Here is a 56,933-nt window from a genome sequence, read left to right as displayed (position 1 = left end):
AGGGCATCGCCGGGTACACCGAGCTCGCCGATGCGCTCGTCGACGGCCGCGTGGATGTCGCCTACATGCTCCCGATCTACCAGCCGGACAGGTTCCCCGTCTTCCAGTCGTGGGTCACCGGCACCACTCTCACCGGCACCTCGCCGCTCGTCGACGAGATCGCCGCGAACGCCGCGATCGGCGAGCTCACCTGGCAGGACGAGAACCTCATCAGCGAGTTCCGCGATCAGGGGCTCGAACCGCTCAACATCTTCAACGCCGCCGGCGCGGTCGTGACGATGTGCGCCGAGCCGCACACCACCGCCGAGGACTGGCAGGGCAACCAGGTGCGCGCGTCCTCGGTCGCGCAGACGAGCCAGCTCGAGGCGCTCGACGCCTCGCCGGTCTCGCTCCAGTACACCGAGACCTACGAGGCCCTGCAGCGCGGCACCGTCGACTGCACCTTGTCGACGACCCTCGCCGCCGACGCCGCCGGCTTCATGGATGTCGCGCCGAACATGACCTACACCACGGACGTCACCTTCGCCCGCGGGCCGGGCGGCGTCTACGCCGGCAGCGCCTGGCAGGAGTGGCCGCTGGCCGTCCAGCAGCTCGTGTTCGACTCGATGGAGGACGAGTTCAACGAGTCCCGTCGCGGCGACCTCGAGGCGAACGCCGTCGGCGCGAAGACCGTGCGCGAGGCGGGCGGCACCTTCGAGGAGATGGAGTCCGGTCTGCAGGACGAGCTGAAGAACTCCTCGCAGGGACTCGTCGACGAGGCCATCGAAGCGGGAACCCTGCCCGAGGGGTCGACCGAGGCCATCCCGGAGGCCGTCGAGCGCTGGCGCGGGGTCGCCGAGGAGCTCGGCTACGAGGACGAGGGCACCTTCGCCGACTACGACGAGTGGTACCCGATGGACGACAAGGAGTTCCTCCAGCCCTTCGGTGAGAAGTACTTCGAGGAGATCATGCTCCCGCACCGCCCGAGCTGATCCGCAGGCCCGGCCCGGGCCGAGGCGGGCGGGCCGCCCGAGGTGATCGGGCCTGGGCGCCGGCCGGACATGGCAGAATCCCGCGGTTCCTGTTCTCAGGAACCGCGGGATTCTGCTGTCTCACCGGTGGGAAGCGCTCAGATGTGGCCGGAGCTCACATGTGGCCGTCCTCGAGGAACCGCGTGTGCCAGCTCAGCGCCTCGGACAGGATGTGCGGGGTGTGCGCGGCGTTCGGGGATTCGGCGATCGCCCGGTCGAGGTAGTCGTGCAGCCTCTCGCGGTAGTCGGGGTGCGCGCAGTTGTCGATGATCCGCTTGGCGCGCGTGACCGGTGAGGTGCCTCGGAGGTCGGCGATGCCCTGCTCGGTGACGAGCACGTGGACATCGTGCTCGGTGTGGTCGACGTGCGAGGCCATCGGTACGATCGAGGAGATCGACCCGTCCTTCGCCGTCGAGGGGGACACGAAGAAGTTGAGGAACGCGTTGCGGGCGAAGTCCCCGGAGCCGCCGATCCCGTTCATCATCTTCGAGCCGGTGATGTGGGTGGAGTTGACGTGTCCGTAGATGTCGGCCTCGACCATGCCGTTGATCGCGATGATGCCCAGGCGGCGGACGATCTCGGGGTGGTTCGACATCTCCTGGGTGCGGAGCAGGATGCGCCCCTTGTACGACTCGGCGTTGGCGTTGAAGTGCTCGGCGACAGGTCGGGACAGGCTGAACGCCGTTGCGGAGATCGAGTCGAGCTTGCCGGAGTCGAGGAGGCCGAGCAGGTTGTCCTGGATCACCTCGGTGTAGGAATGGAGGTGCTCGAACTCGGACTCCTTGAGCCCGTCGAGCACCGCGTTCGCGACGTTGCCGATTCCTGACTGGATCGGCAGCAGGTTCTTCGGCATCCGGCCGGCGCTCACCTCGTGGCGGAGGAAATCGATGAGGTATTCGGCCATCGCATGGGACTTGTCGTCGACGGGGGAGAAGGAGTTGTCGCGGTCCGGGGCGTTCGTCCGCACCACAGCGACGACCTTGTCGGGGTCGACCCGCAGGTAGGGGTCGCCGATCCGCTGGGTCGGCTCGAGGATCTGGATCGGGTTGCGGTGCGGCGGCAGCTTGGTGCCGTAGTAGACGTCATGGAAGCCCTCGTACTCGCGCGGGTGCCACTCGTTGACCTCGAGGATGACCTTGTCGGCCTGGTCGAGCCAGGTCTTGTTGTTGCCCACCGATGATCCCGGGACCAGCAGCCCGTTGGGGAGCACTGCGGCGACCTCGACCACGGCGACGTCGAGCTTGCCGAAGTAGCCGAACCACACCTGCTGGGCGAGGTGGCTCAGGTGCGTGTCGATGTACTCGACGTCTCCGGAGTTGATCGCCCTGCGCATGCTCGGGTCGGTGTTGAACGGAGCGCGGAGGTGCACGCCCTCGGCCTCGGCGAGCACGCCGTCGAGCTCGGCGGAGGTGGATGCGCCGGTGAGCAGTCCGATGGTGAACTCCTCGCCGGCGGAGTGGGCCGATTTCATCCGCTCGGCGAGCGCACCCGGCACCTCCTTGGGGTAGCCGCAGCCGGTGAACCCGCTCATGCCCACGTTGTCACCGGGGGAGATGTGTTCCGCGGCCTGCGCGGCAGTGGTGATCTTCTTCGACAGCACGGGGCACGAGATACGCGTCATGGACCAATGTTCTCAAGCGGGGGTGCATCGGCCAAACGGCGGAGGAGTCCTACCGGTGCGTTCGTGGCGAACACCACAGCCGGGGTCGCGCCCCCGAAACAGCAATATCCTGCGGAATCCTTCTCAGGAACCGCAGGATATTGCTGTTTCAGGGGTGGGTCAGCGGCCGGTCCACCGGGGAGCGCGCTTCTCCGCGAAGGCGGTCGCACCCTCCTTGGCGTCGGCGGAGGTGAAGACCGGGTCGACGATCTCGGACTGCTTGGCGAACTTCTCATCGGTCGACCAGTCGGCGGATTCGACGATGACCTGCTTCGAGGCCTTGACGGCGAGCGGGCCGTTCGCCGCGATCGTCTGCGCGAGCTCGAGCGCTCCGTCGAGCGCCTCGCCGTCGCCGACGATCCGGTTGACGAAGCCGTTGGTCCTGCCGAACTCCGCGGAGTAGATGTCGCCGGTGAGTGCCATCTCCATCGCCACCGCGCGGTGGGTGCGCTGCGGGAGGGTGACGAGACCGCCGGCCGCGGCGGCCAGGCCGCGCTTGACCTCGGGGATCCCGAACTTCGCGGTGTCGGCCGCGACGACGAGGTCGCAGGCGAGCATGGTCTCGAACCCGCCCGCGAGCGCATAGCCCTCGACCGCGGCGATGAGCGGCTTCTGCGGGGGCGCCTCGGTGAGCGCGAGGAATCCGCGGCCCTCGACGGAGGGGCGCTCACCGCGCACGAAGCCCTTGAGGTCCATGCCGGAGCAGAAGGTCTTGCCGGTGCCGGTGATGACGGCGACGAACAGCTCGTCGTTGCTGTCGAAGTCGTCGAGGATCTGCGCCATCTGCGCGGCCATCGCGGCGGTCGCGGCGTTCTTCGCCTTCGGACGGTTGAGGGTGATGACGAGCACCTGGCCGCGGACCTCGGTGAGGACCTCGGCTTCGGTGGCGTCGGGTTCGGTGTTCTCGGTCATGTCGTATCTCCTTCGATCATCGACTGTTCCAGGGCGGGGTGCGGGACGGGAGGGCGGGCTCCTGAGCGCTTCGGCGGACCGGAGCCCGCCCGGGTGGTGCGGCCGGGCTCCGCTCAGCGCGGGGCCATGCGGATCGCGCCGTCCATGCGGATGGTCTCGCCGTTGAGCATCGCGTTCTCGATGATCGACAGCGCGAGGTGGGCGTACTCGTCCGGGCGCGCCAGGCGGGACGGGTGCGGCACCATTGCGGCGAGCGAGTCGCGCACCTCCTGGGAGGCCTTGGCGAGCAGCGGGGTGTCGACGGTGCCCGGCGCGATCGTCACCACGCGGATCTTCTTCGAGGCGTAGTCGCGCGCGGCGCACAGGGTGAGGCCCACGACCCCGCCCTTCGAGGCGGCGTAGGCGGCCTGGCCGATCTGGCCCTCCCAGGCCGCGACCGAGGCGGTGAAGATGATGACGCCGCGCTCGCCGTCGATCTCCTCGTTCTTCGCCATCCGCACGCCGGCCTGGCTGGCGACGATCATCGTGCCGATGAGGTTGACGTCGATGACCTTGCGGAAGTGGTCGAGGTTCCCGGCGGACCCGTCCTTCTGGACGAGGCGCATCGGCCCGCCGATCCCGGCGCAGTGCACGACCGCGCGCAGGTCGCCGAGCTCGGTCGCGGCGTCCATCGCCGCGGACACCTGGGCCTCGTCGGAGACGTTGGTGGCGACGAAGCGCACCGCGTCGCCGAGCTCGGCCGCGACGTCCTCGGCCGGCGGGTTGAGGTCGGCGATGACGACCTGTGCGCCCTCGGCGACGAGCCGCTGCACGGTGGCCAGCCCGAGGCCCGAGGAGCCGCCGGTGACGAGCGCTGCGTGTCCTGAGATGTTCATGGGGTACTCCTTCTGATGGGTGCGGCCGGACCGCCGTGGTCCTGCGCGAACGGTGGGGGAGGGCGGGGCGATCGCGGGGCCGGCCCGCGCCCCGCCCGGGTCAGGCCCGGGTCAGGCCCGCTTCTCGGACAGGCCCATGTCCTTGGCGATGATCGTCTTCATGACCTCCGAGGTGCCGCCGTAGATCCGGGTGACGCGGGCGTCGGCGTAGAGGCGGGCGATCGGGTACTCGAGGATGTAGCCGTAGCCGCCGTGCACCTGGAGGCACTTGTCGACGACGCGGGCCTGCACCTCGGTGGTGAAGAGCTTGACGCGGGCGGCGTCGGCGGGGCTGAGCTCGTTGGCGTCGAGCGCCTCGATCGCGTGGTCGAGCATGATCTGTGCGGCCTCGACCTCGGTGGAGCACTCGGCGAGCACGAACTTGGTGTTCTGGAAGCTCTTGAGCGGGGTGCCGAACACTTTGCGCTCGTGCGCGTACTCGGAGGCGAACCGGATCGCGGCCTGCGCGCTCGCCACCGCGTTGACGGAGATCGTCATCCGCTCCTGCGCGAGGTTGTGGGAGAGGTACTCGAACGCCTTGCCCTCCTCGCCGAGCAGATCCGTCGCCGGCACCTCGACGTTGGTGAAGGACAGCTCCGCGGTGTCCTGCGTCTTGAGGCCGATCTTGTCGAGATTGCGGCCCTTCTCGAAGCCCGCGCTCTCCGCGTCGACGACGAGGATCGACAGGCCCCCGCGTCGATCGGCCTCGTCATAGGGCGAGGTGCGGGCGACGACGAGCACCCGGTCGGCGTTGATACCGCCGGAGATAAACGTCTTGGCGCCGTTGAGGACGTAGTGGTCGCCCTTCTTCTCCGCCTTGGTGCGGATGCCGGTGAGGTCGGAGCCGGTGCCGGGCTCGGTCATCGCGATCGCGGTCATGATGGTGCCGGCGGCCATGCCGGGCAGCCAGCGCTGCTTCTGCTCCTCGTTCGCGTACTCGAGGATGTAGGGGATGACGAGGTCCTGGTGCACCCGCAGCGTGCCGAGCGTGGTCGCGGCGTAGGCGGTCTCCTCGTTGAGGATGGTGTTGAACTTGAAGGTGTGGCCCTGGCCGCCGCCGCCGTACTCCTCCGGGACCTGCAGGCCGGTGAGGCCGAGCTCGCCCATCTTCGCGAAGAACTCCTTGGCCACCTTCCCGTCCTGCTCGAACTGCTCGTAGGCGGGGACGAGCTCCTTGGCCACGAAGTCGCGGCACATCGAGCGGAAGGCGTCGTGCTCCTCGGTGAAGATGGTCCTGCGCATGGTTCCTCGTTCGTCGAAGGGGTGGGGCGACGAGCACGATCACCTACGATCGAACACTCGATAAGTTACGGTCAGCGTATCCCTCCCGGGACGCAGCGGCAAGACCCTGTGCCGGAACGACGGGGCTGGTCCTGCGCGTTGGCCGCTGCGCGCGTGGCCGCTGCGCGTGCGGGAATGGCACCGGCTCCGGAAGGGCCCGTCAGTCGTCGAGGAAGCCGGAGTATCCGGACTTCTCCAGCGGCAGGTCGAGCAGCCGGGTGAGCTCGTCGCTGAGCTCGCGGTAGCCGAGCAGCCGCAGGCAGTAGGCGGTGTAGGAGCGCTCGAGCTGGACTGAGTCGAGCGGCCCGTCGTCCTTGTACCAGAGCGGGATGCTGTTGCAGATCGAGAGGATCGCGCGCCCGGCGAGCTCGGGGTTCTCGATCCGGAACTCCCCGGACTCCATCCCGGCGCGCAGCACCCGGACGAGGATCTCGCGGGATTCACGCTGCAGGGTGCGGATCTGCGTGAACTTCTCCGGGTCGAGGCGCTCGGTGTCGCGCAGGGTGACGCGCCCGAGCAGCGTGTTGCGGCAGCGGTAGCGCACGATGAAGCGGACGAGTACCGCGACCTTGTCCGAGCTCTTCGCCCCGGCGGTCTCCACGAGCTCGGAGGCCTCCTGGATGTACCAGTCGAAGGCGAAGCGGATGAGCTCGAACAGCGCGTCCTGCTTCGAGGGGAAGTAGTAGTAGAGGGCCGACAGGCTGAGGCCGGCCTCCTGCGCGATGTCGCGGATCGAGGCTCCGTCGTAGCCCTTGGCGGCGAAGGTGTTCCGGGCGGCGCGCAGGATCTCTGCTCTGCCGTTCGTCGAGCGCATGGTCTCTCCAGGGGTCGGTCGGGGAGCGGGGAGCCGCGGACGCCGTCGTCCGCCGCTCGGAGGTTCCCTAACGAACAATCAATAAGTCGTTCCCACGCACCCTACCCCACCGGGTCCGATTCCGGCGGGTCATCGCCGAGGGGCGGGCCCCGTGCGCGGATCCGTGAGGATCCGGACGGGACCCGCCCCTCGGTTCAGGCGGTGCCGCGGTCGACCATCGGTGGCGGCTTCTCGGCCGTGGTCCGTGGCCGGCGGCCCTGCGGTCAGCGGGCGGTGCTGCCGGGACCTGCCGGGTCCTCGGGGTCGCGGCGCGCCTCGGCCCCGGCGGCACCCGGGCGGCGGCCCGGGGCGTCGGCCGCATCGCCGCCGTGGACGTGGCCCTGGCGGTCCGAGGCGCCGGCGTGGATGTCCGCGCGGTCGTCATCGGCGAGCACGGTGGCTCCCCCGGAGTCGAGGTCGGTGGCCAGGCCGCGGGTGGCGGTCGGTCCCATGACCCCGTCGGTGGCCTCGCCGCCGGTGTGCGCAGCCGCGTACTCCTTGGAGGCGGCGGCGTCCTTCGCCTCCAACCGGCGTGCCTTCTCGCGTTCGATCGCGGCGGACTCCTCCGGGCCGCCGTCGTTCCAGAACCGGGTGACGACCATGGCGACCACACCGACGGCCAGGCCGATGAGGCTCGAGGTGAGCTCCGGTGCCAGGGTCGCCAGGCCGGCGGCGAACAGCACCACTCGCATGACGACGGTGAGGCGCCGGGCGACGCCGATCATCCAGCCCTCGAACGCGCAGCCGAGGAAGAACACCCCGATGAGCGCGAAGACGAAGGTGTAGATGATCTGGAACACCGTCGAATCCTGCGCGACGAGCGCCGGGTTGAGGACGAAGGCGAAGGGGATGATGTACTTCACCGATCCCAGGCGCATCGCCGTGAGCGAGGTCGACATCGGCGGGGTGCCGGCGATGTTCGCCGCCGCGAAGGAGGCGAGCGCCACCGGCGGGGTGATGTAGGAGACGGTCGCCCAGTAGATCACGAACAGGTGAGCGGCGATCGGGTTGATCCCCATGCCGGTCAGCGCCGGGGCCATGACGATCGCGAGGAACACGTACACCGCGGACACGGTCATGCCCATACCGAGCACGAACGAGGTGACCGCACCGGCGATGAGGATGAGGAACAGGTTGTCGCCGACGAGCGTGATGAGCTCGCGGGCCAGGGACAGGGACACGCCGGTCATCGACAGGCCGCCGACGATGAGTCCGACGCCGGCGATGATGCCGATGATCTCCGCGATGGTCTTGCCGCCGGCGAAGAGGAAGTCGACGAACGACTTCGGGGTGAGGCGGTGGTCCTTCATGAAGATCGCCACGACGAGGAGGAAGCCGACCACCCAGTACGGGGCCTGCGACTCGTTCTTCTGCACGGTGAGCAGGAGGATGAGGCCGATGAGCGCCACGATGTAGGGCCAGCCGAGCAGGGCGGTGCGCCCGGCCCGGGGCAGGAGGTGCTTGGGCACGCCCTTGAGGCCGGTCTTCGCAGAGTAGGCGTCGACCTGGATGTAGATGCCGAAGTAGTACAGGACGGCCGGGATGGCCGCTGCGAGGGCGATCTCGCCGTAGGGCACGCCGACGAAGGACACCATGAGGAAGGCCGCGGTGCCCATGATCGGCGGGGTGATCGTGCCACCGGTCGAGGCGGTCGCCTCGACGCCGGCCGCGTAGCGCCCGGGGAAGCCGGACTTCTTCATCGCGGGGATGGTCATCGGGCCGGTGGTGAGGACGTTCGACACGGCCGAGCCGCTCATCATGCCCATGAATGCCGAGGAGATCGACGACACCTTCGCCGAGCCGCCGCGGTAGCGGCCGAACACCGACTGCGCGAGATCGTAGAAGAAGGTCGCTCCGCCGGTGTGCTGGAGGGCGACGCCGAACAGGAGGAAGCCGATGAGGATCGAGGCCGCGGTCTGCAGCGGCAGGCCGAGGATCGAGTCGACGCCCATGACGTGGATGCGGGCGGCGTCGTCGAGCTGGTAGGGGATGCCCTGGAGGAAGGGCACCGGCACGGCGAGGGCGAACATCGGGTAGATCGAGAACACGAGCGCGATGAGCGTGACGACGAGTCCCGCCGCGCGGCGCAGCGCCTCGAGGACGAGGAGCCAGAAGATGAACGAGAAGACTATGGTGATCGTCGGATAGGTCAGCGACTTGTCCCAGCCGAAGTTGACGATGTTCTCGCCGTTGAGACCGAAGTAGAAGGCCACGACGAAGGTGAGTGCTGCGAGCACGACGTCGTAGAACGGCATCGCCCGGTCCTTCTGGGACTTCGCGATGGGGAAGATGAGGAACACGATCGGCAGGAAGAACGCGAGCGTGTAGTAGAGGTAGGAGTTCGTGAGGAAGGTGAGCCCGAAGGGGATCCAGAAGAAGGCCTGGCTCATCGCCAGCAGCACACCGAGAACGGTGAGCACGACGATGACACCCTTCCACATCGGGGTGATTCTCTGATTCATGGGAGTTCCTGTTCTGCGATCGGGCCGACGCGGCCGGCCCCGGAGAGAGTGTGAGGAGTGGAGGCGGGGTCAGTCGATGGGTTCGAGGTGCTCGTCCTTCCAGTCCATCCACTGCTGCTTGAGATCACCCGAGGTGTCGGCCTGCGCGAGGAAGTCCGGCCAGGTGGCCCGCATCTCCTGGCCGTAGGCGATGAGCTCCTGGTTGCGCTGCTCGGCCTCCTCGGTCCAGGCGCCGTGCTCCTCGAGGAACTCGACCGTGCCGTCGTGGAACGGGACCTGCGTGGGCATCTTCACGACGTGCTCGATGTCCCAGTTCTCCGTCGTCGCGGTGGCGTCCTCGTACTTCGGGTAGTGCTCCTGGAACGCGTTCGCGGTGTGGTAGGCCTGGGTGTCGGAGACCTCCTCGTAGGAGACGACCGGCAGCGGGTAGATGAACCCGTTGTCCGACTGGCCCTCCTCCTGGCCGGCGCCGCCCTCGAACGGGCCGACCTCGACGGCGGGCGCGACCTCCTTGAGGGCGGCGATGCGCTCGGTCTCGTCCGGGTCGAGCTCGAGCCACGCGGTGTCGACGGCGCTCTCGAGCTCGTAGAGCGAGGAGCCGTAGACCTGCTGGAACAGCACGTCGATCTTGCCGGCCTGCAGGGCGCCGGGCTGCTCGCTGTAGGAGACTTCGACAGGAACGACATCGTCCCAGGTCAGACCCGCGTAGGCGAGGTAGGCGTCGAGCTTGTTGTTCACCGAGGGGTTCGCGGTGACGCGGGGGACCCGCTTGCCCTCGAGGTCCATCGGGGTCTCGATGCCGGTGTTCGTGCGGGTCATCATGGCGTGGGGGCCGGTGGGGGCCCAGACGATGCGCAGGTCCTGGGGCCCCCAGTCCGCGGTGGTGAAGTCCTCCTCGCCGTGGAAGGCGAAGATGTACTCGTCGCCGGTCCGCGACATCACGGCCTGCTTGTTCCGCAGGGGGCTCAGGCGGCCGACGGCGGTGTCGGAGGTGAGGATGCGGATCTGCGCGTCCTCCTCGGAGGAGATCGTGTTCGCCGCCGCGGCGAGGTCGGCGTAGGTCGAGGTGCCGGTGCCGTAGGTCGTCCACGCGGTGAATGCGGGGAAGTCGTCGACCTCCTCGTTGAGCTCGAGCTGCGCGCAGCCCGACAGCAGCATGACGCCGGCGGTGATGGAGGCGAGTGCCCGCGTAAGTCGTGTCATCGTCGGTCTTTCCTGTTCGGGATCGAACGGCGATCGGCCGGGAGCGGCCGAGGTGCCGAATCGGTGGTGCGCCGCCGGGCGATTCAGCAGGGTCGGGCGGATCCGCGGGGGATTCGCCGTTGAATGACTGAGGACTCGGAAGAGCGCGATGGCAGGGCGTGCAGGACGGCCTGCGGCCCTGCGAAATTGTTACACGGAACACATAAGATTCCCAAAATTCATTGCCACAGGTGTATAAATGGTGATGCGGGCCACTGGCGTGGGCCGCACCCCGACCATCGACCGCAGCGCCACCGCAGCCCATCGTCAGAAGCACCACCGTCCGGGACACCGCAGTTCAAGGAGACACCCGATGCCAGAAGCAGTCATCGTCGACGCAGCCCGCACCGCAGTCGGCAAGCGCGGCGGAGCCCTCCGCGACATCCACCCCGTCACCCTCGGCGGCCACGTGCTGTCCGCCCTCGCCGAGCGGAACTCGCTCGACCCCGCCCTCGTCGACGACGTCGTCTTCGGCTGCGTGGTGCAGGCCGGCGAGCAGTCCTCGAACGTCGCCCGCTGGTCCGCGCTCGCCGCCGGCTGGCCCGAGACCACCCCCGGCACCACCGTCGACCGTGCCTGCGGCTCCTCGCAGCAGGCGCTGACCTTCGCGATCGCCTCGGTCGTCGCCGGGCACTACGACATCGCCGTCGCCGGCGGCGTCGAGTCGATGACCCGCGTGCCCATGGGCACGAACCGCGCCAACGGACCCGGCAAGGCGTTCGGTCCGGCGATCTTCGAGCGCTACGGGCAGGAGGAGTTCAGCCAGGGCGTCGGTGCGGAGATCGTCGCCGAGCGCTGGGGCTTCGACCGCACCGAGCTCGACCAGCTCGCCCTCGACTCGCACGCCCGTGCACAGGCCGCGACCGAGCGCGGGGACTTCGCCGCGCAGATCGTCCCGCTCACCGGCCTGACCAAGGAGGGCGAGGAGTTCGAGTTCGCCGCTGACCAGGGCATCCGGCCCGGCGGCACGCTCGACTCCCTCGGCGCGCTCAAGACCGTGTTCAAGGAGGACGGCGTCGTCACCGCCGGCAACTCCTCGCAGATCTCCGACGGCGCCGCCGCCCTCCTCGTCATGACCGACGTCAAGGCCCGCGAGCTCGGCCTCACCCCGATCGCCCGTGTCCACACCGCGACGCTCGCCGGCGCCGACCCGATCACCATGCTCACCGCACCCATCCCGGCCACCCAGAAGGCGCTGACGAAGTCCGGGCTGTCGGCCGACGAGATCGGCGTGTTCGAGGTCAACGAGGCGTTCGCCTCGGTCCCGGCCGCCTGGATGAAGGAGATCGGCGTGGACTGGGACCGGGTCAACCCCAACGGCGGGGCGATCGCGCTCGGCCACCCGCTGGGCGCCTCGGGCGCGCGGATCATGACGGACCTCGTCCATCACATGCGCCGCACCGGCACCCGCTACGGCCTGCAGACGATGTGCGAGGCCGGCGGCCAGGCCAACGCCACCATCCTCGAGCTCATCGACTGACCTGTCGCGCCGGGCGTCACACCGCCCGACCCGCGGCGCGGCTCCCCGGGGCGATCCCCGCCGGCCGCACCCGACACCTGCAAGGAGACCCACGTTGACGCACCCCCACCGGATCCGGCGCACGCTCGCCGGGATCGCCGTAGCCGCCCTCGCCCTCACCGGCTGCGGTGAGATCACGAGCAGTGGCACCCCGGTGACCGAGTCCCAGGCCGGTCACCACGCCAACGGCCTGCCCAAGGCCACGGTGTGGACCGGCTACGGTGTGGGCACCTCGAACTACTCCGAGCAGGCCGCCGTCGCCGAGGCACTCATCAAGGAGTACGACACGCAGGTGCGGATCCTCGGCTCGGACACCGGGGTCGGCCGGCTCACCCCGCTGCGCACCGGCCAGGCGCAGACGGCTCGACTGTCCGACGAGGCGTTCTACGCCTTCGAGGGCAAGTACGAGTTCGTGTCCCCCGACTGGGGGCCGCAGGACCTCCGGACGTACTGGACCCCTCCGACCACCGTGGCTGTCGGCGTGGCGGGGAACTCCGGCATCGAGACCCTCGCGGACCTCGAGGGCAAGCGGGTGCCGTGGATGGCGGCCAACCCGTCCTCGCAGGAGAAGATCATGGGCATCCTCGCCTATGCCGGCCTCACTCCGGACGATGTCGTCAAGGTCCCGGTCGAGTACGGCGCGCAGCCGGAGATGTTCAAGAACGGCGGACTCGACATGGTGTACTTCGGGGCGCAGTCCTCGGCGATCATCGAGGTCGCCACCCAGATGGACTACCGGTGGGTCGACTTCGACGGCGACGCCGAGGCGGAGAAGCGGCTCCAGGAGTACGCGCCCTCCGTCGTCATCGAGGAGTTCGAGTCAGCGGTCGGCATGGAGGACACCGTCAAGCACGGCCCGACGTACGCGATCCAGATGACCACCTACGCCGACTTCAGCGTCGACGAGGTCTACGCGATGGTGAAGACTTTCCACGAGGCGTACCCGCTCTACGCGGACGCCACCGCCACGACGAAGGACTGGAAGTTCGAGGACATCGACTGGATGCCGATGGTGCTCCCGCACCACGACGGCCTGGTGAAGTACCTCGAGGAGCAGGGCCTGTGGACCCCGGAGCACGAGGAGCGCAACCAGCTGCTCATCGAGCGCGGCGAGACCCTGCGCGCCGGTTGGCCCGAGGTGCTCGAGACCACCCCGGAGGACGAGCTCGCCGAGACCTGGGAGCAGTGGAAGGCCGAGCACGCGCCCCACATCCCGCGCGAGGACTGACTGCCGCCGTCTGACTGCCGCGCTCACCCGGCGGTGGCGTCCCAGGCGGTGACGAAGTCCTTCTCCCAGCGGGCCGGTTGCTCGCTGTACTTCTCGTAGCTCAGGTCGGTGGCGACGCCGTCCGCGGTGCTGGAGAACCTCAGTTCCTCGTCGCCGATGCTGATCCGGATCGATGCGGTGCCGTCCCAGTCGCGCTGCCGGAGGAGCCGGACGATCTCCTCCCGCTCGGCCTGCGTGTGGGCTGTGGTCCGGTCCCGGGCGGCGACCGTGATCCCGAGGTCGAAGGTGCTGGGTGTGCCGTCGCCGGACAGGCCGCGGAGGTCGTCGATCGTCGAGGCGTCCCAGCCGGCCTCCCACAGCCCGGACAGCAGCGGCACCTGCGCGGGCCACTGGGCGACGGTGGCGACCGAAGTCGACCAGTGGGGGTCCGTGCCGATCTTCAGCGTGGTGTCCGGGCTCAGCGGCCAGTCCTCGGACGCGGCGTAGTCGACGATGTCGCGCAGCGCATCGGCGTCCGGCACGCCGACGCTCACGGTGCTCCCCGCGGCGGTCCCGTCGCCGCCGAGCCCGGTCACCGTGCCGCCGCGCTCGACGATCGGCTCGATGACGACGAACAGGTCCTCGAAGCCCTCGTCGGGTTCGCTGGTGGCGAGCCCGTCGTCGGTGATCATGTCGACCTCCGTGCCCTCGCCGTAGCCGATCGGGCCGAGCTCGTTCTCGAGGTGCTCGAAGGCGGGGACGATGTCGGTGGGCGCGGGGACCTGGATCGACAGCGCGGTGTCCCTGCGCGAGGGGCTGATCTCCGCGCGCGTGAGCAGCTGGTCCGTCCCGGCGAGTGCTGGGTGGGTGTCGCGGAGCACGGGGAGGGTGCCGGGGTCGGCGAGGTCGAGGACGTACTCGATCGCGCTCGGCCGATCCATCTCCCCGCGGAGATCCTGCGGCGTGGGGTCGGCGGGTTCGTCCGCGGTCCGCGGCCGGTGGACGTCGAGTTCGTAGGGTCGGGTCCGGGCGGCGACGGATTCGGTCCAGGCGGCCATGTCGGTGCCCGGGTCGAGTTCGAGCACGATGCGCGAGCTCGGGCGCAGCGGGCCGGGGTGCATGCCGCCGAGCATCCCCCAGCCGCCCGGAAGATGGCCGGAGGCGACATCGGGGAGCGTGTGGAGGTACGGCAGCGCCGAGAGCGCCGGTGCGGTGGGCGGCGGGTCGTACAGGGTGTTCGGGAGACTCTCGGGGACGCTCGCGGTGAACTTCCCGCTCGTCGCGGTGACCTCGGGCGTGCCGCCGGGATACCGGAAGTCGTTGACGAGGTCGAACAGTTCCCCTGCGGTGTCGCCGAGCTCGTCCGCCGAGGCGTCGGTGCGGAGGTCCGCCTCGACCGTGCCGGGCGAGGTCTCGGTGGCCGAGGCGATGCCGGGCAGGGTGCGGATCTCGTCGACCAGCGCATCGATCGAGGAGCGCGGACGCGGATCGGAGATGCCCTGGCCGAACCGCTCGAGCACGGAGCAGCCGGACGCCACGAGGAGGGTGACGAGGAGACCGAGGGCGACGATGATCCGTTTCATGAGGCCAGCCTAGGAATGGGGCGGGTGCCGGGTGTGGCCGTGCTGTGCCAGGTCCGGCACACCTCGGCGGCGGGTGCCTGCCGCTCAACCGGCGGTGGCGTCCCATTCGGCGAGGAAGTCCGCGGCCCAGCCGGTGGGCTCCCGGTCGGCTCCGTGGAGGGCCATGTACGGCTCCTCGGCCGCGCCGTCCGCAGCGGACCAGAAGATGAGGTGGTCGCCGGTCGCGAGCGAGATCTGCGCCCGGCCGTCCCAGCCGGTGGTGCGCAGCACGTCGATGAGCGCGGCCCGGCTGTCGGCGCTGGTGAGGTCCTGCGTCTCGGTGCGGTAGAGGCGGAGGTCGAAGTCGCTGAGCTGGTTGCCGGCTGACATCCGGACGGAGTCGAACCCGGCGTCCCACAGCGCGGCGAGCAGATCCGCGTGCGCCGGCCAGGAACCGGCGGTGAAGTACGGCGAGTCGTCGGGGTGGGAGGTGTGCTCGACGGAGAGCCGGGTGTCGGCGGACAGCGGCCAATCCGAGCCGCTCACCGCAGCGGACACGTCTCGCAGGGTGTCGCCATCCGGCATGCGGGCGGTGAGTGAGTCGCGCCGGAGGTCCATCGATCGCACCTCGGCCCCGGTCGCCTCGAGCAGCCCCCGGGCCTCGAAGAACGCGTCGACGTCGCCCTCGCCCCCGCCGACGGACAGTCCCTCCGCCGAAGCGACGCGCACGTCGTCGAGCCGATCAGGTCCGTACTCGGCTTCGAACGCCGCGAGGACCGCGGGGATGTCGCTGTCGGCGGGCACGGCCAGCGCGGTGTCCGGGGCGGTGTCGATGCTGCTGAGATCGGCGTCGATCAGGGTCGCGGAGACTGACTCGACGGCGTCGTGGAGCCGGGCGAGGTCCGCGGGGAGATCCGGTCGGGAGAGGTCGAGGTCGATCGACACGTCCGGGGGTTCGGGCTCGGCGGAATGCTGGTCGGGCTCGGCGGCGTCGTCCGTCGTCTCCGCGGCTTCTCGATCGTCCGGCGGGAGCAACCGGATCTCGTCGTCGGTCATCGGGCGGTGGGCGGAGAGCCGGAGCTCGCGCGGGGCGGCCGCCGCGTCGCTGGTCCAGGTGCGCATGTCGGTCCCCTCCTGCAGCCGGACCGAGGCGCCGCTGCCGTCCCCGAGCGTGCCCTCCTCCACCGCAGGAAGGGCGTGGAGGAACGGCAGGTGCTCGAGGGCGAGCGGGCCCGGCTGCGGCACTCCCGGGCCGGCGCTGTGGCGGATGATGCCGATCTCGCCGGTGAACACCCCGCTCTCGACGCTCAGTGTGGGCGCCCCGTCCGGATAGCGGTGCCCGTTGACGAGGTCGAACAGGGCCTGGGAGGTATCGGCGAGCTCCGCCTCCTGCGCCCCGGTGTCGAGTGTGAGCTGGAACTCGGATGAGCCGGTCGCGATGACCGAGTCGACTCCGGCGAGCGCGGACGCCGCCTGCACGAACTCCGCATAGGTGGACTTCGGTCGGGTGTCGATGAGCCCGCACCCGGCTCCGCCGAGCAGGGCGAGGAGCAGTCCGAGGGCGACGAGGATCCGGTTCATGATGCCAGCCTAGGGATGGTGGCGGTGCCGGGCGTGGCGGTGATGTGCCGGTCCCGGCACACCTCGGCCGCGGCGCGGGTCAGCTGTCGGTGCCGGCGAGCCAGGCGCGCACCGCATCGGAGTCCTCGCCGAGCTGCGGGGGCTCCTTGCGGTAGCTCGCCGGGGTGGCCGACATGCTCAGCGAGCTGCGCACGGTCGGCATCGACTCCGGGTCCTCGGTGTGCCAGATCGGGTCGATGCCGAGCTCACGCGCGGACTCGAGGCCCTCGCTGACGTTCTGCACCGGCGAGCACGGCAGGCCGGCGCCGCGCAGCAGCTCGAACCACTCGTCCTTGCCCTTGACCGACAGCGCCCGCTCGAGCAGCGGGCGCAGCTCGGCGCGGTTGATATTGCGCTTCTCCGGGTTGTCGAAGCGCTCGTCCGTGAGCAGCTCCGGGGTGCCGAGCACCTGGCACAGGCGGGCGAACTGGCCGTTGTTGCCGGCGACCACGATGAGGTCGCCGTCGGCGGTGGGGAACGCGTTGTACGGGTAGATCGTCGGGTGCTCCTTGCCGTTGCGGGTCGGGTGCTTCCCCGTCGTCGAGGCGACCTGGTACTGGTTCGCCATGGTGAAGATCGCGTTCGCCATGAGGTTGTTCTCGATGAGCTGGCCCTCCCCGGTGCGCTCCTTGTGGCGCAGGGCGGAGGTGATGCCCACGGCGGTCATCATCCCGGTCGTGAGGTCGAAGATCGACACACCCGAGCGCACCGGCTCGCCGTCGGCCTCGCCGTTCATGTCCATGAGCCCGGCCATGCCCTGCACGAGCACGTCGTAGCCGGGCAGCGCCGCCCCCGCACCCGAGGTGCCGAAGCCGCTGATGTGGGCGTAGATGATGTCCGGGTTGATCTCCTTGACGCCGTCGTACCCGAGGCCGAACTTGTCGATCGAGCCGGGTTTGAAGTTGTGGATGAAGACGTCGGCGCGGGCGGCGATGTCCTTCGCCACGGCGAGGTCGTCGGCGTCGGAGAAGTCGAGGGCGATCGAGTGCTTGTTGCGGTTGACCGCCTGGTAGTAGCAGGCGCTGCCCTGGTACGCCGGGGGCGTCCAGGCGCGGGTGTCGTCGCCGGTGGGGCTCTCGACCTTGATGACGGTGGCGCCGAGGTCGCCGAGGATCATTGTGCAGTAGGGTCCGGCGAGCACGCGGGAGAAATCGGCGACGATGACGCCGGAGAGCGGGCCGGGATTGGGTGCGGTGATGTCGATGGTCACAGGATTCATCCTTGAATGAGCAGCCGGTACGAGTCGTTCGATTCTCCCACAGGGCGCCTCGGGCCCGGCAGGCCGGTCCCCGGTTTCGGGGCTTGACACTGCGCGCCGGATTCCATACGGTTCAAAAGACTCGAACGATTGTTCACTCAGGAGGTCAAAGGTGACCGGTACCACTGCTCCGGCCGGGATCGACCCGGTCACGGTCGGCCGCTGGATCGAAGACAGGTTCGGCGCCGCCGACGTGACGTACACCGTGCTCTCGATCGGCCGCTCGAATCTCACGTACACCGTCGAGGTCGACGGGGAGCCGCGCTGGGTGCTGCGCCGCCCGCCGCTCGGACACACCGGCGGCAGCGCGCACAACGTCGCCCGCGAGGGCCGCATCATGGCCGCGCTCGGACCCACCGACGTGCCGGTGACGAACGTCCTCGAGATCGTCGACGACCCGGCCGTCATGGAGGTCCCGTTCGTCTTCATGGACCACTGCCCCGGGTTCCCCATCAACACCCCGGAGGACTGGGCCCGGATCCCCGACGCGGACAAGCGCGACACCGCCTTCGGGATGATCGACACGCTCGCCGCGATCCACCGCGTCGACGTCGACGCCGTGGGACTGACCGACCTGCGCCGTCCCGGCGGCCTCATCGAGCGCCAGCTGCGCCGCTGGCTCGGCCAGTTCGAGCAGATCACCCAGCGCGACATCCCGGAGATCAGGGAGGTCCACGACGTCCTCGCCGCAGAGATGCCCGAGGCCGCGGACTCCTTCATCGGGATCGCGCACGGCGACTACAAGCCGAACAACATGATCTTCGCCCCCGACGGCACGATCAACGCCGTCGTCGACTGGGAGCTCACCGCGATCGGCGAGGTGCTCACCGACCTCGGCTACTTCATCGCCATGCTCACGACCCCGGACGAGTACACGAGCATCTGGGTGCCGCGGCCGGAGCACGGCTTCCCCACGAAGGCGGAGCTCATCGCCCGCTACGAGGAGCAGTCGGGCATCACCGCGTCGAACGTCAACTACTACGCGGCGTTCGCGATGTGGAAGCTCGCATGCATCCGCGAGGGCGTCTACACCCGTCTCATCACCGGACAGATGGGTGACCTCGATTTCGATCCCGAGGAGGCCGGCGCCGGTGTGGAGCAGCTCGCCAAGCAGGCGCTGACCATTCTCAAGGAGGAGAACTGACATGAGCTGGAACTTTTCAACGGAGCCCGAGTTCGAGAAGAAGCTCGAGTGGATGCGCACGTTCGTGCGCGAGGAGATCATGCCGCTCGAGGTCGCCGATCTCAGCCCGGAGGCCTTCACGCAGGTCTCCGACGGTCTCAAGCAGCAGGTCAAGGACCAGGGGCTGTGGGCGGCGCACCTCGAACCGGAGCTCGGCGGGGGCGGCTTCGGCCAGCTCAAGCTCGGCCTCATGCACGAGATCCTCGGCGCGAGCGTCTTCGCCCCGTCGATCTTCGGCAACAACGCCCCGGACTCCGGCAACGCCGAGCTGCTCGCGATCGCGGCGAACGAGGAGCAGAAGGAGAAGTGGATGAAGCCGCTGCTCGCCGGTGAGCTGCGCAGCTGCTTCTCGATGACCGAGCCGGGTGCCGGGGCGGACCCGACGATGCTCACCACCCGTGCGGTGCGCGAGGGCGACGAGTACGTCATCAACGGCCACAAGTGGTTCTCCTCGAACGGCTCCCACGCGGACTTCTTCATCGTCATGGTCGTGACGGACCCGGACGCCGAGGCGCACGAGCGCGCCTCGATGATCATCGTCCCGCGCGACACCCCGGGCGTGAATGTGCTGCGCGACATCCCGGTCATGGGCCTGTCGCACGCCGCCGGCGACAAGGGGCACGCGGAGATCCTCTACCAGGACGTCCGGGTGCCGGCGGCCAACCTCGTCGGCGAGGAGGGGCAGGGATTCATGCTCGCCCAGAAGCGCCTCGGCCCGGGCCGCATCCACCACGCGATGCGCTGGCTGGGCCAGGGCAGGCGCGCCTTCGACATGATGTGCGAGCGGGTCGTCACCCGTGAGGTCAAGGGCTCGACGCTCTCCCAGAAGCAGATGATCCAGGACATGGTCGCGACCTCGAAGGCGGAGCTCGAGGCGGCCCGCCTGCTCACCCTGCAGGCGGCGTGGAAGATGGACCAGGGCGGCACGAAGAAAGCGCTGACCGACATCGCGATCATCAAGTTCTGGGGCGCCCAGGTGCTCTTCAACGTCATCGACCGGGCGATCCAGGTGCACGGCTCGCTCGGCATCACCGGTGATCTGCCGCTCGAGGAGATGTACCGCAACGCGCGTTCGGCCCGGATCTACGACGGCCCGGACGAGGTCCACAAGGTCACCGTGGCCCGGCGCGTGCTGCGCGGCTACGAGCCGCACCCGGTGCCCAGCGAGCACATCCCCACCCGCACCGAGGAGGCGCAGAAGAAGTTCGCCCAGTACCTCGAGGCGGCCTCGTGAGCGAGGTCGACGACGCCGCGGTCGCCGCCGAGCACGCGCGCCAGGCCGGGATCGAGCTCGACACGCTCGCGGCCTGGCTGCGCGAGCGGATCGGTACCGGCGAGATCTCCGACCCGGACTTCCTCACCGGCGGCACCCAGAACGTGCTGCTGGGCTTCACCTGGAACGACGAGCGGCTGATCTACCGCGGCCCGCCGGTGAACAAGCGGAAGAACTCCGACCAGATCATGCTCCGCGAGGCCCGCGTGCTCGCAGCCCTCGGCGGCAGCAGGGTGCCGCACCCGGAGTTCATCGCGGCCTGCGACGACCTCGAGGTGCTCGGCAACGCGTTCTTCATCATGCGCTCCGTGGCCGGGTTCAACGGGGTGAGCGGCGTGCCCGAGCACGTCGCCGCCGACCGCGACTGGCAGCACGCGATGGGCCTCGCCCACGCCCGCGCGATCGCCGAGCTCGGCAACATCGACCACGTGGCCGCCGGCCTCGAGGGGTTCGGCAAGCCCGACGGCTGGCTCGCCCGGCAGCCCGGCCGCTGGGTCGGGCAGCTCGAGAGCTACCGCGAGTTCGAGTCCTGGCCCGGACTCGACCACCCCGGCGTCGAGGCGATCCCGGCCTGGCTCACCGAGCGGATGCCCGACGCGCGCAACGCCGGGATCATCCACGGCGACTGCCACCCGGGCAACGTCCTCTTCACCCGGGAGGAACCGGGCGTGGCCGCGATCGTCGACTGGGAGCTGTGCACGCTCGGCGACCCGCTCCTCGACCTCGGGCACCTGCTCGCCTCGACCCACGGCCTCGCCCTGCCCGGCTGGCCGGCGAAGGACGAGGTCGTCGCCGCCTACGGCGAGACCAGCCGCTACGACGTCTCCGACGTCGACTTCTACCACGTGCTCGCGTGCTTCCGCTTCGGATCGATCCTCGAGGGCTCGCAGGCGCGCGCCTCGGCCGGTCTCGCCCCGGAATCGGTGGGCCGGCGGCTCCACGAGCGCACCGTGTCCCTGTTCGACCAGGCGATGGAGATCATCGGATGAGCACCGAGAGCACAGCACCCGGCCACGGCGGGAACGCACCCGCCGAGCCGCCCGCCGGCACCTCGGGAACCGGCACTTCCGGCGCCGGTCGGTGGGCCTTCGACTTCACCGGGAAGCGGGTCGTCATCACCGGCGGCTCGCGCGGCATGGGATTCGAGATGGCGCGCGCCTTCTCCTCCCTCGGGGCCGAGGTGGCGATCGCCTCCCGCAAGATCGCCTCGTGCGAGGACGCCGCCGCCCGGATCACCACGGAGACCGGCGGGCGCGTGCACCCCTACGCCCTGCAGGCCGCGGACTGGGACCAGTGCACGGAGTTCTCCCACCGGGTGTGGGACGAGCTCGGCGGCGTCGACGTGCTCGTCAACAACGCGGGCTCCTCGCCGCTGTACGACTCGGTGGCAGGCATCAGCGAGGAGCTCTACGACAAGGTCATCGGCCTCAACCTCAAGGGCCCCTTCCGGCTCTCCGCGCTGCTCGGGGAGCGGATGGCCGAACGCGGGGGCGGGTCGATCGTCAACATCTCCTCGATCGCCGCGCTCCACCCCAAGCCCTCGACCGTGCCGTACTCCGCGGCGAAGGCCGGACTCAATGCGACGAAGATCGCCCTCGCCCACGCCTACGGGCCGAGCGTGAGGGTCAACGCCGTGGTGCCCGGCACCTTCCTCACCGACATCGCCAAGCACTGGGACATGGAGGCGTTCGGCAGGCGGGCCAAGAGCTTCGCCGCCGAGCGCGGGGGAGAGCCGGACGAGATCGTCGGCGCGGTGCTCTACCTCGCCTCGTCGCTCGCGTCCTACACCACAGGGGCGCTGCTCACCGTCGACGGCGGCGCCCCGAGCTGAGCGCGTCCCGGCTTCCCGACCGACCACCTCTGAACGGAGACCCATGAGCAACTTCCTCGGGCGGGCCCTCGGCACCGCACTGCTGACCCGCGTCGATGATGCGACGGACGTGTACCTCGTCCGCCACGGCCAGCAGGTGCGCGCCGGCAAGGACTCCCCGGAGTCGATGGCCTACGACGCCCACCTCTCCGAGCAGGGCCGTGCGCAGGCGCTCGCCGTGGGTGAGGCGCTCGCCGGGGCCGGGCTCGACGCGGTGTACTCCTCGAACCTTGCCCGCGCCCACGACACCGGGAAGGCGATCGCCGCCCACCACGGGGTCGAGGTCGTCGTGGACGAGCGGCTCAAGGAGGTCGGGATCTTCCGGGACGTGCCCGGCGAGCAGAGCTTCGAGCAGGCCGTCGGCACCGAGCGCGCGCTCGCGGCCAGCCGGCAGATGATCGAGACGCTGACCTGGGACTCGATCCCGCTCGGCGAGGGCTCGGCGGAGTTCCGCGCCCGCGTCCACGGGGCGATCTGGGAGATCGCCCGGCGCCATGCGGGGGACCAGGTGGCGATCGCCTGCCACGGCGGCGTGATCAACGCGTTCCTCGCCGAGGAGTACGGGCTGAGCCGCGACTTCCTGTTCCGGCCCGCCCACGCCGGGATCACCCGGGTGCGCTTCGCCGCCGATCGCGCGATCATGCTCACCGGCAACGAGATCTCCCACCTCGAGGCAGCCGACCTCCTGAGCTTCTGAACGGCGCCTTCTCCTAGCGTGTTCTGGTTCCTTCTCGAGTGGTCACTTCTCTTCGATTCTTCGCGATTCTCCGAAGAGAAGTGACCACTCGACGTGGGCTCACTCCGCGGGAGCGGAGTCGGTGAGGTGGTCCCAGATCACGGGTTCGCCGCCGGCTAGGGCCAGGCGGCCGAGCTCGACGAGCGCTGCGTGCTCGCTGGTGCCGGAATCGCGGGTGGCCCAGATGAGCTGGGTGAGGTGGTGGAGCGGGTACTCTGCGGTGATCCCGATCGCGCCGTGGAGCTGATGGGCCTGGGCTGCGATGAGCCCGCCGGCCTGAGCGGCGATCGCCTTCGCCGACAGCGCGGCGGCGGCCTGGGCGTCGGTGATGCCCGTGCCCGAGGCGCCCACCGCCTCGGCCTCGGCCGTCGGGCTGCCCGCCGCTTCCTCACCGACCCTGCTTGCGGCGGAGTCCGCACCGGGGGCGAGGAGCCCGTCGCCGGCGATCTCGAGGGCGCGGTCGTAGGACTCGACTGCGAGGTCGAGCTGCATGCGCATCCGCGCGATCCACGACTTCACCGCCGGGACCGCCGCGAGCGGCGCACCGAACTGCTCGCGCTCGATGACGTGGCCGATGGTCAGTGCGAGTGCTGCCTCGCCCGCGCCGACGAGCACCGCGGCGTCGAGCAGTGACGCGAGCGCGGTGGCCTCCCGCTGTCCGAGTCCGGCGCCGGTGTGCGCGGCGACGAGGTGCTCGGGCAGGTCTGCGGTGACGCCGAGGCGAGCGAGCCCGCGCACGATCGCTCCGGCATCGGCGAGGGACCCGCCGGACCCGCCGGCCGATTCCGGCACGGACACCCGCGTCCAGCCGAGGTCCTCGACCGTCGAGCGCAGCCGGTCCTGCCCGGCATCGCTGCGATCGACGTCGAGCAGGGTGCCGCCGGCGACCTTCCCGGCGAGCTCGACGAGCTCCTGCGCCTCGGGGTCGGCCAGGCGCGGCTGCGGGGTGGCCTTCGACAGGTCACGCGGCAGCTCGAGCTTCGCGACGATGCCGAGCAGCACGTCCTCCGCCCCACCCCGGATCCCGAACGCCGGAGACGCCCACAGCGCCTGCTGGATGAGGCCGGCGAGCTTCTCACCTGGGGTGGGAACGAGGCGGCGGGCGATGTCGATGAGCCCCTTCTCGAACCCGTTGCCGATGAACTTCGAGGCCGCCGCCAGCCGGATCGGCGCCTCCCCGGCATCGAGTGCCGCAGCGATGCGGCGGTACATGTGGCGCAGCGCGGAGAGCTCCGCGACGACCTGTCCGAGGTCGCGCAGCGCACCCTCGTCGGTGCGCAGCCCCTCGCCGGCGAGCACCTCGGGCACGAGCACCCACGTCGACAGGGCCCGCTCGGGTCCGCCGCGCTCGAAGCTCAGCTGCTCGATCACCTGCTTCCAGCCCTCGCCCTCGGTGCCGATGAGCCGCTCGCGAGGAATGAACACGTCGGTGTAGCGAACCTCGTTGAAGTGGTGCTCTCCGGCGAGGTCGACGATCGGGGACACCTCGATGCCGGGGGAGTCCATGTCGATGACGAACTCGCTGAGCCCCTGGTGCTTCTTCTCCTCGTCCGAGGTGCGCGCGAGGATGTACGTCGCGGTGGCGTTGTGCGCCTGGGTCGTCCAGATCTTGTGGCCGTTGAGGAGCCACCCGCCCTCGGTGGGCACGGCACGGGTGCGCACGCTCGCCAGATCCGAACCGGATTCCGGCTCGCTCATCCCGAGCCCGATGATCGCCCGGCCGGCGACGATGTCGGGCAGGATCGCAGCCTTGAGCTCCGGAGTCCCGGCGCGCAGCACCGCCGGGCCGATCTGCCGCTCGGCGATCCAGTGCGCGGTGACCGGAGCACCCACCCGCAGCATCTCCTCGGTCAGCGCCAACCGGTCGGTGTTCGGCCGGCCCTCGCCGCCGTGCTCGACCGGCCACGTCATGCCGAGCAGCCCGGCCTCGCCGAGCGCGCGGGAGAAGTCCCGATCCACCGAGCGCAGCCAGCAGTCCACCGTCGGGGTGAACCGGCCGGCCGAGAGCCAGTCGTCGAGCAGGGTGCGGATGCGGGTGCGGATCTCGGTCGAGCTCATCCCCGGCCTCCTCAGCGTCCCTCGAAGCGCGGGGCGCGCTTCTCCTTGAAGGCGGCGACGGCCTCGGCGGAGTCCGCGGTGGACTGGATGACCGCCTGCTCCGCGGCGGCGTGGACGAGGTGGTCGGTGAGCGACTGGGTGCGCGCGATGCGGGTCAGGCGCTTGATCGTGCGGATCGCGATCGGCGGGCCGGCGGCGAGCGACTTCGCGAGCTCCATCGCTGCCGGCAGCAGCTCCCCGTCCGGGTGGTGGGCCATGGTGATGCCGAGCTCGGTCGCCTCGGCGCCGTCGATGAACCGGCCGGTCCACATGAGCTCGAGCGCGCGCTGCTCGCCGACGATGCGCGGCAGCATGTGCGCCCCGCCGTCGCCGGGCACCAGGCCGACGCGCACGTACCCCTGCGACAGCCGGGCCTCGGTGCCGATGAGGCGGATGTCGGCCATGAGCGCCATGTCCATCCCCGCACCGATCGCATCACCGTTGATCGCGGCGATATAGGGCTTCTCGAGGTGCTCGAGGGCGCGCGCGACGGCGTGGACGTCGTCGGCGAGGTAGGCGCGGCGCTCGAGGGTCTCCGTCACCCCACCGAACTCGCCGAGGTCCACCCCGGCGCAGAACCCCTTGCCGGCGCCGGTGATGAGGAGGACCTTGACCTCGGGGTCGGAGGCGGCGGTGTCGATCGCGGCGGCCCAGGCGGCGAGCAGCGCGCGGTTGAAGGCATTGCGACGCTCGGGCCGGTTGAGGGTGATGACAGCGACGCCGTCCTCCACCCGGTAGTCGATTTCGGGTCCGATCGAGGTCATGGGTGCTCCTTCGCACGCAGGGTCCGGCGGCGACCGCCGCAGAACTGAACAATCGTTCAGGTACTGCTCCCGAGTCTATGGAGGGCTCACGGGGCGGTCAACGCGTGTCCGCAGAGCGGGCGAGGGGCGTTCGGTGGGCTGCGGCGGTGAGTCCGGCGGTGGGTCCGTTATGCGGACGGCATGCTCCCGACATGTGATGGCCATCACGTGTTCGCATATGCGGGTTCGACTATAGGAACATGCCGCGGAGTCATCCCGGCGCCGCGATACTGCGAAGGAGACACCATGAAAGCTCTCGTCTACCACGGCCCCGGTCAGAAGTCCTGGGACGAGGTGCCGGACCCCACGATCCAGCAGCCCAGCGATGTCATCGTCAAGATCGACACCACGACCATCTGCGGCACCGACCTCCACATCCTCAAGGGCGATGTCCCCGCGGTGACCGAGGGTCGGATCCTCGGGCACGAGGGCGTCGGCACCATCACCGAGGTGGGCTCCGCGGTGACGACGCTGTCCGTGGGCGACCGCGTCATCATCTCGTGCGTGTCCGCCTGCGGCCGCTGCTCCTACTGCAAGCAGGGCGTGAACTCCCACTGCCTCGGGGCGGAGGGTGCGGAGGGCATCGGCTGGATCTTCGGCCACCTCATCGACGGAACGCAGGCCGAGTACGTCCGCGTGCCCTACGCGGAGACCTCGCTCCACCAGCTGCCCGAGGGTGTGAGCCACGCCGAGGGCGTGCTCCTGTCCGACATCCTGCCCACGGGTCACGAGATCGGTGTGCAGTACGGGCGCGTCAAGCCCGGCGATGTCGTCGCCGTGATCGGCGCCGGGCCGGTGGGCCTCGCCGCGATGCTCACCGCCGACCTCTACGGTCCCTCACGGGTCATCGCCATCGATCTCGACGCGAACCGCGTGGAGGAGGCGAAGAAGTTCGGCGCGACCGACGGCGTGGTGTCCTCGGACGCGGACTGGAAGGACCAGGTCATGGCAATGACCGACAATCTCGGCGTCGACGTGGCGATCGAGGCCGTCGGCATCCCGCAGACCTTCACCATGTGCCTCGACATCGTCCGCCCGGCCGGCACCGTGGCGAACGTCGGCGTGCACGGGACCGGGGTGGACCTGCCGCTCGACACCCTGTGGATCTCGAACATCGCGATGACGATGGGTCTGGTCAATGCCAACACCACCGACACCCTGCTCAAGATGGTCGCCTCGAAGAAGCTCGATGCCACGCCGTTCGTCTCGCACACCTTCGAGCTCGACGACATCATCGAGGCCTACGACGTGTTCGGTCGCGCAGCGGAGACCAAGGCGCTCAAGGTCATCCTCGAGGCCCGAGCCTGAGGCTCGATCTCCGGAGTCCGAGGTCCGGGCCCCCGAAGCGCGGCCTCAGGTGCGAGGGGGCGCTCCCGAGGCGCCCTGCGGCGATCAGCTGCGGGGCGCCTCGTCGGGTTCGGAGGTCTCGCCCGCGGAGATCCGCAGGGCGCGCGCCCGCTCGACGTCCTCGGCGAAGTTCTTCTCACGGGTGTCGCTCGCGGTGGTGTCGCGCGGCGGCAGCTGGATCTCCCGCTCGGCCGGCAGTCCCGCCTGGAGCTCGCGACCGCGCTCGAGCTCGGCATCGATCTCCGCTCCGAGGAGGAGCACCGCGTTGACGATGTAGAGCCACAGGAGCAGGACGACGACGCCGGCGAGCGCCCCATAGGTCGCGTTGTAGTTGCCGAAGTTCGTCACGTAGAAGAAGAAACCGAGGGTCGCGAGGACTGAGACGACGATCGCGACGACGGCGCCGATGCTGATCCAGCGGAACCGCGGCTGCTTGACGTTGGGGGTGGCGTAGTAGAGGAGCGCGACGACGACGATGACGACGCCGGCGAGCAGGAACCACTTGGCGATGTTCCACACCGTCACCGCCGTCCCGCCGAGTCCGATGAGACCGCCGATGAACTCCGCGATCGGGCCGGACACGACGAAGATCACGAGTGCGATCGCGCCGAGGGCCAGTAGCAGGGCGGTGAGTCCGTACATCTGGACGTTGATCTTGATGAGACCGCGTCCCTCTGGGACGTCGTAGATCCGGTTCATGGCCCGGCCGAATGCCTTGGTGTAGCCCGAGGCCGTCCACAGTGCGATGACGAGACCGAGGACGAGGCCGAGCCCGGGGGCAGGAGCGGTGAGGACCGCGGAGAGCGCTGGCTCGATGGTCTTCCACGTGTCCGCGGGGACCACGCGGTCGGCCTGCCGGAGGACGGTTTCGAGCGATCCGCTCTGGCCCACGAGGCTGAGCATGGACACGAGCGCGATGAGCGCGGGGAACGTCGACAGCACCATGCGATAGGTGAGTCCGGCGGCCAGGTCCATGCACTCGTCGTCGAGGTACTCCCGGTACGTCGTGCGCGCGATGTTCTTCCACGAGGGCTTGGTGAGATCGCTCGGGGAGTCCGGCTTGTCGGCGTGGGACGGGTGCCGCACCCGCCGGGGCGGATGCGCGGTGTCGTCGATGCCGGACAGGGGACTCTCGATGTGCTTCTCGTGGCTGGCCATGCCGGCTCCGTTCGCTGCGCGGGCGGGGATTGCATCAAGGGGTCTTGCGTGAGTGTACGCCGGTCGTACCGGGCGGCCGCGCGCCGGGCGGCCGGTGGCGCGGTGAGGGCGGTGGAGCGGTGAGGCCGGTGGAGCGGTGGGCGCCGGGCCGAGGGCGGTGCCGGGTGGCGGGCGCCTCGGCGGCGGTGGGGAGGAGTCGGCGGCACGGTGCCGGGTGGGGCGGCGCTGTGAGGAAACCCTTACTGGTCATGGAATGATTCAACTTTGAACTAAGTTAGTCTGAGTGAAGACGCAGGGATCCGGGTCTTCGGTCGGCCACCGCCGCAGCATCGGCGGTCTCGGAAGTCCGGCACCGCCGCACGAGATCCCCCTCGACATCCGCCAGCCTACACAGGAGAGACATGCTGAAGATCGCCATCATCGCCGGGACCAACCGACCCAATGCCCTCAACCCCCAGGTCGTCGACTGGATGGCCCAGCAGCTCGCCGCCCGCGGCGGGATCGAGGCCGAGATCGTGCGCTTCGACGACTTCGACCTACCGGTCCTCGATGAGCCGATCCCGGCGGGCGCGCACATGTACCAGAACGACCACACCAAGGCGTGGGGCGCCAAGCTCGCCGAGTTCGACGGCTACATCTTCGTCACCCCCGAGTACAACCACTCGGTCCCCGGCGGCCTCAAGAACGCCCTCGACTACGTCAGCCTCGAGTTCAACCACAAGGTCGCCGGCATCGTGAATTACGGCGCCGACAAAGGCGTGCGCGCGGCCGAGCACCTGCGCCTGATCCTCGCGAACTCGCGGGTCGCCGTGGTGCGCGACCAGACCTCCTTCAGCATCTTCACCGACTTCACCGACGGGCAGTTCACTCCGCAGGAGGTCTCGGTCCAGCCGTTCGCCTCGATGATCGACGACATGGTGCTCTGGGGCGAGGCGCTCGTCGGCGCACGCGAGAAGCGCGCCGCGATGACCGACGCCTGATTCCACCCAGAGTGCAATTTCTTGCGGTTCCTGTGAACGGAACCGCGAGAAATTGCACACTTTCGGCACTCGACCTGCAGACGCCCGGCCTATCGGCACCCGGCCTCAAGGTGCAAGACTCTTCTGGCACTCGATCTGTAGGTGTTTGACTCTCTTGGCCTTCGACCTATAGGCGCCCGACTCTATTGGCGTCCGATTCGCGGGAGCGAAAACGGCGCCCCGCTCGCGTCGGGGCAGGCGGTATCGGGCTTGTCTCCGACGAACTGCGCGGTATCCCGATTCGAACGCGTCATTGCGCGCCTGGATCGGGATACCGCGCAGTTCGACGCGGAGCGCCTGTGACGCGGAGCGCCTGTGTCGAGGAGCGCCAGTGACCTTGCGATACATTGCGGATCGGCTCCCAGGAACCTTCGCATTTTGAGGTCTCGGGTGGGGGATCGGGGGCTGACACGGGCGCGCGGACACGGGATAATCGATCCATGAAGATCCTCACCGGCGATGTCATCCGCGCGAACCTCCCCGCTCAGTGGCGCCTGATGAACCGGATCGTCCGCGCGCGGTTCCTCACCGGGGACTTCGCCACCGGCATCCGCTTAGTCGACGCCGTGGCCGAGGCGGCGGAGACCGCCGACCACCACCCGGACATCGACCTCCGGTACCTCCACGTCGACCTCGCCCTCGTGAGCCACAGCGCCGGCGGGGTCACCCAGCGCGACCTCGACATGGCGGAGACGATCAGCGGGATCGCCGCCCGGCTCGGCGTGAGCGCCGCACCGGAGCGGCTCACCGAGATCGAGATCGCCCTCGACACCGTGCGCGCAGAATCCATCGCACCGTTCTGGGCCGCCGTGCTCGACGGCGACATCGGACGTGTGCAGGGCTCCGCGGAGTTCTTCTCGTCCTACGGCGGAACGGTCACGGAGATCACCGGCCAGGTGCCGCCGCTGTGGTTCCAGCTCACCGAGCAGCACGAGACCCCTCGGCAGCGCTTCCACCTCGACGTGTGGGTGCCCGACGACCAGGCGCAGGCCCGGATCGAGCGGGCGGTCAAGGCCGGCGGCACCGTCGTCGACACCAGCCACGCCCCGAGCTTCACCGTCCTCGAGGACAAGCAGGGCAACCGCGCCTGCATCTGCACGAGCGGCGACTCCTGAACCGAGCCTCCGCCACGAGCCTCAGCAGAGGCCGGACCCGGGCCTTACCCGAGCGCGGCGAAGCGCTCCGCCAGCGCCGAGGCGGCACGCACCCCGGCCCGGCACGTCGACATCGGCACCTGCCCGAAGACCGCACGCGGCAGCGGGTCGCGGCACAGCTTCGCGGTGCGGGGCTCGTCCCAGTCGATGAGGACGAACCACTCCGTGTCCTCCACGATCTCCCTCACCGTGCCGACCGCGCAGAGCTCCTGGCGGCGCGACAGGTACGCCCAGATCCGATCACCCGAACGCATGGTCCGGTACCCGCTGCGCAGGCACCACTGCCCGATGGGCTGGGATCGCCCGATCGCCTCCCACACCGCGCTCGCGTCCCGGCGCGTGCGCCAGTCCGCAGGCAGATGCTCCGCATGCGCGGCGGGGTCGATCGGCAGGAGCCAGTCGACCACCCGGCGGGTCTCCCTGCGCCCCGCCGCGGTCATCCGTTCTCCTGCACCCGTATCTGTGCTCACTCCCGGCTCCGGGCGGCGTACTCCGCGACAGCCTCGGCGTCGGTCCGCGTGCGCTCCGCCGCACGTTGGGCGGCGACCTCCGCGGTGAACCCCTGGAGCTCGGCGGCGGTCGCCTCGGCATCCCAGCCCAGGTCCGGGGCTATGAGCGCGGCGACCGCCCGGGCAGCCTCCACGCCCCGGTCGGCGCACGCGAGGTCGCAGCGCAGCCGTCGGTGGAGCACGTCGGCGAGGTGAACAGCGCCTTCGGCTCGCACCGCATAGACCGCCTCGACCGCAAGGTGCTCCCGCGCCCCCGGCAGCGGCTCCGCGAGCTCGGGGCGCTCGTCGATGAGGTCGAGCAGCTCGCCGAGCAGCGAGCCGTAGCGGTGGAGCAGCCGGTCGAGGCGCGCGTCGTCCCAGCCGTGGGCGGCGCGGAGCCGCTCCCGGCGCGGGCCGGTGATCTCCGTGATGTCCGCGCCGAGCAGCGGCACGGATTCGGTTCGGCTGCGCGGGTGCGGGCGGCGGGCGCGGAGTGCGAAGTCCACCGCGTCCTCCGCCATCACCCGGTAGGTCGTGAGTTTCCCGCCGACGATCGCCGAGGCGCCCGGCGCGATCTCCTTGGTCGCGTGCTCGCGTGACACCCGGGTGCTGTCGTCGGAATCCGCCGGCGGTTGCACGAGCGGGCGCAGGCCCGCGTAGGCGGCCACGACATCGGTGCGCTCGAGCGGCTCGCTGAGCACGGCGTTGGCGTTGGTGAGCACCCGCTCGATGTCCTCGGCGGTGACGAGCGGATGGCTGACGCTCTCGCGCCACGGGGTGTCGGTGGTGCCGATGAGCCACAGCTCGCCCCACGGGATGATGAAGAGCACCGAGGTCTCCGTGCGGGTGATGACGCCGAGGCCGGGGTCGGCGGCGATGCGGTCCCGCGGCACGGTGATGTGGATGCCCTTGGAGGCGAGCACCCGCAGCCCGGCGGAGGAGCCGGTGAGCTGCTGCTGCCGTTCGGTCCACACGCCGGTGGCGAGCACGGTGTGGCGGGCGTGGATCGTGAACTCCTCCGCGGTGAGCTCGTCGCGGGCGCGCACCCCGACGATGGGCCGGCCGGTGCCCCGGCCCGCGGGATCCTCTGTGCAGGAGGCTGGGCCCGCGGAACTGTCTGCTCCGGAAGCCCTGCCGGTGTCCCCGCCGGAAGCCCTGCCGGTGCCACTGCCGTCGCTCCCGCTCTCGCCGTCGCTGTTGCTCGGGGTTGCGGATCCGCCAGCAGCCCCGTCCGTGCTCTCCGACGCATGGAGGTAGCCGGTGACCGGGGCGTGGTTGGCCGCCACCGCGCCGTGGGCGACGGCCGTGCGGATCAGCGTGTGCGTGAGGCGGGCGTCGTCGACCTGCGCGTCGCCGTACTCGATCCCGCCGTGCTCGGTGCGCAGGCCGGGGAAGCGGCTGCGCAGGCCGCGCGGGCCGAGGTGGCGGTGGAGCGGCATCGCGCGGCGCGTCCCGGGGCGGATCGCCATCGCGTCGTAGAGCGTCATGCCCGAGCCGATGTAGGCGCGGTCGGCGACGGGCGAGTCGAGCGGGAACACGAAGGACACGGGGCGCACGAGGTGCGGGGCGAGGGTGGTGAGGAGCAGATCGCGCTCGCGGAGCGCCTCGGCGACGAGGGCGAAGTCGAGCATCTCGAGGTAGCGCAGGCCGCCGTGGACGAGCTTCGAGGACTTCGAGGATGTGCCCGAGGCCCAGTCGCCCGCGTCGACGATCCCCACCCGCAGGCCGCGGGTCGCGGCATCGAGGGCGACGCCGGCGCCGGTCACTCCGCCGCCGACGACGAGGATGTCGAGCGGAGTCGCCGCCGAGGTGCGGGCCAGGGTGTCGATCGCCCGGGAGCGGGCGGCGGGGTCGAGTCTTCCGGTGCGCATTCTCATCACTCCTCTGCCGGCGCCCGGGGCGGCACCCGGCGGTCCGCGCCACCGATGTCGGGCGGCGGCACGTTCCGGACCGGTCCTGCCCGGGTCCGGTCTGATCATCGTATCCACGCCCGCTGGGTATCCGGGCGGAATGCTGGCCGGGACCGGAGGCCGCTGACTAGGGTGAAGACGTCAGATGGTTCAGATTTCAACAGATCCGACCCGTGATCGAAAGGTGATCCACATGACCAAGCTCGCAGTGATCTACTACTCCGCCACTGGCCACGGCACGAAGATGGCCGCCGAGATCGAGCGCGCCGCCCAGGCCGCCGGCGCCGAGGTGCGCGTCCGCCACATCGAGGAGCAGGTCGACCCCTCGGTGTTCGCCGAGAACCCGGCCTGGAGCGCCAACTACGAGGCGACGAAGGACCTGCCCGCCGCCACCGGCGACGACATCGTGTGGGCCGACGCCGTGATCTTCGGCTCGCCCACCCGCTACTCCAACGTCACCGGCTCGTTCCAGTCGTTCATCGACACGCTCGGTGGGCTGTGGGGACAGGGCAAGCTCGCGAACAAGGTCTACGCGGCCTACACCTCGTCCCAGACCGCGCACGGCGGGCAGGAGACGACCCTGCAGCACATGTACCAGATGATCATGCACTTCGGCGGCATCATCGTCGCCCCGGGCTACACCGACCAGCTCAAGTTCGTCGACGGGAACCCCTACGGCGTCTCGCACGTCACCGGTGGGGACAATCAGAACGAGCTCGAGCAGCCGACCATCGACGCCCTCGAGCACATGTCGAAGCGCGTCGTCGAGGTCGCCGGCAAGCTCGCCTGATCCGCACCCGCACAGCCATGCCCCGCAGAACCGAGCGGTTCTGCGGGGCATGGCTGTGTCGGACGGCTCCGGTGCGGCCGGCCCGCCTTCGGCGATCAGTCCGCCACGAGCACAGTGCGACCGCGCGACTTGCCCGCTGCGAGGTCCTCGAGTGAGGCGTTGATGTTGTCCGCGCTCAGCGGCAGCTCGACGATCGGGAGCTGGGGCAGGTCGTGGGTGCGCGCCAGCTCGACGACCGCCTTGAGCTCCGGCAGGCTGCCCACGAAGTTGCCCTGGATGGTGAACACCTGGAGGGCGAGCAGAGTCGTCGGGTAGGTGTGCTCGCCGCCGAACAGTCCGACGCTCACCAGCTGGCCGCCCTTCTGGAGCGCGCCGAGCGCCATCGACGCGGTGGCGCCGTTGTTGACGAAGTCGATCGCCGCGGCGATCTTGCCCCCGGCGGCTTCGATCAGACCGGCGGTCGGGTTCTCGACCTTCGAGTTGAAGGTGATCGTCGCCCCGAGCTTCTTCGCGATCTCGAGGTTCTCGTCGCTGACGTCGACGACCGCGATCTTCTTGTGCCCGAGGGCGTTGAGGATCGCGACGGCCATGAGGCCGACACCGCCGGCGCCGATCACGGCGACGACATCCTCCTCGCCGCGCGGGAGCACCTTGTTCACCGCGGAGTAGCTCGTCACGCCCGAGCAGGCGAGCGTCGCGCCCCAGGCCGGGTCGAGGTCACCGAGCTCGATGAGGTAGCGCTCGTCGGGCACCCACACCTCGCGCGCGAATCCGCCGCGCAGGCCGACGCTGAGGTTGCGGCCGCGCGGGCAGTAGTTCTCGCGGTCCTCGCGGCAGGCCTGGCATTTGCCGCAGCCGATCCACGGGAAGACGATGTACTGCGTGTCACCGGGCTGCACGGTGGCCTCGGGCCCGGCGGCGACGACGGTGCCGACGATCTCGTGGCCGAACACCGCCGGCCACTGGACGCCGGAGGCTGCGATCGGCAGCTTGCCGGCCGAACCGAGGTCGAAGTGCCCCTCCTGGCAGTGGACATCGGAGTGGCAGACGCCGGAGTGGGTGATGTGGACGATCACTTCCTTCCCGGCGAGCTCCGGTGTGGGAACCTCGATCTCCTTGACGGGCTCTCCGGGGCCGTGGACGGCGAAAACCTGCATCTTTATCCTCCTCGATCAACTGCGCATAAGCGGGTGCTCATATTCCATCACTCCCGGTGGCGGGTGTCGAGGCAGGTCCGCATGCTGGTGCACGGCGGCCGTTCGGACGCACGATGCAGCTGTTTCTCCGATGGACGAACGAATTCCGGCCCAGTGGCCTCGAAACAGGGGAGAAACAGTTGCATCGGTGGGAAGCGGTCGCATTGAGGATGCAGGACCACGGGATTGGCGAGGTGTGCTGCGGGGTGGGATCGTGGTGGCGGCGGGGTGCGGGGCGCCTCGGCCGCGGGCTCCACGACGAGAGGGAAGACATGGACAGGGACGCAGTGCTCGCGTTCGTCGCCGACGAGTTCTCGATCGAACCGGATTTCCCGTGGATGCACCACCCGGACTACGCGGTGCTGCGGCACGCGGACACGGGCAAGTGGTTCGCGCTCGTCATGGACGTGCCCGCGGAGAAGCTCGGACTGGCCGGGGACGCGGTCCACGAGGTCATGAACATCAAGGTCGACCCCGACGAGCTCGATGCGCTGCTCGACGGCGGCGGCGTCCTCCCCGCCTATCACATGCACAAGGGCAGCTGGGCGAGCGTGCTGCTCGGCGACGCGGAGGATGCGCTCGACGCCGCCGAGGTGCAGTGCCTCATCCGTGCGAGCTTCGCCCTCACCCCCGGCTGGTGAGTGCGGCGATCTCCGATTCGATCACCGCCCGGGCGGATTCCGGCGCTGCGGTGCCGTGGAGCACCTCGTGCGCGAGTCCGTCGCGCAGGGCGGAGAGGCGGAGTGCGAGGGTACCGACCTCTGCGTGTGCGAGGTCCGGTCGGATCTGCGCGACGAGCTGTGCGATGAGCTCCCGCGTGCCGCCGAGCGCATCGTGGACGACTGCAGCGATCTCGCGATCCGCCATCGAGGCCGCGAGGTAGGCGGACCAGACGGCTGATCCGATCCGGGCCTCCTGCGTTTCGGGGATCTGCCCGGTGAGGAGCGAGCGGAGCGTGTCGACGGCGTGATCGGTCGCGTCGCCTTCATCGATCGGGGTTGCGCGGGACGATCGTGCGGGCTCGTCCCCGGGGATTTCGGATCCCTCCGGAGTCGACCGGAAATCCTCTTCCGCCGCCGCGACGATCGCGCGCACGCCGGCGAGGACGAGGTCGCGCTTGGTGGCGAAATAGTGCTGGATCCGGCCGATCGAGATCCCGCCGTGACGGGCGACCGCGGCGAATGAGACGCCGCTGATCCCCTCGGCGTAGATGGTGGACCACAGTGCGACGACGATCTCGCTGCGGCGCTCGGCGTGATCGACGATCTTGGGCATGTGACGACTGTACGGAACAACTCCTCTCCGTTTACAATATGCACATATTGCAAAAGGGGAGGTGCCCATGACCGAGGCGACCATGACCACCGAGGAGGACGCCCGGCCGACCGAGGGTCGGCGGCGCGGCGGCTGCGGATCCCGGGTCGCCCGAGCCGTGACGGTGCTCCTCGCGATCGTCGGTATCGTCGCAACCGGGGAGTTCTTCTTCGGAGCCCCGGGCGTCGGGCACTTCCGGACCGCCGAAGGCCGGGCCGACTACACCGAGTCGTACGACGCGGCGATGCGATTCCTGCCCGAGCCCACCGCGGTCCACGACCTTCCGACGGCGTTCGGGACCGTCCGCGCCTACGAATGGTCGAGCCCGGAGGCCGAGGGCACTGTCCCGGTCGTGCTCATCCCGGGAATGTCCTCGGGAGTCCCGATGTGGGCGGAGAACCTCGCGGGATTCGCAGCCCACCGCCGGGTGATCGCCTTCGACGCGATCGGGGACGCGGGGATGTCGGTGCAGGGGGTGCCGATCGCTTCGTTCGAGGACCAGGCGGAGTGGATCTCCGAGGCACTGGCCCAGCTCGCTCCCGACGGTGCGCACGTGGTCGGGCATTTATTCGGCGGCGCAGGTGCCGCAGCCTATGCCCTGTCCCATCCCGGCGATGTCGCATCGCTGACCCTGCTCGAGCCGTTCATGACCGTGGCGAACCCGCCCGTGGGGAAGTTCGCCTGGGCGATGGTCGGATCACTGCCACTCATCCCCGAGGGTCTGCGCAACCGTGCGCTCGGTGAGATCGGGGGAGTCCCCTACGATCCCGAGGACCCGGTGGCGCGCATGATCAGTGCGGGCAGCGAGCACTATCACTCCGCGCTCCCGATGCCGGCAGTGCTCGATGACGACGAGCTCCGTGCGCTCACCATGCCCGTGTACGCCGCGTTCGGCGATACCGACTCCCTGGCGGGCGGGGAGAAGGCGGCCGGTCGCGCCGACGAGCTGCTGCCGGACGCCGAGGTGACCCTGTGGGCCGGTGCCACGCACTCGCTGCCGATGCAGGAGGCCGAGGCGCTCGGCCGTGATCTCGCAGAATTCTGGTCCCGATCGGAGCGGTGACCCGGTTCCGAGCGCCAGGAGTGGGCGGCTCGGTCAAGTGACCTTCTGAGACAGCGATCTCCGGCGGTTCCTGAGAGCGGAACCGCCGGAGATCGCTGGTTCGAGCGTGGGGTCGAGCCGCGGCGGCCCGGCGCCTCAGCGGCCCAGGAGCTCGTCGGAGATGATGCGCATCTGGATCTCGGAGGAGCCCTCGAAGATCTTCGTCAGGCGGGCGTCGCGCCAGTGCCGTTCGACGGCGAAGTCCTTGGTGTAGCCGGCGCCGCCGTGGATCTGCACGGCCTCGCTCGTCACCTTCTCCGACATCTCCGCGGCGAGGTACTTGACCATCGCGGCCTCCTTCGAGCACCGGCGGCCGGTGTCGATCTGGGTGCACACGTGGTACATGAGCTGGCGGGACGCCTCGATCTGCGCGGCCATGTCCGCGACCTTGAATCGCAGGTGCTGGAAGTCGGCGAGCTTGTGGTTGAACTGGGTGCGCTGGTGCATGTAGTCGATGGAGTCCTCGAGCGCGGCCTGGGCCAGCCCGATCGAGCGGGCGGCGGTGTGGGCGCGGCCCACCTCGAGCCCGGACACTGCCTGGTAGAAGCCCTTGCCCTCCTCGCCGAGCAGCGCGTCGGCGGGCAGGCGGAAGTTGTCGAAGTTGAGGTCCCAGGTCTTCCAGCCGAAGTACCCGATCTTGCGCGCCGGGGTGCCGGACATGCCCCCGGGGAACGTCCCGCGCTCCTTCTCGATGAGGAAGGCGGAGATGCCGCGGTGGCGCTTGCTCGGGTCCTCGTCGACGCTCGTGCGGGCGAAGAGGATGATGTAGTCGGCCTGGTCGGCGTAGGTGCACCACATCTTGGTGCCGTTGATGACCCATTCGCCGGTGGCCTCGTCCTTGGTCGCCTTGCACTTGATGTTCGCGACGTCGGAGCCGGCCTCGGCCTCGGACAGGGCGAATGCGCCCAGGTACTCGCCGGTGGCGACCTTGGGCAGGAGGCGCTGCTCCTGCTCCTCGGAGAAGCCGCCGCCCATGCCGTTGCCGCGAGCGAGCAGTCCGCCGACGCTCATCCAGGCGCGGGACAGCTCCTCGGCGACGAGGCAGTACTCGAAGACGCCGAGTCCCAGGCCGCCGTACTCCTCGGGGATGAGAATGCCGAAGAAGCCCATGTCGGCCATCTGCTGGACCATCTCCGCGGGGAACTGTCCCTCCTCGGGGTCGACCTCGTCGGCGATCGGCAGGACGACCTCGCGGGCGAACTGGCGCGCGAGCTTCTGGAGCTCGACGCGGTCCTCGGTCATGTAGTGCGGGGTATCGGGGCGCGGACGGGGCTTGTGCGTCATCGAACATCTCCTTTGCCACCCGAACGGACCTGAACCGATCGGGTATCAATCATTCGGGTTTCATGTTACAGCGAGAATCAATCGGTGGGACAGTGAGGTCCGCATCCCAGCCGAGGCGTGCGGCGAGTCGCCGCCGAGGCGGCACGAGCGCCGGCATCGTGCGGACTGTGGGACTTACGGCGGAGAGTGGTGGCATTGCAGGTACCACTCTTTGCCGGAACCACCACACTTCGCCCGGCGTTCACCCGCCGGCGGCGCGCGCCTGGCGGCGGATCAGGGAGCCGCGCAGGGCGCCGACGCCCACGAGCGCGAGCGTCACGCCCATCGCCATCGCGATGACCACCCAGTCGATGCCGAGGTCGGTCGACATCGTGAGCTCGTACACGACGATCGACAGCAGCGAGGCGAACACCGCCGGCACCGTCCAATTGGCCGACAGCCGGGAGGAGATCGAGATGAGCACGATCGCCCCGGCGGGCGCGGCCATGACGGACACCATCCAGACGGTGAGCACGACGAGCCCGGCGACGAGCGCCGAGGGCGGGCCGACGTAGGACTCCTCGACCTCCATCGGGTCGTGGGTGAGAGCGGCCGGCAGGAGCGCGAGCGCGAGCACCCCGAGGCACAGGTCGACGGAGAACATGACGATCGAGGGCTGGTCGTAGACGGAGCCGATCTCCGGCCCGCCGAGCATGCTCACGGTCCCGGGGGTGAAGGCCTGCGTCATGTGGAACACCACCGACAGGGTGAGCCCACCGGCGGCGGCGATCCACCACAGGGTCAGGGTCCGGGTGCGCGACCGCAGGGGGCTCGGCCCGTTCGTCGACACCTGTTCCGTCATGCCGACCACTCTACAAACCGCACCCGCTCACCGTGCGGGGGCCGACCCGGTGCGCCGGGGATCTCACGGGGAGTCCACATCCGGCCGGTGCCATCGTGCACTCCTGGAGCCACCGTGTACTCCTGGAAACATCGTGCACTCCCGGTGCCACTGTGCGCTCCCGGAACCGCGAGCACACGCCGGCGCTCCTCACCGCGCTTCGAGGACGAGGATCGCGAGCTGCACCCGGTTGGTCACCCCGAGCTTGTCGAACACCCGCGCCACATGGGTCTTCACCGTCGGCAGCGATACGAAGAGCTGTGCGGCGATCTCCCCGTTCGTCATCCCCGCCGCCACGCACTCGGCGATCTCACGCTCGCGCGCGCTGAGCCCGGCGAGCGGGTCGGCCGGCGGTTCCGCGGCCGGGGCCGAGGCGCCGGCGAGGTCGACGAGACGCCGCACCACGCTCGGGCTCATCGCGTTCGTCCCCGCGGCCGCCGAGCGCACGGCACCGACGAGCTCGGCGGGCGGAGTGTCCTTGAGGAGGAAACCGACCGCCCCGGCGCGGAGCGCCTCGAGGATGAAGCCGTCGGTGTCGAAGGCGGTGAGCACGAGCACCCGGGGTGCGCGGGCCGGGTCCGAGGCACCCTCCACGATCGCCCGGGTCGCGCCGATCCCGTCGAGGACCGGCATCCGGATGTCCATGAGGACGACGCCGGGCGCCCACCCGGGCATCCCGGCGAGCGCCTCTTCGCCGTTGCCCGCCTCGCCGGCGACCTCGATGTCGGGAGCCCCGCCGAGGATGAGGCGCAGGCCGGTGCGCATGAGCGGTTCGTCGTCGACGATGACGACGCGGATCCGTTCGGGTGCGGGGTTCTGGGCGTGCGGTGCGGTCATGCTCGTCGGTCTCCCGTCTCCCACGGCAGGGTCGCCGTGATGATGTGCTCGTCGTGTCCCGGGCCCGCCGGCCGCACCTCGAGGGTGCCGCCCACGAGCCTGACCCGCTCGTCGAGCCCGACGAGCCCGAGGCCGGACCCCGGCACGCGCGCCTCGGTCCCTCCCGGCGGCATCCCGACGGCAGGATCGGCCGGCCCGGGGTTGCTCACCCGGAGCACCACCGCGCGGCGGGCCGGGCTGACCGTCACCCGGACCGGCGCGCCGGGCGCGTGCTTCCGCGCATTCGTCAGCCCCTCCTGGACGATCCGGTACAGCGTGTGGGCGATGAGCGTCGGCGCCCGGGAGTGGTCGGCCGGTGACAGCGGCGCCTCCCACGTGATGTCGACCGGGGTGCCGGCCCGGCGCGCCTCGGCGGCGAGCTCCTCGAGGTCGAGGCGCGGCGCGGTGTTCTCCTGCTCCTCGCGGAGCACCGAGAGCACGGCGCGCAGGTCGGCCGCGGCGGCGTGGGCGGATTCGCGGATCGTGGCCGCGCTCTCCCGGACGTCCTCCGGGTCGGTCTCCGCCCGGTACTCGAGCGCGCCGGCGTGCATCGCGATGAGGCTGAGGCGGTGGGACAGGGAATCGTGCATGTCGCGGGCGATCCGCGTGCGCTCGGCGATCCGGGCGCGGTCCTCCCGCGCGGCGGATTCGGCCTCGGTCATCCGGGCCTGCGCGAGAACACGCTGCCGGTTCTCGCGACGTCGCCTGCGGATCATCCCGATGAGCAGGGCGATCACCGGGATGACGAGGCTGAGCGCGAGGTACCCCCAGGCGAAACCCGGATCCCCGTCGACGCCGAGGAGCTCGGCGACGAAGGCGCCCACGACATACGTCACGACGGCCGCCACCGGCCAGGCGATGGACCGGCGGGAGCAGTGGGAAACGAGGACGACCACCGCGAGCGGCACTCCGAGCGGGGAGAACATCCCGAGTGCGATGACGAGGAGGCCGCAGATCAGCGCCGACCGCGGCCCGCTCGCGGTGCCGAGCGGGTCGGCCTCCGCCGCGGAGTGGCGGAGGGCGAACGGGGTGAGGACGATCCCCGCGACCCCGGTCACGACCTGGACCAGGAACAGCGCGTAGGCCCGCTCCTGGGGGATCGGCTCCACTCCCGCCGCCACCGGGTCGATGTACGTCCAGACGGTGAAGAGGAGCAGGCCCAGGCCGAGGAGCACGCCGGCGACCATGATCGTCGCGACCACCGCACGGCGGGTCCAGGGGTTCGGAGCGGGCAGAGTCGTCATCCCCTCGATCCTAGGGCGCGCCCGGGTTCGGCCGCTGTCGTCCGAAGGGATGATCCGACATCATCCCTTCGCCGCGCGCGTTCACCCCGCTGACCGATACCGCGGGCGTGACGAGGCGCGAAGACTGAAGACATGAACGAATACATCGCATCCTCCGCATCCCTGACCACCCCCGCCGCCCGATCCTCGGCGGCCCGACCCGCGGCCGGCGCCGAGCCCGCCGCGGCACCCGGCTCAACCGCGGCAACCCCGGCGCCCGGCACCGCCGCCGCTGCGTCCGCCGCGCCCGTCCCGTTCCACCTGCTCGGCCGCGCGCACGGTTCCCACCGGTGGTGGCGCCCGCTGCTCACCCTGCTCGCCACCGGCGCGACCTACCTCGTCCTCCTCGTCCTCGTCACCGTCGGTTTCGGCATCGCCGCGCTCCTGCCCGGCGGCACCCCGATCATCGAGACCTTCACCGCAGGGGAGACGGACATGGGCGCTCCGATCGTCCAGCTCTACTCCCTGCTGACCCTCATCGTCCTCATCCCCGCCTGCCTCATCGGCGTCCGGTTGGGCGGCGGTCGCCCGGTCGGCTCGCTGCTGTCCGTCACCGGCCGGATGCGGTGGGGCCTGCTCGGCCGGTCGATGATCCTGTCGCTCGTGCTCATCGGCGCCTCGATGCTCGTGTCCTCGCTGCTGGGCCTGGGCGAACCGATCCCGCACCCGGTGATCGACGAGCGCACGCTCGTCGCGCTGCTCATCGCCCTGCTGTTCGTGCCCTTCCAGGCCGCCGCGGAGGAACTCGCGTTCCGCGGTGTGCTGCCGCAGGTCATCGGCGGCTGGCTGCGCCACCCCGCCTGGGCGTACCTCGCGCCGGTGCCGTTCTTCGTCATCGCCCACGACTACAACTGGATCGGCCTCATCGACATCACGGTCTTCGCCGTCGCGATGGGTGTGCTCACCCACCGGTCCGGCGGGCTCGAGCTCGCGATCGGGCTCCACGTCGTCAACAACACGCTGATCTTCGTCCTCGCAGCCTTCGGCCTCGTCGACATGAACGTCACGGAGATCCAGGCGATCGGGGTCGCCGTGGCGGTCGCCACCACGGTCGTGTTCACCGCCATCGCCCTGTGGCGACTGCCCCGCTGGGACCGGACCGGCCGCACCAACCTGCCCGGCCGCACCGATCAGTCCAACAGCCCCGATCAGGGCCGCGCCGCCGACCAGTTCCGCACCCCGGCTCCGGCGCTCGCCGGATCGGTCACCGGGCCCGAGGCGCCCGCCGGATCGGTCACCGGGCCCGAGGCGCCCGCCGGCACCCCTGCCCTGGTCGCCGTGACGGCTCCCACCGGGTCAACGGCTCCTACCGGGTCAACGGCGCCCGCCACCTCCTCGCAGCCCCTCAGCCGGCGGTGAAGTGCACCCCGGTGAACCCGGCCCGCCATGCCGCCACCTCGGCGGCGAGCGCGGAGGCCGGGTCACCGGACGCACCACCGGAACCATGAGCACCCCCACCCGGGTCACGGACGGCGAGTCCCGACTCGCCGGCCGTGAGTGCGCGTGCGATGAAGTCCGCGAGCTGCGGCATGTCGGCGACGGTGAGCCCGCGGCGAGCGAGCTCCGGGGTGCCGATCCGCAGGCCGTTCGTGTCGCCGGCGACCTCCGGCCCGGGCAGGCCGATCCCGTAGGCGAGCAGGTTCGCCCGTTCGAGCGCGGCGGCCATGACGGAGCCGCCACCGAACGGTGCAGCGAGGAGCGCGAACTGGTGCGAATCGGTGAAGCCGTCCGCACCCCTGAACGGCGCGATGCCCCGGGCGGCGAGCTCCTCGGCGAGGACGCCGGCGGTCTCCCGCATGGTCCGCGCGTAGTCGGCCCCGCACGCCTCCCAGTCCGCGAGCGTCACCCCGAGAGCGGCGACCGCGCCGACATCGAAGTTCGCGGTGAGGCCGGGGAACGCGATCGCCTCGACGCGTTCGGCGAGCTCCGCCTCGTTCGTCAGGACGAGGCCGTGGACCGGGCCGGCGAGACTCTTGTAGGTGCTCATCGTCATGAGGTGGGCGCCCTCGGCGAGCGGGTTCGCCCACACCCCGCCGGCGATCATCCCGGACACGTGGGCGGCGTCGAACAGCACCCGCGCGCCCACCTCGTCGGCGATCTCGCGCACCCGGGCCACCGGGTGCTCGAACAGGTTGAGGGAGCCGCCGAGCGTGATGAGCGCCGGCCGGGTCTCCCGGGCGAGCGCGGCGAGCGCATCGACGTCGACCGAGTAGCGCGCGGCGTCGACGGGCGCCTCGAGCGTGGTGATCCCGTAGAGACCGGCCGCGCCGTCGCGGTGGTGGGTGACGTGCCCGCCGATCGTCGCCGGCGAGGCGATGATCGAGTCCCCGGGCCGGCACGTCGCCATGAAGGAGTAGAGGTTGGCCATCGCCCCGGACATCACCCGCACCTCGGCGTAGTCGGCGCCGAACACGCGGCCGGCGAGCTCGGCGGTGATGACCTCGATCGCCTCGAGCTCCCGCAGCCCGGTCTCGATCTTCGCCCCCGGGTAGCCCAGCGAGGTGCGCGGCCCCATGCCGGCGGCGAGCAGCGCCTCGGCCCGGGGGTTCATGACGTTCGAGGCGGGGTTGAGGTTGAGCGCCTGCTCGGAGTAGTAGCTGTACTGCCCGGAGACGTTGATCAATCGCGAGAAGGGCGGGAGGTTCCCGCAGGCCGTGTGCGGCCGGTGATGGTTGTAGTAGTGCAGCCAGTCGTCCAGCTCGCCCCGTCGTTCGGCTTCGGAGGTGTAGCAGCGGGCGTAAGCCCATCCGTCGGCCAGGGTGCGGTGGAAGCGCTCGATTTTCCCGTTGATCTGCGGCCTGTAGGGCCGGGTGCGCTTGTGCCGGATACCGAGTTCGGCGCAGGTGTCGCGCCACAGGTGTGAGCGGTACGCGCCGCCGTTGTCGGATAGGACCCGCTCGACGGTGACGCCGCGGGCGTTGAACCACTCGACGGCTCGGACCAGCACGGCGGTGGCAGTGCGGGCGGTTTCGTCGTCGTGGATCTCGGCATAGGCGACGCGGGAGTGGTCGTCGATGACGGTATGGACGTAAGCCATGCCCATCAACGGGTCGTAGTGCTTGTTCTTCGGCTTGTCGGGTGTAGCGGCCCGGTTCTTGTCGCCCTGTCGCCGCCCGACGTAGCGCCATCCTCCGCCGTCGGGAATGTTGCCGAGCTTCTTCACGTCGACGTGCAGCATCGACCCTGGGTGATCGTGCTCGTAACGGCGCACCGGTTCTCCCGTGGCGCGGTCGACGTGCGACAGCCGGTTCAAGTGCACGTCTGTAAGGATGCGGTGGACCGTGGACGGGGCTATCCCAAATCGGCTGGCCAACTGCACCGGCCCCTCCCGTAGTCGCAGGCGAAGACGGACGCAGCGCCTGGCAGTCTGCTGGTTGGTCTTGTTCGGTGAGTGATGCGGCCTGGATGACCTGTCCTGCATTGGCTCGCCGGTGCGGAAGCGGTCGGCCCAGCGCTTCACCGTGGGCCAGGAGACCTGGAACCTGGCGGCGACCTCGCTGATCGGCCAGCCGTCATCGACGACCAAGCGGCCGACGATCAGGCGGTGGCGAGGGGTGAGAGCGGCGTTCGCGTGGGACATGACGAGGCCTTCCTGGGGGCATGCGCCGCCCAGGAAGGCCAGTTGCCGCCGCGGGCGGCGAGATTGTGTGGGCCAGGGCTCATTGAGATGTGCACGAACTCGTGAGCCGTGGCACATGACGGTGTCGAGGGGTGTTCCCCGGCTCAGGCTCCCGGGTAGGAGTCGAGGTTCCACCAGTGGCCATCGAAGTCAGCGACACATGCGTTGCGCCCTCCGTGGGGGGCGTCGTTGGGCTCCGTGACGGTGGTCGCGCCGTGTGCCAGGGCTGCGGCGAAGAGGCTGTCCACGTCCTCATCACTGGCGACCACCAGGTTGCAGATCCCCGGCCCGTAATGCGGGTCATCGTCCCGAACAGAGCCGAGCATGATGCCCCCGTTGTCACGCCAGGCAAGTTGCGCATGGGCCACCAAGGTCGCGTCATCAGGATCCCGCACGATCATGGCGGTGGTGAAGCCGATGGCTTGGAGGAAGTCGATGCCTCGATCGGCGTCTGTATAGCGCAGGCAGTGGAACAGCTGTGGTGTCGTCATGGCTCTAGCCTCACGCCGGAAGCATGTCGGTGTCTTGAAGCAATGGGAAATCGTCCTTCGACTGGCGCAGCGTCCATCCAGTCATCGACTTCCATTCCCGGGACAGGTGCGGTTGGTCGCTGTAGCCGGCCATCGCCGCGACGTCCGAGGGCTGGGCGCCACGCTGGACCAAGTCTTTGGCGTGGGTGAAGCGAGCGATGCGCGCCACCTGCTTGGGCGAGAGACCGGTCTCGAGGTTGAACAGGCTTGAGAGCCGCCGTCTGGACAGGCCAACGTCCTGAGCCAGGCCGGAGATGGGGATCGTGCCTCGGGTCCGATGGATCCGCGCGAGTGCCTCGACCAGGTCTGCGCGCGGTGCATGAGGATGCTGCTCGAGCCTCTTGGTGAGGAATGCCGCCAAGAGGTGGAACCGTCGTGGCCACGTTGACTGCCGCAGCTGGTCGAGCAGGTGCCTGGGCCACGAGAGATCATTCACATCAACCATCGAGCCGGCCAGTTCCCCGGCCGGCAGCCCGAGAAGCCGACGGGTCGAGAGCGGGTGGAGCGACAATTCGAGGCCCTGCTGGCGTCCCCTCGACTGGATCAGAGCCGGAGTGGTGTGCAGGCCGGAGACTAGTACGTCACAGAGATGCCGCGCGTCGCCATGAAGCCAGCCACAGTCGATGGGCTCTGCGAGGGACAGCACCACCGTGACGCCCATCGAGGGAACCCCGTGGTGGACGGTGTCGGTACTGGTGAAGTCGTACCCCACCCAGGAAAGGAGATGGGGGCGCAACCCTTGCGGGATAGCTGGCTGCCAAACGGGCATGCACCCACCCTAGGGAAGCCCCGGCCCAGAAACAGTCACTTGTCTGACGACCACTGTGGTGTCGCTACACGAACGCCAGGGCCGTGGCGGCTCGATCAACGTCTCCGGGCAGTACAAGTAGCGCTCGCTGTCCCGTGCGAGCGCCTCGATCGCGGCGGTGATGCTCCCCGGGGCGGCGGTGTCGGCGAAGGTCTGCGCGGTGACGGCGGAGATCCGCTCGCGCGAGGCGGCGGGGAGCCAGGGACGGGACGACAGGCGCATGGGGGTCCTCTCGGATGACGGCGGTCACACTCAGGCCATCCTCACCGATCCGCGGGTGGGAGACAATGGCCGGATGGAGGGCATGAGACGCAGCGAGGCGAGCCCGGCCGGACCCGGCGTCCGCCCGTCCCCCTGCCCCGGGTCGGGAAAACCCGAAGCCGGGTGGACGGTCCACCGCATAGTGGGCGCATGCCCGGAATCCGTACGGTGACAGCATGAATGAGAAATCCCCGCCCCCGCGGCCCGACGCACCGCCCGTCCACCCGTCCGTCCACTCGTCCGACGACCCCCGGCTAGGCCGCCCACGACGCAGTCCCCGCCGAGCTGCCCGGTCCCGAGGCGCCCGCCGCCGAGGTGCCCGCCACCCGGCCGATCCCCTCACCCGCCCCGACCCGCGAGTACCCGGCCGGTGCCTCGACCCGCGAGAACGCGACCAGCGAACACGCAGCTCGAGCGAACACCCGACCCACGAATACCCGGGTAGGCGCCTCGGCCCCGACCGCCACGCTCGAGGCGCCCGCCCCGGTCCGGCCCGCGGACCTCCCGCGCACCATGCACCTCGGGACGGACCCCGGGGCCTCGGCACCCGGGGAACCCGCCACCGTCGCCACCGCTGCGTCGACCGCCACCGCATCCACCGCCACCGGCGCACCTGAGCCGGCGGAGCGTTCCTGGAACCCTGCCCCACCCGGATTCCTCGGCGTCGCCAACGTCATCGTCTCCGCCGTCATCGGTGTGATGTGGCTGTGGCTGCCGATCTCGATCCTCTTCGTCGGCATCGGCGGGATCTTCGCCGCTGGGGCCGGCATCATCTGCCTGTTCCTGTGGTTCCTGCTCCAGCGCGGGATCAACCACGTCGAGCGCCTCCGCGCGGAGGCGGTCTACGCCGACGGGATCCCCGCACCGACCCCACCAGTCTCCCGGCGCACCGGATTCGCCGGCTTCCTCGAGACCCAGTGGCTGATCCTGCGCTCGAGCGCGTTCTGGCGCTCGACCGCCCACCACATCGTCAAGGCCCTCTACGGGCTCTTCGCCTTCACCCTCGCGATCGTCGGCGCCGGCCTCGGACTCGTGCTGCTCGCCGGCGCCATCACCCCCGCCTCGGCGGAGGTGTTCACGATCGGCGACCCGGCGGCGGCCGGCTTCCGGCTGCTCAACGGTGCGCTCGGTGTGACCGGCATCCTCGTCGCCCTCGCCCTCCTGTGGTTCGCGCCCTACCTCGACCGGGCGCTCGACCGCGGACTGCTCCCGGCGACCCAGGCCGCCGCACTCCGCGCCGAGGTCCACACCCTCGACCGGGCCCGCGTGGGCGCCGTCGATGCCGCCACCGCCGAACGGCTGCGGATCGAGCGGGACCTTTACGACGGCGTGCAGCCCATGCTCGTCGCGATGTCGATGAAGCTCGGGATGGCGAAGTCGAAGTTCGACTCCCACCCCGAGGACGCCCGCCAGCTCCTCACCGAGGCGCACGCGGAGAGCAAGGTCGCGATCACCGAGCTGCGCCAGCTCGCCCGCGGCATCCACCCCGCGGTGCTCACCGACCGCGGCCTCGACCCGGCGATCTCCGCGCTCGCCGCCCGCTCGGTGATCCCCGTCGACGTCCACATCGACCTGCCGCGCCGACCGGGCACCGAGGCGGAGTCCGTCGCCTACTTCGTCGTCGCGGAATCGCTGACGAACATCGCCAAGCACTCCGGTGCGAGCCGCGCCCGGGTGAGTATCGTGGGAGACGGACGATCGATGCAGATCAGCGTCACCGACGACGGACGGGGAGGAGCGCAGGTGAATCGCGACGGCAGCCGCACCGGCCTCGCCGGGCTCGCCGACCGGGTGACCTCCGCCCGCGGCACGCTCAGCCTCACCAGCCCGGCAGGCGGACCCACGACCATCGTTGCGGAGGTGCCATGCGCATCGTGATCGCCGAGGACTCCGTCCTCCTGCGCGAAGGAATCGTCCGCCTGCTCACCGAGTTCGGCCACGAGGTGACGAGTGCCGTGTCCGACGCCAACGGGCTGCTCGCCGCCGTCAACACCGACCGCCCCGACCTCGCCGTGGTCGACGTGCGGATGCCTCCCACCTTCACCGATGAGGGCATCCGCGCCGCCGTCCTGCTGCGCCGCCAGAACCCGGAGACCGGTGTGCTCGTCCTCTCGCAGTACGTGGAGGAGCGCTACGCCGCCGAGCTCATCGCGGAGAACACCGGCGGGTTCGGGTACCTCCTCAAGGACCGGGTGGCCGACGTCGACGACTTCCTCGCCGCCGTCACCGAGGTCGCCTCCGGCGGCACGGTGCTCGACCCCGAGGTCGTCACCCAGATCCTCGTCCGCTCCCGCAAGCAGGACGGTCTGGCGACGCTCTCGCCGCGCGAGCGGGAGGTCCTCCAGCTCATGGCGGAGGGCAAGTCGAACGCCGCGATCGCCTCGACGCTGTACCTCAGCGCCGGCGCGGTGGAGAAGCACATCAGCTCGGTGTTCACGAAGTTCGGCCTCACCGCCGACACCTCGGAGAACCGGCGCGTGCTCGCCGTGCTCCGCTTCCTCCGCGCCTGACAGCCCGAAAGCCTGACCACCGGCCCGTTCGACTCCGCGTCCGGCCCGCACCGCGCGACCTCGCCACCGGCCCGCGGCCGGGCCCCCACATCGATCTTCTGCACCGCAGTCCCGAAAGGACACGCCATGTCATCCCCCAGCACTCCCGGACCCGCCGGCATGAACCCCGGCGCCCGCCTCGTCATCCGCCTGATCATCGCCGCCATCGCCGTCATCGCGCTCATCCTGCCGCTGACCGGCGCGATCATCGACTTCACCAAGCGCGTCAACACCTATGAGACCTCGGAGACCGTCGACCTGCCGGAGACCATGAGCGAGCTCGTCGTCGACGCGAGCAACGCCCGCGTCCGGATCGTCACCACGCCGGGGAAGACCGGCTCGGTGTCCTTCCACTACCGCGGGTCGAGCGCGGAGGACCCCGCAGTCTCCGTCGACGTCTCCGGCGGCGTCACCACCGTCGGGCTCACCGGGCTCGGCGACTCGATGCTCGGCAGCAACAACGACCGGGTCACCCTCACCGTCGAGGTGCCCGAGTCCCAGGCGCAGGAGCTCGACGTCACGAGCACCTCGAACTTCGCTCGGACCTCGATCGACGGGACCTACCGCGGAATCGTCGCGGAGACGAACTCCGGCTACCTCGAGGCCGATGTCGTCGCCGACTCGCTGCGCCTGCAGACCTCGACGGGCGCCGTGCGGGCATCCGGCAGCGTCGGCACCGCGGATTTCGACACCCAGTTCGGCGCCGTCGAGATCGACGACCTGTCGGTCGCGAAGAAGCTCACGGTCGACACCGACACCGGTGGGGTCGAGGCGCGGCTCGGCACGCGGACCCTCCCGACCGAGGGCATCGACATCAACGGCAAGACCGGGGCCGTCGAGCTCTTCGTCCCGGAGATCGTCGACGTCGAGGACACGGAGGCCACCGGGTACCGGCTCAGCACGCGCTCGACGAGCGGCAGGGTCGACATCGCGATCGACGAGGCGCCCGCCTCCGCCGAGGTCGTCATCCCGATCACCCTCGACGCCACCTCGGGCTCGGTGTCCATCGAGTACCTGTGAGCCCGCGCAGTCGGTGACGACCGGATCCGGGAACGATCACCGGTCCGGCAGATCGACCGGAGCGGACGGTCGTCATCGCGGCTCGCTCGCACCGAACGCCGGCGCCTCCCGTTCAAGGGGAGGCGCCGGCATCGCGTGTCAGGCCGCCGTCATGCGTCAGCTCCGTGTCGGATGTCGGGCTCGTGTCGGATGCCAGGCCCGTGTCGCCTCGGGCGCGTCTGCGCCCGGCCGGGCTGGGAGCCGGAGGAGCGCGGGTCCGCCGCAGCGGTCGGCGGCGGGTGCCCGGCCCGGGTGCGCTGGGGCTCGGTAGGTCAGGTTGCGGTCGGTGGGGCCGCGATCGGTGAGGGCGCGGTCCGATGACCCCTGTCCCCGTGCGGCGGATGTGGGGTAGAACGGAGCCATGGACCCTGCGCCTCACACGGACCCCGCATCTCACGTCGACCCCGCCTCCCGCACCGACGCTGCTTCCCACACTGCGCCTGACTCGCTCGTCGATCTCGTCGCGCTGGCTGCCGCTCTCGGAGACCGCACCGCTTCAGCCGAGCCGAGCGTGGAGGCCGCGCTGCAGGCCTGCCACACGGAGGGTCGACGCCTCAACGCCGTCGTCGCCCCACCGCACGTGCCCGCGACTCAGACGGAGCGCGTCGCCGAGCACGCGCGGACCGCCGCGCGGGAGGTCGACTCCCGGCGCGCCGGCGGGACCCCGCGCTCCCGGCTCGACGGGGTGCCGTTCGTCATCAAGGACGTCATCGACCTCGCGGGGGTCACCACGACCATGGGATCGACCGTGCGGCCCGAGGAGCCGGCGGGCGCCTCGGCCGAGGTGGTCCTCCGGTTCGAGGAGATGGGCCTGGTGCCGGTGGCGAAGACGACGTGCCACGAGCACTCCTACGGGATCCTCGGCGAGGAGAGTGCCCACGGTCGCGGCGTGAATCCGCTGCGACCGGGTTTCCTCACCGGCGGGTCGAGCTACGGCTCGGCGATCGCGGTGGCCGCCGGGATCGTGCCCGTGGCGATCGGCACCGACACCGCCGGGTCCGTGCGCGTGCCCGCGGCCTGCGCCGGGATCACGGGATTCAAGCCCTCGCTCGGCCGGGTGCCGAAGGGCGGGGTCGCCCCGCTGTCCACCACGCTCGACACCGTCGGATTCTTCACGCGGACCCCGGCGGAGATGCAGCTCCTGTGGCAGGAGTGGACCGCGCACGCGGAGACCTCGCGCACCGAGGCCCAGCAGGTCGAAGGCTCGAACACCCTGGACTCGCCCACGGTGCGCCCCCGTGCCGACGCCCCGCACGGTATCGAGCCGTACACCGAGGCCGCGCGCACTGAAGCCCCGCTCGCCCTCGGCCTGCTCACCACGGAGGCCGCCGACTGCGGGGAGGAGTGGATGGCCCGCCGGGCCGAACCTGCACTCGCGAAGCTGCCGGGGGTCGCGCTCACCCCGGTCGACCCCGCCCCGTTCGCCTTCGACCGGATGCCGGATGTCTTCGCGCACATCCGCGGCTACGAGACCTACCGGATCCACCGCGCGGCGCTCGACGCCGGCCGGCGGGACTTCCAGCCGCAGATCCTCCGCAACCTCGAGGGTGACGCGCGGATCACCGACGAGGCCCACGCGGCGGCGTTCGAGGAGCTCGACGCGCTCCGGACCGCGGCGCTCGCCCAGCTCGCCGGGCTCGACGCGCTCGTCCTCCCGACCCTCGGCACCGAACCCGTGGCGTGGGAGGACGCCGACCAGCACGTGCGCAACCAGCTGCGTCTCTACACCCAGCTCATCAACCTGCTCGGCTGGCCGGCGATCTCCGTCCCCGTCGACCTCCTCGGCGGAGGTTCGCCGCTCGTCGGCGGTGGGTCCGGTGCCAGCGGCGCCGGGATGCGCGGGGTCCCCGAGGTGCGCGGGGCTCCCGAGGCGCGAGGCGGCGAGTTCCCCGCCTCGGTGCAGCTCGTCATGGCCCCGGGCCGCGATACCGAGCTCGTCGACCTCGCGGTGCGGCTGACGTCATCGGGGGAATGACCGCCCCGGCAGCACGACCTCGTCCTGTGACCGAGCTCGCAGTGCGGGCGGCAGGGGCAGGCCACTAGACTCGGGAGGCCATGAAACCAGCCGAGGAGCCGCGCACGGACCCCGCGGTGCGCGCCCACCACGCGCGCGCCCGGCTCGGTGCCTCCCTCTTCTTCTTCCTCAACGGCTTCCTCATCTCCGGGCTCCTCACCCGCCTGCCCGAGGTCAAGGGCCTCCTTGCACTCACCGAGGTCGAGTTCGGCTTCATCATCGCAGCGCTGCCCGTCGGTTCGATCGCCGCGGCCGCCCTGCCGGCCCCGCTCATCCGCCGGTTCGGCGCCGCGGCGGTGGCGAGTGCGGGGACCGCGGTGCTCGCCCTCGTGTTCACCGCCGCGGCTGCCGTCGCCGCCCTCGGGCCCGGGGCCGAGGCGGGAACGGGCCCCGGGTCCGGCGGTCCGGCCGCCTGGGCCCCTGCGATCCCGTGGATCGTCGCCGGACTCATCGCGCTCGCCGGGTTCCTCGACGCCGTCGTCGACGCCGCGCAGAACGTCCACGGCCTCATCGTCGAGCAGGCGCGCGGGACCTCGATCTTCAACTCCCTCCACGCGATCTGGAGCGTCGGCTCGGTGACCGGCGGCGGCCTCGGCCTCCTCGCCTCCACCCTCCGCATCCCGCTGTGGGCGCACCTGAGCGTGAGCGGCGCGATCGGCGTCGGCCTCGCGCTCTGGGCGTGGCGACTGTCCGGCCCGAACCCCTTCGCGTCCGACCGCACGGGCCCTGCACCCCGCAAGCGCACCGTCATCCCCGACGAGGACGACTCCGGCGAGACGACCGACGTCGCGGGGGCGAGTGCCGTACCGGGGGCGAGCCCGGCGGATGCGAGACCGGCAGCGGGGGCCACCGCAGCCGAGGAGACCGGCACTCCGGACGGCACCTCGGTGGGGGACACAGCCGGAGGCGAGGCGGCACGGCCGGCGTCCAGCGCCTCGGGCCCGGACCGGTCAGCCGCCCCCTCGAAGTGGGCGCTCCTCGCCGGCGTCATCGCGCTCGGCCTGCTCGGCGCTTTCGTCGAGGACCTCGGCATGAACTGGTCCTCGCTGTACTTCAGCGAGGTCGGCGGAGTGGGCGTGCAGTTCGCCGGGATCGCGTTCGTCGTCGCGCTCACCGGGCAGCTCATCGCCCGCTTCACCGCCGACCGGCTCACCGACCGGATCGGGCGCCCCGGCGTCGTGCTGTCCGGCGGCGTGTGCGTGACCATCGGCATGCTGATCGCGATGGGCGTCGCCCAACCGTGGGCCGTGGTAGTCGGGTTCTTCCTCTCCGGCTACGGATCCGCGACGTTCATCCCCACCGCCTACGCCGCGGCCGGGATGATCCCCGGGTTCGGCCACGGCATGGGCATCACGCTCGCCAGCTGGGCGCTGCGGATCGCGATGCTCAGCTCCTCGCCGCTCATCGGCCTCACCGCCGGGGCGCTCGGGCTGCGGTACGCGCTCGTCATCACGGTCGTCGCCGGCCTCGGTGCGATCGTCCTCGCCTTCACCCCGGTGCTGCGGAACGTCGACACCGGCAGACGGTGAGGCCGCCCCGCGGTGGATCAGTCCCGCGGTGGACGGTCCCCGTCGGCCGGCCGGCGGTCGGCTCAGGATTCGTCGGCGAAGCCGGTGTCCGCGGCGATGCCCTCGATCTCGTCGAGCGCGGACAGCCGGGAGCCGAACTCGCCGCGGGCGGCGGCGAACGCCTCGGGCCCGAGCGGCAGGTGGAGCGGCTTGTCGGTGCGGTGGGCGAGGTCGACGAGGATCTCCGCGGCGCGCACCGGATCGTTGGACTGCTTACCGGAGCGGGCGCGGTACTTGGTGAACTCCTCGGCGAGGATCTCGGTGTAGGCGGGGTGCTCCTCGCCCCAGTCGTGCGAGCGGCCGGAGAAGTCCGTGCGGAACGGGCCGGGTTCGGCGAGCGTGACCGCGATCCCGTGCGGGGCGACCTCGAGCGCGAGGCCCTTCGACAGTCCTTCGAGTGCGAACTTCGACGCGGAGTACGCCGCAGCGCCCGGGCTCACCCGGAATCCCGCGACCGAGGACATCTGCACGATCCAGCCCCTGCCGGCCGCGCGCATGTGCGGGAGCACCGCACGCGTGAGCTCGACGACGCCGAACACATTCGTGTCGAACAGGCGGCGCAGCTGGTCCATGCTCCAGGACTCGACCGCGCCGCGCAGTCCGTAGCCAGCGTTGTTGACGAGCACGTCGATGCGCCCGAAGGCGTCGATCGCCGCGTCGACGGTGCCGGGGATCTGCTCTGAGCGGGTGACGTCGAGGGCGGCGGTGCGCACGGTGTCGGGGAACTCGGCGGTCAGCGGTTCGAGGGTCTCGGGGCGGCGCGCGGTGGCGAGCACGCGGTCGCCGGCGGCGGATGCGGTGCGCGCGATCGCGAGCCCCAGGCCGGAGTTCGCACCGGTGATGAACCAGGTCAGCGGGGCGCGGTCGGGGGTGCAGGTGGGATCGGCGGCGGCATGCGCGGCACTGGTGTCGGGGGAGTCCGTGGGGGGCGGGGGTGGGATCCGGAGCGGTCATCGTGCCTCCTCGGCGTCGGGGCGGGTCTTCAGAATACGTGCGCGGGCCGGGTCGAAGTGAGGTTGCGTGGTCGGTGGAACGGCAGCCCAGATGTGCGGGCGGCAGAGTGCGTGCAGCCGGTGGGGCCGGTGGGCGGCAGGGCGTGCGCGTGCGATCGAGGCCGGCACGCTCCGTTGACCTGCCGTTTCTGCCCGATCCCCATCGACCTGTCACGTGTGCTCGATTCGGAACCCGAAACTCGAGCACGAGTGGCAGCTCGATGGTGCGATCACTGCGCTTCAGCCTGCGGGAATCCTCAGCCGAGGTCGGCGGTGCCGGTGAACACGGTGCGCGTGGAGCCCGACACCCAGATGTCCTCACCGACCTGCTCGATCCCGACGATGCCGGTGCGACCCACCTGCGTGCCCTGCGAGGCGGTGTACCTGCGCGGTGCGATGCCGGCGCCGATGAGCCACTGCGCGAGCCCGGCGTTGAGGCTGCCGGTCACCGGGTCCTCCGGCACGCCGACGCCGGGGACGAAGGCACGCACCTCGTAGTCGGCCGGACGCACGGGGTCGTAGGTGCTGGATGCGGTTGACGTGCCCTCAGCGTGCTCCGGGCGTGCCGCGTGCGCATCGCCGGCCTGGGTCACCTCGTGCTCGATGTGCGCCTCGGCCTCCGGGTAGGCGCCGATGACGCCGAGGCGGAGGTCGCCGACGGCGGAGAAGTCCGGAGTGAGGGAGCGGACGAGCGCGGCGTCGCGGACGAGGATCCCCATCCAGCCGGGCCCGTTGTCCACCCAGCTGCTCGCGACGACATCGTCCTCGCGCAGGCCGAGGGCGGCGACCGCTGCGGCGAGCGTCTCCGCGTCGACCGGACCCGAGCGCATGAGCGGAGGAGCGGCGAAGGCGATGGCGGCGTACGCCTCGGGTGCGGGCGATGCCCCGGTCCGGATCGATGTGTCCGTCGATGCATCTTCAGAGGGGCCCGCCTCGCGAGGGGCGCTCCCGCCGCCCAGGCGGAGGGTGACGAGCCCGGCCCCGCACTCCTGGACGAGGGTGCCCGCGGAGCGCGGTGTCCCGCCGGCCTCGAGCCAGGCGTGGGCGGAGCCGAGCGTCGGGTGCCCGGCGAAAGGCAGCTCGCCGCCCGGCGTGAAGATCCGCAGCCGGTAGTCCGCTCCCGCGTCGGTGGGAGAGAGGAGGAACGTCGTCTCGGACAGGTTCGTCCAGCGCGCGAAGGCCGCCATCGTCGCCTCGTCGAGGCCGCCGGCGCCGTGGACGACGGCCACCGGGTTGCCTCCCAGGGGAGCCGAGCCGAACACGTCGACCTGCCGGAACGCGCGGGGGCCGCTGACAGACTGGTCGGCGGTCGTGTCGGAGGAGCTGCCGAGGGGTCGCGAAGTCATGGGGCCAGCGTATCCCCGTGCCGGTTCCGTCTCCCCGCTCCCTGATCCGAGCCTGCCGACCCGAGCCTGTTGAACTGCGCCTGTTGAACCGTGCTGCCCGAGAGTGCTGTGCTCATCGGCGTCTGGACGGTGCGTGCCCAGCCTCTCTGCGCCTTCCCGCCGTCTCGCGCCTCGCTGTCGTGACCGTCAGGGCCGTCGTCGACGCCCGAGCGTAGGAGTATACTGATGGCGCATCGAGCACATGGCCCTCCCGGCCGGCACTCCCACCGAAAGGCCGCACCATGACCTCCCCCTCGCTCGTCTCCAAGCTCTCCGCCGAGTTCCTCGGCACCTTCGTCCTCGTGTTCGGCGGCTGCGGATCGGCGATCTTCGCCGCCTCCGTCATGGACGCGGACAACGGCGTGAACATGGGCATCGGATTCGCCGGCGTCGCCCTGGCGTTCGGCCTCACCGTCGTCGGTATGGCCTACGCCGTGGGTCACGTGTCCGGCGGCCACTTCAACCCGGCCGTCACGCTCGGCGCCGCGCTCGCCGGCCGCCTGCCGTGGCGCGATGCCCTGCCGTACTGGATCACCCAGCTCGTCGCCGGCGTGGTCGCCGGCGGCGTCCTCCTCCTCATCGCCACCGGTCGCCCCGAGTTCTCCATCGCGGAGAACGGCTTCGCGACCAACGGCTACGGCGAGTTCTCGCCGAACGGATACTCGCTCGCGGCGGTGATCGTTTGCGAGGTCGTGCTCACCGCGATCTTCCTCTACGTCATCCTCGGTGCCACCGACAACCGCGCTCCGGCCGGCTTCGCACCGCTCGCGATCGGCCTCACCCTCACTCTCATCCACCTCGTGTCGATCCCGGTGTCGAACACCTCGGTCAACCCGGCCCGCTCGTTCGGCGTCGCGGTGTTCGCCGGCGGCGATGCGCTCGCAC

46 protein-coding genes and 2 pseudogenes (2 of these 48 running past the window's edge) are annotated in these 56,933 nt (G+C 70.4%); 21 read left to right on the top strand and 27 right to left on the bottom strand.

The genetic code is table 11. The features are described 5' to 3' along the window. Window positions 1-971 carry the 3' portion of a TRAP transporter substrate-binding protein DctP gene (dctP, locus tag FDF13_RS02505; RefSeq protein ID WP_137318314.1) on the top strand. Its footprint begins 319 nt before the window's first position, so 971 of the gene's 1,290 nt are visible here — the last part of the coding sequence; its start codon lies off the left edge, out of view; the stop codon is at window positions 969-971. Between the two features lie 154 nt (window positions 972-1,125). Here the strand turns inward: dctP and FDF13_RS02500 are convergent, their stop codons facing one another. From FDF13_RS02500 to FDF13_RS02470, 7 genes are all read right to left on the bottom strand, one after another. Continuing rightward, window positions 1,126-2,631 carry an acetyl-CoA hydrolase/transferase family protein gene (locus FDF13_RS02500; protein ID WP_137318313.1) on the bottom strand — a complete coding sequence of 502 codons (1,506 nt, stop codon included), beginning with the start codon at window positions 2,629-2,631 and terminating at the stop codon, window positions 1,126-1,128. Between the two features lie 159 nt (window positions 2,632-2,790). After that, window positions 2,791-3,582: a crotonase/enoyl-CoA hydratase family protein gene (locus FDF13_RS02495; RefSeq protein ID WP_137318312.1), complete on the bottom strand. Its 792-nt coding sequence runs from the start codon at window positions 3,580-3,582 to the stop codon at window positions 2,791-2,793. 113 nt (window positions 3,583-3,695) lie between these two features. Then, window positions 3,696-4,457 (bottom strand): SDR family NAD(P)-dependent oxidoreductase, encoded by a 762-nt coding sequence (locus tag FDF13_RS02490; protein WP_137318311.1) that lies wholly within the window; start codon window positions 4,455-4,457, stop codon window positions 3,696-3,698. 111 nt (window positions 4,458-4,568) lie between these two features. Next, a complete protein-coding gene (locus FDF13_RS02485; RefSeq protein WP_137318310.1) occupies window positions 4,569-5,738 on the bottom strand; it encodes an acyl-CoA dehydrogenase family protein in 1,170 nt (389 codons plus the stop codon). Between the two features lie 199 nt (window positions 5,739-5,937). Further along, window positions 5,938-6,591 carry a TetR/AcrR family transcriptional regulator gene (locus tag FDF13_RS02480; RefSeq protein WP_137318309.1) on the bottom strand — a complete coding sequence of 218 codons (654 nt, stop codon included), beginning with the start codon at window positions 6,589-6,591 and terminating at the stop codon, window positions 5,938-5,940. A 263-nt stretch (window positions 6,592-6,854) separates the two neighbouring features. After that, window positions 6,855-9,092, bottom strand: coding sequence for a TRAP transporter permease (locus tag FDF13_RS02475; protein ID WP_137318308.1), 2,238 nt, complete (start codon window positions 9,090-9,092; stop codon window positions 6,855-6,857). Window positions 9,093-9,161: 69 nt separating this feature from the next. After that, window positions 9,162-10,295 (bottom strand): TAXI family TRAP transporter solute-binding subunit, encoded by a 1,134-nt coding sequence (locus FDF13_RS02470; RefSeq protein WP_137318307.1) that lies wholly within the window; start codon window positions 10,293-10,295, stop codon window positions 9,162-9,164. A gap of 352 nt (window positions 10,296-10,647) precedes the next feature. Here FDF13_RS02470 and FDF13_RS02465 point away from each other — a divergent pair, with 352 nt between their 5' ends. Both FDF13_RS02465 and FDF13_RS02460 read left to right on the top strand, forming a co-directional pair. Next, window positions 10,648-11,814 carry a thiolase family protein gene (locus tag FDF13_RS02465; protein WP_137318306.1) on the top strand — a complete coding sequence of 389 codons (1,167 nt, stop codon included), beginning with the start codon at window positions 10,648-10,650 and terminating at the stop codon, window positions 11,812-11,814. A 94-nt stretch (window positions 11,815-11,908) separates the two neighbouring features. Next, the gene (locus FDF13_RS02460) at window positions 11,909-13,081 is read left to right on the top strand and encodes a TAXI family TRAP transporter solute-binding subunit (RefSeq protein WP_175406819.1); all 1,173 of its coding nucleotides are present in this window, start codon (window positions 11,909-11,911) and stop codon (window positions 13,079-13,081) included. Window positions 13,082-13,104: 23 nt separating this feature from the next. Here the strand turns inward: FDF13_RS02460 and FDF13_RS02455 are convergent, their stop codons facing one another. The 3 genes from FDF13_RS02455 to FDF13_RS02445 all read right to left on the bottom strand — a co-directional run bounded on the left by FDF13_RS02455 (window position 13,105) and on the right by FDF13_RS02445 (window position 17,452). Next, window positions 13,105-14,643, bottom strand: coding sequence for a hypothetical protein (locus FDF13_RS02455; protein WP_137318304.1), 1,539 nt, complete (start codon window positions 14,641-14,643; stop codon window positions 13,105-13,107). Between the two features lie 84 nt (window positions 14,644-14,727). After that, window positions 14,728-16,203, bottom strand: a complete 1,476-nt coding sequence (locus FDF13_RS02450; RefSeq protein WP_137318303.1) for a hypothetical protein — start codon at window positions 16,201-16,203, stop codon at window positions 14,728-14,730. 79 nt (window positions 16,204-16,282) lie between these two features. Beyond that, window positions 16,283-17,452, bottom strand: coding sequence for a CaiB/BaiF CoA-transferase family protein (locus FDF13_RS02445; RefSeq protein ID WP_254668868.1), 1,170 nt, complete (start codon window positions 17,450-17,452; stop codon window positions 16,283-16,285). A 160-nt stretch (window positions 17,453-17,612) separates the two neighbouring features. On the opposite strand from FDF13_RS02445, the gene FDF13_RS02440 reads away from it, so the two are divergent. From FDF13_RS02440 to FDF13_RS02420, 5 genes are read left to right on the top strand one after another with little or no spacing between them, the layout of a single operon-like run. Next, the gene (locus FDF13_RS02440) at window positions 17,613-18,644 is read left to right on the top strand and encodes a phosphotransferase family protein (protein ID WP_137318301.1); all 1,032 of its coding nucleotides are present in this window, start codon (window positions 17,613-17,615) and stop codon (window positions 18,642-18,644) included. 1 nt (window position 18,645) lies between these two features. Further along, window positions 18,646-19,917 (top strand): acyl-CoA dehydrogenase family protein, encoded by a 1,272-nt coding sequence (locus FDF13_RS02435; RefSeq protein ID WP_137318300.1) that lies wholly within the window; start codon window positions 18,646-18,648, stop codon window positions 19,915-19,917. Continuing rightward, window positions 19,914-20,945 carry a phosphotransferase family protein gene (locus tag FDF13_RS02430; protein ID WP_137318299.1) on the top strand — a complete coding sequence of 344 codons (1,032 nt, stop codon included), beginning with the start codon at window positions 19,914-19,916 and terminating at the stop codon, window positions 20,943-20,945. Before FDF13_RS02435 ends, FDF13_RS02430 begins: the two co-directional genes overlap by 4 nt. Beyond that, window positions 20,942-21,787, top strand: a complete 846-nt coding sequence (locus tag FDF13_RS02425; protein WP_137318298.1) for an SDR family NAD(P)-dependent oxidoreductase — start codon at window positions 20,942-20,944, stop codon at window positions 21,785-21,787. Before FDF13_RS02430 ends, FDF13_RS02425 begins: the two co-directional genes overlap by 4 nt. A 43-nt stretch (window positions 21,788-21,830) precedes the next feature. Next, a complete protein-coding gene (locus FDF13_RS02420; protein WP_137318297.1) occupies window positions 21,831-22,523 on the top strand; it encodes a histidine phosphatase family protein in 693 nt (230 codons plus the stop codon). Between the two features lie 99 nt (window positions 22,524-22,622). On the opposite strand, the gene FDF13_RS14945 is transcribed toward FDF13_RS02420, so the two are convergent. Together FDF13_RS14945 and FDF13_RS02410 are read right to left on the bottom strand one after the other, a co-directional pair. Next, window positions 22,623-24,620 (bottom strand): acyl-CoA dehydrogenase family protein, encoded by a 1,998-nt coding sequence (locus FDF13_RS14945; RefSeq protein WP_217494885.1) that lies wholly within the window; start codon window positions 24,618-24,620, stop codon window positions 22,623-22,625. 11 nt (window positions 24,621-24,631) lie between these two features. Then, window positions 24,632-25,423 carry an enoyl-CoA hydratase/isomerase family protein gene (locus tag FDF13_RS02410; RefSeq protein WP_137318296.1) on the bottom strand — a complete coding sequence of 264 codons (792 nt, stop codon included), beginning with the start codon at window positions 25,421-25,423 and terminating at the stop codon, window positions 24,632-24,634. A 285-nt stretch (window positions 25,424-25,708) separates the two neighbouring features. Here FDF13_RS02410 and FDF13_RS02405 point away from each other — a divergent pair, with 285 nt between their 5' ends. Next, window positions 25,709-26,770: a zinc-dependent alcohol dehydrogenase family protein gene (locus tag FDF13_RS02405; protein WP_137318295.1), complete on the top strand. Its 1,062-nt coding sequence runs from the start codon at window positions 25,709-25,711 to the stop codon at window positions 26,768-26,770. 84 nt (window positions 26,771-26,854) lie between these two features. Here the strand turns inward: FDF13_RS02405 and FDF13_RS02400 are convergent, their stop codons facing one another. Further along, the gene (locus FDF13_RS02400; protein WP_137318294.1) at window positions 26,855-27,967 is read right to left on the bottom strand and encodes a YihY/virulence factor BrkB family protein; all 1,113 of its coding nucleotides are present in this window, start codon (window positions 27,965-27,967) and stop codon (window positions 26,855-26,857) included. Between the two features lie 401 nt (window positions 27,968-28,368). Between FDF13_RS02400 and FDF13_RS02395 the strand changes: the two genes are divergently transcribed. Both FDF13_RS02395 and FDF13_RS02390 read left to right on the top strand, forming a co-directional pair. Next, on the top strand, window positions 28,369-28,947 hold the full coding sequence (locus FDF13_RS02395; protein ID WP_137318293.1) for an NADPH-dependent FMN reductase: 579 nt from the start codon (window positions 28,369-28,371) through the stop codon (window positions 28,945-28,947). A gap of 479 nt (window positions 28,948-29,426) precedes the next feature. Then, window positions 29,427-30,101, top strand: coding sequence for a 4a-hydroxytetrahydrobiopterin dehydratase (locus tag FDF13_RS02390; protein WP_137318292.1), 675 nt, complete (start codon window positions 29,427-29,429; stop codon window positions 30,099-30,101). A 44-nt stretch (window positions 30,102-30,145) separates the two neighbouring features. On the opposite strand, the gene FDF13_RS02385 is transcribed toward FDF13_RS02390, so the two are convergent. Both FDF13_RS02385 and FDF13_RS02380 read right to left on the bottom strand, forming a co-directional pair. Further along, window positions 30,146-30,580, bottom strand: coding sequence for a hypothetical protein (locus FDF13_RS02385; RefSeq protein WP_137320323.1), 435 nt, complete (start codon window positions 30,578-30,580; stop codon window positions 30,146-30,148). Between the two features lie 26 nt (window positions 30,581-30,606). Beyond that, the gene (locus tag FDF13_RS02380; protein WP_137318291.1) at window positions 30,607-32,499 is read right to left on the bottom strand and encodes a glycerol-3-phosphate dehydrogenase/oxidase; all 1,893 of its coding nucleotides are present in this window, start codon (window positions 32,497-32,499) and stop codon (window positions 30,607-30,609) included. A gap of 232 nt (window positions 32,500-32,731) precedes the next feature. On the opposite strand from FDF13_RS02380, the gene wrbA reads away from it, so the two are divergent. Continuing rightward, complete coding sequence (gene wrbA, locus FDF13_RS02375; RefSeq protein ID WP_137318290.1) at window positions 32,732-33,328, top strand: NAD(P)H:quinone oxidoreductase; 597 nt, start codon at window positions 32,732-32,734, stop codon at window positions 33,326-33,328. 95 nt (window positions 33,329-33,423) lie between these two features. Here wrbA and FDF13_RS02370 read toward each other — a convergent pair whose 3' ends face one another. Next, window positions 33,424-34,485, bottom strand: a complete 1,062-nt coding sequence (locus FDF13_RS02370) for an alcohol dehydrogenase (RefSeq protein ID WP_137318289.1) — start codon at window positions 34,483-34,485, stop codon at window positions 33,424-33,426. A 311-nt stretch (window positions 34,486-34,796) separates the two neighbouring features. Between FDF13_RS02370 and FDF13_RS02365 the strand changes: the two genes are divergently transcribed. Continuing rightward, a complete protein-coding gene (locus FDF13_RS02365; protein ID WP_175406818.1) occupies window positions 34,797-35,165 on the top strand; it encodes an MmcQ/YjbR family DNA-binding protein in 369 nt (122 codons plus the stop codon). Here the strand turns inward: FDF13_RS02365 and FDF13_RS02360 are convergent. Continuing rightward, window positions 35,149-35,799: a TetR/AcrR family transcriptional regulator gene (locus FDF13_RS02360; protein WP_175406817.1), complete on the bottom strand. Its 651-nt coding sequence runs from the start codon at window positions 35,797-35,799 to the stop codon at window positions 35,149-35,151. The two genes, FDF13_RS02365 and FDF13_RS02360, sit on opposite strands and share 17 nt — an antisense overlap. Window positions 35,800-35,866: 67 nt before the next feature. On the opposite strand from FDF13_RS02360, the gene FDF13_RS02355 reads away from it, so the two are divergent. Next, on the top strand, window positions 35,867-36,901 hold the full coding sequence (locus tag FDF13_RS02355) for an alpha/beta fold hydrolase (RefSeq protein WP_217494884.1): 1,035 nt from the start codon (window positions 35,867-35,869) through the stop codon (window positions 36,899-36,901). 135 nt (window positions 36,902-37,036) lie between these two features. Here the strand turns inward: FDF13_RS02355 and FDF13_RS02350 are convergent, their stop codons facing one another. The 4 genes from FDF13_RS02350 to FDF13_RS02335 all read right to left on the bottom strand — a co-directional run bounded on the left by FDF13_RS02350 (window position 37,037) and on the right by FDF13_RS02335 (window position 41,224). Beyond that, window positions 37,037-38,224: an acyl-CoA dehydrogenase family protein gene (locus FDF13_RS02350; protein ID WP_137318286.1), complete on the bottom strand. Its 1,188-nt coding sequence runs from the start codon at window positions 38,222-38,224 to the stop codon at window positions 37,037-37,039. Window positions 38,225-38,465: 241 nt separating this feature from the next. Beyond that, on the bottom strand, window positions 38,466-39,065 hold the full coding sequence (locus FDF13_RS02345) for a hypothetical protein (RefSeq protein ID WP_254668867.1): 600 nt from the start codon (window positions 39,063-39,065) through the stop codon (window positions 38,466-38,468). Window positions 39,066-39,254: 189 nt separating this feature from the next. Then, entirely contained in the window at window positions 39,255-39,941 is a 687-nt protein-coding gene (locus FDF13_RS02340) for a response regulator transcription factor (RefSeq protein WP_137318285.1), read from the bottom strand. Then, window positions 39,938-41,224, bottom strand: a complete 1,287-nt coding sequence (locus FDF13_RS02335) for a sensor histidine kinase (protein ID WP_137318284.1) — start codon at window positions 41,222-41,224, stop codon at window positions 39,938-39,940. Before FDF13_RS02335 ends, FDF13_RS02340 begins: the two co-directional genes overlap by 4 nt. A 132-nt stretch (window positions 41,225-41,356) precedes the next feature. Here FDF13_RS02335 and FDF13_RS02330 point away from each other — a divergent pair, with 132 nt between their 5' ends. Further along, window positions 41,357-42,622, top strand: coding sequence for a type II CAAX endopeptidase family protein (locus tag FDF13_RS02330; protein ID WP_137318283.1), 1,266 nt, complete (start codon window positions 41,357-41,359; stop codon window positions 42,620-42,622). Here the strand turns inward: FDF13_RS02330 and glyA are convergent. From glyA to FDF13_RS02310, 4 genes and pseudogenes are all read right to left on the bottom strand, one after another. Continuing rightward, a pseudogene (gene glyA, locus FDF13_RS02325) lies at window positions 42,609-43,790 on the bottom strand (serine hydroxymethyltransferase); the annotation flags it as partial. The gene FDF13_RS02330 and the pseudogene glyA sit on opposite strands and share 14 nt — an antisense overlap. A gap of 72 nt (window positions 43,791-43,862) precedes the next feature. Continuing rightward, window positions 43,863-44,843, bottom strand: a pseudogene (locus FDF13_RS02320) (IS481 family transposase); the annotation flags it as partial. Window positions 44,844-44,986: 143 nt separating this feature from the next. Further along, a complete protein-coding gene (locus tag FDF13_RS02315) occupies window positions 44,987-45,373 on the bottom strand; it encodes a VOC family protein (protein WP_010534680.1) in 387 nt (128 codons plus the stop codon). A gap of 10 nt (window positions 45,374-45,383) precedes the next feature. After that, window positions 45,384-46,124, bottom strand: a complete 741-nt coding sequence (locus FDF13_RS02310) for an AraC family transcriptional regulator (RefSeq protein WP_254668866.1) — start codon at window positions 46,122-46,124, stop codon at window positions 45,384-45,386. A 672-nt stretch (window positions 46,125-46,796) separates the two neighbouring features. Here FDF13_RS02310 and FDF13_RS02305 point away from each other — a divergent pair. The 5 genes from FDF13_RS02305 to FDF13_RS02285 all read left to right on the top strand — a co-directional run bounded on the left by FDF13_RS02305 (window position 46,797) and on the right by FDF13_RS02285 (window position 53,632). Next, complete coding sequence (locus FDF13_RS02305) at window positions 46,797-48,359, top strand: sensor histidine kinase (RefSeq protein WP_137318282.1); 1,563 nt, start codon at window positions 46,797-46,799, stop codon at window positions 48,357-48,359. Then, the gene (locus FDF13_RS02300; RefSeq protein ID WP_137318281.1) at window positions 48,347-48,991 is read left to right on the top strand and encodes a response regulator transcription factor; all 645 of its coding nucleotides are present in this window, start codon (window positions 48,347-48,349) and stop codon (window positions 48,989-48,991) included. The genes FDF13_RS02305 and FDF13_RS02300 overlap by 13 nt, the downstream gene beginning before the upstream one ends. 126 nt (window positions 48,992-49,117) lie before the next feature. After that, the gene (locus FDF13_RS02295; RefSeq protein WP_137318280.1) at window positions 49,118-50,050 is read left to right on the top strand and encodes a DUF4097 family beta strand repeat-containing protein; all 933 of its coding nucleotides are present in this window, start codon (window positions 49,118-49,120) and stop codon (window positions 50,048-50,050) included. Between the two features lie 400 nt (window positions 50,051-50,450). After that, window positions 50,451-52,064, top strand: coding sequence for an amidase (locus FDF13_RS02290; RefSeq protein ID WP_137318279.1), 1,614 nt, complete (start codon window positions 50,451-50,453; stop codon window positions 52,062-52,064). Window positions 52,065-52,144: 80 nt separating this feature from the next. Next, window positions 52,145-53,632: an MFS transporter gene (locus FDF13_RS02285; protein ID WP_137318278.1), complete on the top strand. Its 1,488-nt coding sequence runs from the start codon at window positions 52,145-52,147 to the stop codon at window positions 53,630-53,632. 62 nt (window positions 53,633-53,694) lie between these two features. On the opposite strand, the gene FDF13_RS02280 is transcribed toward FDF13_RS02285, so the two are convergent. Together FDF13_RS02280 and FDF13_RS02275 are read right to left on the bottom strand one after the other, a co-directional pair. Further along, complete coding sequence (locus FDF13_RS02280; RefSeq protein ID WP_254668952.1) at window positions 53,695-54,480, bottom strand: SDR family NAD(P)-dependent oxidoreductase; 786 nt, start codon at window positions 54,478-54,480, stop codon at window positions 53,695-53,697. Window positions 54,481-54,920: 440 nt separating this feature from the next. Further along, the gene (locus FDF13_RS02275; protein ID WP_137318276.1) at window positions 54,921-56,009 is read right to left on the bottom strand and encodes a PhzF family phenazine biosynthesis protein; all 1,089 of its coding nucleotides are present in this window, start codon (window positions 56,007-56,009) and stop codon (window positions 54,921-54,923) included. Window positions 56,010-56,290: 281 nt separating this feature from the next. Here FDF13_RS02275 and aqpZ point away from each other — a divergent pair, with 281 nt between their 5' ends. Further along, on the top strand, window positions 56,291-56,933 hold the 5' portion of the coding sequence (gene aqpZ, locus FDF13_RS02270; protein WP_137318275.1) for an aquaporin Z. Its footprint extends 140 nt past the window's final position; the window shows 643 of its 783 coding nt (coding positions 1-643); it begins with the start codon at window positions 56,291-56,293; its stop codon lies beyond the right edge, outside the window.

It is taken from the genome of Brevibacterium sp. CS2, assembly GCF_005280295.1.
Taxonomy (GTDB): Bacteria; Actinomycetota; Actinomycetes; order Actinomycetales; family Brevibacteriaceae; genus Brevibacterium; species Brevibacterium pityocampae.
The sequence above is the reverse complement of the archived record's forward strand: the minus strand, read 5'-3'. Positions and strand labels throughout refer to the sequence as shown.

Excerpts from the sequence above, each read along its gene's own strand:
- FDF13_RS02500 (WP_137318313.1), bottom strand. The coding sequence starts at position 2,631 with ATGACGCGTATCTCGTGCCCCGTGCTGTCGAAGAAGATCACCACTGCC.
- FDF13_RS02495 (WP_137318312.1), bottom strand. The coding sequence starts at position 3,582 with ATGACCGAGAACACCGAACCCGACGCCACCGAAGCCGAGGTCCTCACC.
- FDF13_RS02490 (WP_137318311.1), bottom strand. The coding sequence starts at position 4,457 with ATGAACATCTCAGGACACGCAGCGCTCGTCACCGGCGGCTCCTCGGGC.
- FDF13_RS02485 (WP_137318310.1), bottom strand. The coding sequence starts at position 5,738 with ATGCGCAGGACCATCTTCACCGAGGAGCACGACGCCTTCCGCTCGATG.
- FDF13_RS02480 (WP_137318309.1), bottom strand. The coding sequence starts at position 6,591 with ATGCGCTCGACGAACGGCAGAGCAGAGATCCTGCGCGCCGCCCGGAAC.
- FDF13_RS02475 (WP_137318308.1), bottom strand. The coding sequence starts at position 9,092 with ATGAATCAGAGAATCACCCCGATGTGGAAGGGTGTCATCGTCGTGCTC.
- FDF13_RS02470 (WP_137318307.1), bottom strand. The coding sequence starts at position 10,295 with ATGACACGACTTACGCGGGCACTCGCCTCCATCACCGCCGGCGTCATG.
- FDF13_RS02465 (WP_137318306.1), top strand. The coding sequence starts at position 10,648 with ATGCCAGAAGCAGTCATCGTCGACGCAGCCCGCACCGCAGTCGGCAAG.
- FDF13_RS02455 (WP_137318304.1), bottom strand. The coding sequence starts at position 14,643 with ATGAAACGGATCATCGTCGCCCTCGGTCTCCTCGTCACCCTCCTCGTG.
- FDF13_RS02450 (WP_137318303.1), bottom strand. The coding sequence starts at position 16,203 with ATGAACCGGATCCTCGTCGCCCTCGGACTGCTCCTCGCCCTGCTCGGC.
- FDF13_RS02435 (WP_137318300.1), top strand. The coding sequence starts at position 18,646 with ATGAGCTGGAACTTTTCAACGGAGCCCGAGTTCGAGAAGAAGCTCGAG.
- FDF13_RS02425 (WP_137318298.1), top strand. The coding sequence starts at position 20,942 with ATGAGCACCGAGAGCACAGCACCCGGCCACGGCGGGAACGCACCCGCC.
- FDF13_RS02420 (WP_137318297.1), top strand. The coding sequence starts at position 21,831 with ATGAGCAACTTCCTCGGGCGGGCCCTCGGCACCGCACTGCTGACCCGC.
- FDF13_RS14945 (WP_217494885.1), bottom strand. The coding sequence starts at position 24,620 with ATGAGCTCGACCGAGATCCGCACCCGCATCCGCACCCTGCTCGACGAC.
- FDF13_RS02410 (WP_137318296.1), bottom strand. The coding sequence starts at position 25,423 with ATGACCTCGATCGGACCCGAAATCGACTACCGGGTGGAGGACGGCGTC.
- FDF13_RS02405 (WP_137318295.1), top strand. The coding sequence starts at position 25,709 with ATGAAAGCTCTCGTCTACCACGGCCCCGGTCAGAAGTCCTGGGACGAG.
- FDF13_RS02400 (WP_137318294.1), bottom strand. The coding sequence starts at position 27,967 with ATGGCCAGCCACGAGAAGCACATCGAGAGTCCCCTGTCCGGCATCGAC.
- FDF13_RS02395 (WP_137318293.1), top strand. The coding sequence starts at position 28,369 with ATGCTGAAGATCGCCATCATCGCCGGGACCAACCGACCCAATGCCCTC.
- FDF13_RS02390 (WP_137318292.1), top strand. The coding sequence starts at position 29,427 with ATGAAGATCCTCACCGGCGATGTCATCCGCGCGAACCTCCCCGCTCAG.
- FDF13_RS02385 (WP_137320323.1), bottom strand. The coding sequence starts at position 30,580 with ATGACCGCGGCGGGGCGCAGGGAGACCCGCCGGGTGGTCGACTGGCTC.
- FDF13_RS02380 (WP_137318291.1), bottom strand. The coding sequence starts at position 32,499 with ATGCGCACCGGAAGACTCGACCCCGCCGCCCGCTCCCGGGCGATCGAC.
- wrbA (WP_137318290.1), top strand. The coding sequence starts at position 32,732 with ATGACCAAGCTCGCAGTGATCTACTACTCCGCCACTGGCCACGGCACG.
- FDF13_RS02370 (WP_137318289.1), bottom strand. The coding sequence starts at position 34,485 with ATGCAGGTTTTCGCCGTCCACGGCCCCGGAGAGCCCGTCAAGGAGATC.
- FDF13_RS02365 (WP_175406818.1), top strand. The coding sequence starts at position 34,797 with ATGGACAGGGACGCAGTGCTCGCGTTCGTCGCCGACGAGTTCTCGATC.
- FDF13_RS02360 (WP_175406817.1), bottom strand. The coding sequence starts at position 35,799 with ATGCCCAAGATCGTCGATCACGCCGAGCGCCGCAGCGAGATCGTCGTC.
- FDF13_RS02355 (WP_217494884.1), top strand. The coding sequence starts at position 35,867 with ATGACCGAGGCGACCATGACCACCGAGGAGGACGCCCGGCCGACCGAG.
- FDF13_RS02350 (WP_137318286.1), bottom strand. The coding sequence starts at position 38,224 with ATGACGCACAAGCCCCGTCCGCGCCCCGATACCCCGCACTACATGACC.
- FDF13_RS02345 (WP_254668867.1), bottom strand. The coding sequence starts at position 39,065 with ATGACGGAACAGGTGTCGACGAACGGGCCGAGCCCCCTGCGGTCGCGC.
- FDF13_RS02340 (WP_137318285.1), bottom strand. The coding sequence starts at position 39,941 with ATGACCGCACCGCACGCCCAGAACCCCGCACCCGAACGGATCCGCGTC.
- FDF13_RS02335 (WP_137318284.1), bottom strand. The coding sequence starts at position 41,224 with ATGACGACTCTGCCCGCTCCGAACCCCTGGACCCGCCGTGCGGTGGTC.
- FDF13_RS02330 (WP_137318283.1), top strand. The coding sequence starts at position 41,357 with ATGAACGAATACATCGCATCCTCCGCATCCCTGACCACCCCCGCCGCC.
- FDF13_RS02315 (WP_010534680.1), bottom strand. The coding sequence starts at position 45,373 with ATGACGACACCACAGCTGTTCCACTGCCTGCGCTATACAGACGCCGAT.
- FDF13_RS02300 (WP_137318281.1), top strand. The coding sequence starts at position 48,347 with ATGCGCATCGTGATCGCCGAGGACTCCGTCCTCCTGCGCGAAGGAATC.
- FDF13_RS02295 (WP_137318280.1), top strand. The coding sequence starts at position 49,118 with ATGTCATCCCCCAGCACTCCCGGACCCGCCGGCATGAACCCCGGCGCC.
- FDF13_RS02290 (WP_137318279.1), top strand. The coding sequence starts at position 50,451 with ATGGACCCTGCGCCTCACACGGACCCCGCATCTCACGTCGACCCCGCC.
- FDF13_RS02285 (WP_137318278.1), top strand. The coding sequence starts at position 52,145 with ATGAAACCAGCCGAGGAGCCGCGCACGGACCCCGCGGTGCGCGCCCAC.
- FDF13_RS02275 (WP_137318276.1), bottom strand. The coding sequence starts at position 56,009 with ATGACTTCGCGACCCCTCGGCAGCTCCTCCGACACGACCGCCGACCAG.